The sequence below is a fragment of the Streptomyces sp. S.PB5 genome, from assembly GCF_030403745.1.
Classification (GTDB): domain Bacteria; phylum Actinomycetota; class Actinomycetes; order Streptomycetales; family Streptomycetaceae; genus Streptomyces.
In genome coordinates, this window is the sequence record NZ_JAQMWP010000024.1 from 1 (window position 1) to 57,671 (window position 57,671).

Here is a 57,671-nt window from a genome sequence, read left to right on the forward strand (position 1 = left end):
CACTCGCTACATCGAGTTCTGGTACAATCGCAAACGCCTTCACTCGGCGGTGGGTTACCGACCTCCACGCGAAGTTCACGCCGAGTACGAGAAATTGCGAATCGCCGCGTGAAATAGGCAGTCAGATGCCTGTCCGGAAAACGCGAGGCCCCTCATCTGTTCCTGCTGGCCTACGGGCGCATCTACGCCAACAAAGGTGCGATGACGCCTGGGGTCACCAGGGAAACCGTGGACGGCATGTCCCTGGCCAAGATTGACAGGATCATCAGGTCTCTGCGTGCAGAGTCCTATAGGTGGTCTCCGGCCAGAAGGGTCTACATCCCGAAGAAACATGGGAAACGCCCGTTAGGCATGCCTCCGTGGTCGGATAAATTGGTCGCGGAAGTTGTACGCCTGCTACTTGATGCGTATTACGACGTCCAGTTCTCTGACCGCTCCCACGGATTCCGTCCCAGGCGGGGCTGCCACACCGCGCTGGATGAGGTGGTGTCGGTCTGGAAGGGAACGCACTGGTTCGTGGAGGGCGATATTTCCAACCGCTTTGGGAGCCTTGACCATTCGGTCATGCTCTCGACGCTGGCGGAGAAGATCCACGATGGCCGGTTCCTGCATCTGATCGACCGGATGCTTAAGGCCGGATACCTGGAGGACTGGCGGTGGAACGACACGCTCAGCGGTTGTCCGCAGGGCGGAATCGCGTCACCGATCCTCTCCAACGTCTATCTGGACCGGTTCGACCGGTTTGTTGAGCAGCAGCTGATCCCGGAATACAACCGGGGCAAGAGGCGACGGAAGTATCCCGCGTATCAGAGCGTCGAGAATCGGATGGCCAGGACCCGACGGCACGGAGACCGGGAGGCGGTGCGTGCGCTGCGGCGTGAGTTCCGTGCCCTGCCGAGCCAGGACCCTGACGACCCCGGCTATCGGCGGCTTCGGTACGTGCGGTACTGCGATGACTTCCTGCTCGGGTTTGCCGGTCCCAAGCGCGAGGCCGAGGAGATCAAGGCGAGGATACGAACGTTCCTGCGTGATGAACTCAGGCTGGAACTCTCCGACTCCAAAACCCTGATCACGCACGCCACCAGCCAGGCGGCGCATTTCCTCGGCTACGAACTCAGGGCCCAGCATGGCGACACGAAGATCACCCGGAATCGCAGGATGGTCAACGGCGTCATCGGCCTGTTCGTGCCCAGGACCATCATCCGGGACCGATGCGCACGCTACATGAGCAAGGGAAAACCCTCTCAGCGCGGCCCGTTGCTGCACGACGATGATTTCACGATCGTCGCGAAATACGGAGCTGAGTTCCGCGGGTTCGTCCAGTACTACCTTCTCGCCCAGGATGTTTTCCGCCTGGAACTGCTGCGCTGGGTCATGGAGACCTCGATGCTCAAGACCCTGGCCGGGAAGCACAAGTCGACCGTGAGGAAGATGGCCCGCCGTTACAAGGCATCCATCGACACCCCTGACGGCCAGCGGCCCTGCTTCCAGGTCACGGTGCAGCGGGGCGACGGGAAGAAACCGCTGGTCGCCCGCTTCGGCGGGATTCCACTCAAGCGGCAGCAGAAGGCCGTGATCACCGATCGCCAGCCGGTCATGGCTACAGCCCGACGCAATGAGCTGATCCATCGGCTCCTTGCCGGGCAGTGTGAGATATGCAAAGGACGTACCGGACTCCAAGTCCACCACGTCCGCAAACTCGCCGATCTCAATAAGCCAGGACGGCGAGAACGGCCTTCGTGGGTACACCTGATGGCTATGCGGAAACGCAAGACCCTCGTGGTCTGCGAACGCTGTCACCAGGACATCCACGCGGGGCGAAGTACAGCACCCACCCGGAATTAACTACTGGAGAGCGGTATGCCGGGAAACTGGCCCGTGCCGTTCGGGAAGGGGCCGTCGGAAAAGGACCCGCGCCACGGGCACCTCGTCGGCGGCCTACTTCACTCGGCGGGAGGCCGCGCGGAACAGGACCTGCACCGGCAGGCACCTCGCCGCGCGGCCGACCCAACGTCCTGGCTGGCAGGCTGCCGCCGTCTCCACCGCCGCTACGAGCGCAAGCCCGAGCACTTCCTGGCCTTCGTGGGCATCGCTGCCCTCCTCATCGGCCATCGGCGCCTCACACGGATCCGATAACTCACTGGTCAGGGGTGTTCCCCTCGGTCAGGATTCGCTCATGGACGAGCCAGCCACCATCGCCTGGAGGTACGCGGCGAACCTCATCTGCGAGGAAGACCTGCCCATGTTGGCGGCCCACCTACTGGCTGCTGGCCACGACTCTCCTTCACTGCACGACCTGGCCGGCCGTTCCCGGTGCGAGCACCCAGCAGAGATCCGCCAGCTCTTCGGGCACACCATGGAGGAGTTCGGGATCCAGATCCCGGACTACGAGACCGCTGAACGCTGCCTCCTGCATCACATGGCGACAGAGCTGACCGCCGGTGCCTTGTCACCGAAGAGGGCCGCAGATCGAGTCTGGCAGGGGATCGAGGCGTTGACAGATACTGAGCGGGAGTTCGTGGCGGCCGTGGGCCTGGAGTACCACCTCGACTTCATGTCCCCCGAAGAGGTCCGGGCCTGGGAGAACGCTGTACGCCTCGCCGCAAAGACTCTGGCTGGAACAGCCTTCCCACACACGCAGTGACACCAGCCACGGCCACGCCCACCACTCACCAGCAGCCAGCCCTCACGCACACCAAAAGAAACGACTGAATCATTCCAGGTTCGGTAGGGACTCGACCGATCCCAAAGCGGTTCCCTGACCGCCTTTGCCTTCGTCGACCGCGCCAACATCCACTCCGTCGCTTCCCTCACCGCGAACGGTACGCGCTGAGAGTGCGGAACGTCATTTCTTGTCCGTTTCGTGGTTGAGGTTGGAGAAGGGCCTCTGGTCGCGAGTGGGGGCGATCCTCAATCTCACTCGGGACAAACGGATCGTTGGTTCACCTCCCGCCAGCCCGTCGCTGACCAGAGGGCCATCCGTGGGATTACGGATGGCCCTCTGGTGTGTTCGCGTGAGTTTGGTGATGGGGTCAGGTCAAGGGGTTGGTGCAACCCGATGACCAGCGGTGGGCGCTGATCTTGTTGTTGGCGTTGATCACGCTGCTGCCCAACACCAGGGCGTTGTCCCGGAGGTCATCGACGTACAGTTCGCCCCAGCGCAAGCAGCCGGTGTGTCCTCCGGGACCCGCGTTCTCCCAGAACTGCACGTTGTTGACGCCGCCGGAGTAGGTGCCGGTGTTCAGCAGCGATGTCGCCTTGTCGTTGGACGGGCTTCGGAACGGACCTGAGACATCGTTCCAGTTGGTGTCGTCGCCCTGGGCCGCGCCGAGTTGCTCATAGCAGTCCACCGCGTCGTAAGCCCGCACGTAGCCGTCACCGCTGTAGGAGCGGTACAGGCTGTCGCAGTGTACGCCCGTGACGCCGTCCTGGGCTGCCTGAGCAGGGCCCGCGAGCAGGGCGCCCGCTGCCGCGCTCACGGCTGTTGCCGCGACGAGGACGCGTATCTTGTGCATGGTGTCTCCTTGTTCTCTTTGGTGGTCGGCCAAGTCCCGATTGGCTGGCCGAGGTCTGGGGACGAGCATCGGTCAGGTGCCAAGGGCGAGATCGTCGGCCCGGCGCAGCGCGGCCAGCTTCAAGCGGTTGCTCGTCGTGATGGCGTCCGCATACCGCTCACGCAAAGGGGCGCCGTACTCTCGGTCGAGCCCGGTCAGAGTGGAGCGCAGCGGTGTCCTGTAGGCACACGTGGCCTCCGCGACGGCGACTTCCACCTCGATCTCGTGGGCCCGTGAGGCGCTGAGTCCCTTGGCTCGTTTCCTCACATCGGCGCGGGCCGCCTCCGGGTCGGCGTAGGCACTTCCCGTCTCCTTGCGCATACATCCGGCCCAGGCCTGCAGAGCGGCGGTGTACCGCGGGTCGCGCATGACCTTCGGTAGGTATGCCGCGACGAGGTCGGTGGCGACCCTGTCGGCCTCGAAGTAGGCCTTGGCATCGCCGTACAGTTGAGTGCGTGCAGTGCCCGAGCAGCCGCCGTTCGGGCTGCGAACGGTTCCACCGGACGGCAGTCGCACCACGAGCATCGGCGTGCCGGGGCTGCCCAGAAGCGCCGTGGTGTAGCGCTCACGCTGGACGGGAGTCAGGGCGTTCTGGGCGGCGAGGCGTTCGTTGTGCTTCTTCATCTTGAAGAACGCCCGCCGGAGTTGTTCGCCGTATCCGTGCTCGCGCGCCCATGCGATGTCGTCCTGCACGACGCGATACCTGAAGGCGCGGTCCGTGTCGGCGTCTACCTGGGGCCATACGCGGTACTCGAAGCCCTTTCGTGCCATGCACCGCTGGATCAGGAGGTGTTCGGCCTGCTCCAGCCGACGCTCCTCGGCCCGTGTCAGCTCCCGCCCCGGTACCGGACCCGCAGTGCCGCTGGTGTCCGCGAGGCACCCCGTCAGCACCGTGACGGCCGTGCCGAACGCCGCAAGCGCAGTGATCCTGGCGGCAACAAAACCCTGCCAATGCACCGTGCATTCCCCCTTGTTGAACGGCCGACCGAGCCCCGTCAGCCCGGCCGGCCTCTCAAGCGCCGCCCTTACTGTGTGGCTCGAATGTGGGCGGGAACCTTGCTTAAACCTTGCTTTACTGGTCAGCGACGTCGGTCGGCGTGGACCAGCGCCGACGGCCGGGCACGGGGAAGTGGCTTTCGGGAGAAGCACGTGACGGGATTTCTGTTGCTGGGCCCGGTTGAGATCCATGGCGCCGACGGCGCCTGCGCGGATCCCGGGCCCGGCAGGCAACGCGCGGTCCTCGCGGCGCTGGTGGTGGACGCCGGCCGCTGGGTGTCGATGTCGACACTGATCGACCGGGTCTGGGGAGAGGACGTGCCCGCTCAGGCGCGGCCCTCTCTCTATGCCTACATCTCGCGGATCCGCAGGACGTTGAAAGACCTCGTCCCTTCCGACGGTGCCAGCACCGACACACCGCCGCAGCTGCGGCGGGGGCCCGGCGGGTACATGCTGGACGTACCGCCCGCCGACGTCGATGTGCTTCGCTTCCGTCAACTGGTCGAACACGCACGGGTCCACAACCGGACGGACGCCGAACGGGTCGTGATGTTGCGTGCGGCACTCGGGCTTTGGCGCGGTGAGCCGCTGGCGGGGCTGGCCGGTGCCTGGGCGGAGCGCACCCGCGCCAGCTGCGTGCAGGAGCGGATCGAGGCCACGCGGGAATGGGCCGAGGCCGAGTTACGGCTCGGCCGTCCGGCGGAGGTGATCGGGACTCTCACCGGCCAGGTCGCTGAGTATCCGCTGGTCGAGCCCCTCACAGTGGCGCTCATGCGGGCGCTGCAGCTCGCCAGACGCGGGCCTGAAGCCCTGACCCTGTACACCGTGCTCCAGAAGCGGCTGGCCCAGGAGCTGGGCACGGATCCGGGGATCGAAGCACAGCAGGCGCATCAAGCGATCCTGCGCGACGCCCCCGTCCTGCCCACCCGACCCGCAACCGCAGTCGTCGACGTCATCGACGAACCTGCCCGGCATCACACGGCCCCGGCGCAACTGCCGCTGAGGACAGCGGCGTTCACTGGCCGGCACACAGAACTGGCGGTTTTGGACAACCTGTTGGCCGCAACCATGGAGCCGTCGTCGGCAGCGGTCGTCGCCGTCGTCTGGGGGACGGCGGGAGTGGGAAAGACAGCGCTGGCCGTGCACTGGGCCCATGCGGTGGCCGACCGGTTCCCGGACGGCCAGCTGTATGTGAATCTTCGCGGCTTCGATCCCTCGGGGGTCGCCGTCACCGCTGACCGGACCCTGCGCGGGTTCCTCGAGGCGATGGGTATTCCGGCCGAGGCCATCCCGGTCGACTTCGAGGCGCGGGTGGGCCTCTACCGCAGTCTGCTGGCCCGGCGGCGCGTCCTGGTCGTGCTGGACAATGCCGCCGACGCCGACCAGGTCAGGGCGTTGCTGCCCGGCTCGGCAGGTTGCCTTGCCCTGGTCACCAGCCGGAACCGGCTCACCGGCCTGGTCGCCACCGAGGGTGCCCACCCCATCGCCCTCGACCTGCTCTCACCGGCCGAAGCCCGCGAACTGCTGGCCCGCCGCATCGGCGAACACCGGCTGACAGCCGAACCGCACGCCGTGACGGAGATCATCACCCGCTGTGCCCGCCTCCCGCTAGCCCTGGCCGTCACCATCGCCCGCGCCGCGATCCGGCCGACGCTCTCCCTCACCCGGCTCGCCGCCGACCTCTCCGCCGCCCGCGGCAGCCTCGCGGCGCTCGCGGGCGACGGCGACGACCCAGCAGCGGACGTACGCCGGGTGTTCTCCTGGTCCTACGACGCACTCGGTCCGGGCGCCGCCCGGCTGTTCGCCCTGCTGGGCCTGCACCTCGGACCCGAAATCTCCACCCCGGCCGCCGCCAGCCTCGGTGGACTCGGCCTCGACGAGGTGCGGGATGCGCTGGCCGAGCTCAGCCGCGCGCACCTCGTCACCGAGTGCTTCCCCGACCGCTACGCCCTGCACGATCTGTTGCGTGCCTACGCCGCCGAACTGGCGCGCACACTCGACGCGGACTGCGAGCAACGGCCTGCCTTACACCGGTTGCTCGACCATTACGTCTCCACCGCCCACGCCGCTGATCAGGTGCTCGAACCGTACCGTCCGCGCATCGTCCCGCTCGCGACCGGGCCAGGGACACACGGCGTGCGGTTCACCGAAGGGGCTGACGCCCTTGCCTGGTTCGCCGCGGAACTCCCCGTCCTTCTCGCCGTTCTGCGCCAGGCAGCCGACACTGAAATGGACACCCATGCCTGGCAGTTGGCGCGGGGCCTCGCCACCTACCTTCAGCGGCGCGGCACGGCGCAGGACTTCCTGACGAGTCAGCACATCGGCCTGGCCGCCGCCCGCCGCTCGTCCGACGTGACCGGCCAGGCCCACGCCCACGTGGCACTCGCCCACGCCCACACCAGACTGCGGCGCCTGGAAGAGGCCCACGCCCACTTCGACCTGGCCCTGGAGCTGTTCGGCCGTACCCACGACGTCGTCGGCCAGGGCGACACCCGGGCCGCGATCGCTGCCGCGCGCTCCCTGGAAGGCCGCTACGACACCAAGGACCATCTGCTGCAGGCCCTTGAGGACTTCCGGACCGCCGGGCACCAGGTCGGGCAGGCCCGGGTGCTGAACAACTTCGGCTGGTACTACGCCACGCAACGCGACCCCCGGGCACTCACCCGATGTGCAGAGGCGCTGAGCCTGCTCGAAGGTACCAGGGACGGCATGCTGCAGGCGGCGGCCTGGGACACCTACGGCTACGCCCACCATCAGCTCGGCCACCACGACCAGGCCCTCGCCTGCTATCGCCGGGCCCTGGAACTGTTCCGAGAGGTGGGCGACCGCTTCGGCGAGGTCGCAACCCTCACCCACCTGGGCGACACCCACCACGCCACCGACGACCCCGAGGCCGCCGCCCGCGCCTGGCGGGGCGCGCTGGACATCCTCGAAGGGTTCGACCAGCCCGGCACCGACGACCTGCGCGCACGACTCAGCCGCATCGTCGAGGGCTGACAGCGCATGTGGTCCGCCGCCGCGAACGGATCGCCTGTTCGCACCTCGCTGGTAGTACAACATCACGAACAGGGTCCGGGTGGCGTTAACGGTCTGAACTGGCCCCGCCTTCCGGCTTGGGTTCTAGATCTCGTTGCAACAGCCGTCGGCGTCGAGAGGACGGCATCAGCGCCGAGGCAGGAGGCACCCACACCCTCGCCCGGACATGGGCGCCGAACTCAGCGGCGGAACTGAGGCAGAACCAGTCCGCATCAGCGGCCCGCAGGACCACCAAGGTCTGTGCATGCGCAGACATCTCGGCCTCGACGGCCGCGAGGACGTCGGCGACGCCCATCACCCACCGTCCGCCCCCGGCACCATGCAGGCCGCCCGCTGCGCCAACCGCCCCGAACCGGACACCGCCCTCAGCGGCCGCCCTCAGCAGGACGGAATCGAGTACGGGCAGCAACGGCCCGCCGTCCAAGCTGCCCCTGACCACCCGAACAGGCACCGATCGCCTACGAACAGCAGTCGGCCACCCTGGCGCTTGCCGCACAACGACACGAACAGGTATCCACTCTTCGGGGACAAGGCCCGTGGCCCTCGCCAAGCCGTTTGGTTGGACCTCTTCCACCCTGCGATAACGCGGGTTCCGCCCACAGCCGCATGCGTGCTTCAGTGACTGCGCGCCGGATCTGCCGGTCCGCACAGCGAGGAGGACCAGCGGTGGAATCCATGATCGTGATCAGTACCCTGCGTCTGCGCGCCGAGCGGGCGGACGAGGCCCGGAAGGTCATCGCGTCGGTGGTCTCGCAAACCCACGAGGACGCCGGCTGCCTCACCTACGCGGCACACGAGGACGCCGCCGATCCGCTCACCATGGTGCTCGTCGAGAAGTGGGCCTCACAGCAGGCCATCGACGAACACAGCCAGGCTCCCTTTCTCACCGAAGCGATGAGCCGAGTGGGAGAACTGCTCACCGCCGAGCCCGAGATCCGCGTCATCACCCCGCTCGGCTACGGCACGGACGACAAGGCCGCGCTGCGCTGACACGCTCACCAACTCCGGTAAATGCCGTCACCAGGGAGGATTCTGCGTGAAGATCCAGTCAAATGCCGGCCACATCATGGGGGCCACGGTCACCGGTTTTGAATTACTGATCTTTTCGGGTTGTTGTCGGGTGGTGCGTGAGGGTGAGTCCGGTTCCGGCGAGACACCCATCGATCAGGTCGGGCCGGAGCTGGATGTGACGTAAGCCCCGGCGGAGGGTGCGTTCGAGGTGGTCGTCATCGGTGAAGGCGACATTGGCCAGTGGGCCGCGCCGTAACAGCGACCAGATGCCCTCCACCGGGTTCAGGTCAGGTGCATAGGAGGGGAGATGCACGATGGTGAGCCAGTCGTGTGCGTCCGCATACTCGCGCATCCCGGCAGCCCGGTGGGTGTTGAGATTGATGCCCCTATGTGCTGTCAACCGGTCACTGGTTCCGGTCGTGGCAGTGGGATGGCCCGAATGTACTGATAGATCTCTCGCGCCACGTAACGCTTGAGGCACCGGATGATCTCGCGCTTGGTCTTGCCCTCGGTACTGCGTCGTTCGAGGTAGTGCTGGGTTCGTTCCTCGCGGCGCAGGCGTGTAAGGACGATGCGGTAGAGCGCCGCGTTCGCTTGCCGGTTGCCGCCGCGGTTGAGGCGGCGGTGCCGGCTCTTGCCAGATGAATGCTCGACGGGGCTCGCACCGCAGAGGGCGGCGAAGGACGCCTCGCTGGTGAGACGGTCGTGGTTTTCTCCCGCAGCGATGAGGAGAGCTGCCGCACTGTCGGGGCCCACCCCGAAGACCTTGAGCAGATCGGAGTTGAGAGCACGGACAATGAGGGTGATCTGCTTCATGAGGACGCTGATCTGCTCGGACAGGTGACGGATACGCACCGCCAGGAGCTGCAGGGCCTGGTGCACCACACCGTGCTCGGGGTCGAGTTGGGCGCAAGTGGCGAACAGCGCCGGGTTGCGCAACGGTTCCAGTTTTTCACGTAGATGAGGATCCGCGCAGACCAGGATCGCTTTGAGCTGGTTGATGGCCTGCGTGCGGGCGCTGACAGCGGAGTCCTTGACCATTTTGGCCACCCGGAGTTCTTCGACAGCGCCTTCGCTGTACTTGGGGTGGGTGCAGGCCCGGCCCGTCAATACCGCACGAGCTGCCGCTTCGGCGTCGATGGTGTCGGTCTTGCCACGTCGTCGACGCGTGGCACGGTCTGGCCGGTCGACCTCGATGACCCGCACGTTCTGGGCTATCAGATACCGGCACAGCGATGCTCCGTAGGACCCCGTGCCTTCCACACCGGCCCGGCCGACCACTCCGAAGGAGGAAGCCCATGCCAGCAGGTCCCGATACCCGGCCCGGGTTGTCGGGAACGATCGTGTGGCCAGCAGGGCACCCAGCACGGTGAGCACAGCGGCAACGTGGACGTCCTTATGAGTATCGACTCCCAGGACGAGTTCGCAGGGGCTGCCGTGAACAGCCTCTTTGGGACGATGATCGACCGACGCCGTTGTCATGAGTGCCTCCGTCCGGACCGGTTAGGGAGAACCGGCTCGACGGATACGGGCGGTCAAGACTGTGACGATGCCGAGTACGAAAGCCCCTATGGAGACACGTCCGTTCGCCGGGTCGGCATGCCCGTTCGCACCACGGTCGGCAGATCAACTCTCTGGACAGCAAGGTCAGTCCCAGACCGAGCCAGACCGTGGTTCGAACGAGACACCGTCATTCTCACAGTCCCAGACGAGGACGATGGGGGCTTTGAGTTGAATGTGGGCGCGAACGACCAGGTCACGATAGTCGCTCCAGGCAAAGCTGTTGCGTCCGGTGCCCCGGTGCTTGCGATGCCGGCGCGGCCGGTAGATGAGCCGGGATGCCTCGCCCGGCCGGTAGCAGCACATGGCGGCGATCGACCAGCGACGCCAGGAACGGCCTCGGACCCGCACGACGGGCGTGTGCCCCCGCCGGCCCCAGGTGCGGGCCTGCGGGGGTGTCATCGAGAACCCGGCCTCGTCCTCAAAGACGACGAAGGCCCCCAGCGCCGCGGCAGTCATTCCACCTGCGGCCACACGTCCTTCTTCCACAGCTCGACCGCGTGCTCGTCGCGTTCCAGCGCACGGCGGGCGGGAGACTGCCAGGACCAGCCGTGTCGGTGCAGCAGCCGCCACACCGCCGCCATCGAGCAGCCGATCTCGAGCCGGACGGCGATCACCGCTCTGATCCGCGCCACGGTCCACCGCTGGTCCTCCCAGCCGTGTTCGGCGGGCCCCAGGGCCAACTCCCTCTCCGACTCGGTGAACTGACCGTCAGACAGCCTGGGCAGCTTCGCAGGTCCCGTGGAGGCGAGAGCGTCCATCCCGCCCTCCCGCCAGGCACGCCGCCAGCGTTCCACCGACCGCTCGCTCACCCGCAGATCCCTCGCGATCACCGCGGTCCTCTCGTCACGCGTGAACCGCTCGCCGGCCTCGTACCGGATGCGCTCGCGAAACTCTCGCCGCTCGGCGGTCAACCCGCCGCCTTGCGCGTACCGCATACAACCGGCCTACCGCAGGGATCAGTCCCCGACAACAACCCGAAAAGATCAGTAACGGAGTCCTATCCCGGCATGGCAAGCAAGACGGTCGAGGCTGTGCTGTTTCCCGGGATCGATGTGCGAGTGGAGCGCGTCAGCGACTCCTCCGACGTCCTGGTGGTGGAGGCGGTGTCCACCGCTCGCCCGGGCCAGTGCCCGGACTGCCGGAAACAGGCGAGGCGCACGCACAGCGCGTATCAACGCACCCTGAATGAAAGGCCGTTGGGCACTCACCGGGTCCTAGCCCTGCTGCGGGTTCGCCGGTACTTCTGTGATCGGAAGAGCTGTTCCCGCAAGACGTTCGTCGAGCAGGTGCCGGGTCTGTCCGAGCGGCACCGTCGTTCCAGCACCGGGCTGACAGGATGACTCCGGTCGATTGCGATCGCGCTTGGCGGATGTCCGGCCGCGCGGTTGTGCCGCCGCCTGCAGCTGGTCGCGGGCCGTACCCGGCTGCTCAGGCTGCTGACGGTGCCGGATGGTGCGCTGCGGATGCTGGGGGTGGACGAGTTCGCCTTCCGCAAGGGCTGCACCTACGGCACCGTGCTGGTCGACGTCGAGGCCGGCCGGGTCGTGGACGTGCTGCCCGACCGCACCTCCGCGACCCTCGCGGCCGGGCTCACCGAGCATCCCGGAGCCGAGATCATCTGCCGCGACCGGGCCAGCGCCTACACCAAGGCGGTCAAGGAAGCCGCTCCCCATGCCCTGAAGTGGCTGATCGCTGGCACCTGTTGCAGCACCTGTCCGATGCGGTGGAGAAGACGTGTCATCGGCACCGAGACTGCCTGCGCAAACGTGCCGAGGAGGAGACAGTGACCAAAGTGCCGGAGCCGCCCCCGATGCTGTTACCGCCCCCGGAACTGCCCCGCACTCAGATCATCGAACGCACCCGGCACCGCTCCGAGGACATCCACCGCCTGTTGGAGAAACGCTGGACGATCAGCGCCGTCGCCCGCCGTCTGAACCTCGACCGCAAGACCGTGCGCCGCTTCCGCGACACCGACCTCGACGAGCTGCTGGCCTCCGCCCGCGACCGCCGCCCGGTCGGCGTCCTGGAGCCGGTCAAGGCATACCTCAACGCCCGCTTCACCGAAGCCCAAGGCCAGGCCAGCGGCACCCGGCTCTTCCTGGGGATCCAGGCTGCCGGCTACCGCGACAGCCGCCAGGTCGCCCGCAAACACCTTGCCGCCCTCCGCGCGGGCACCGCCGAACCGGTCCGGGCCGACATCCCGAGCCCTCGCAAGATCACCTCGTGGATCATGCGGCCCCGAGAGACGCCCACCGAAAGCCAGGACGAGCGACTCCTCCAAGTCCGGCTCGCCTGCCCGGGCACCACCCGGGCCTGCGACGTCGCTCAGGCGTTCGCCGACCTGGTCCGTCACTAGCACGGATACCTGCTGCCGGGGTGGATCCGACAGGCCGAGCAGGACGCACCGAAGCCCATGAAGGGCTTCGCCGGCTTCCTCCGCCAGGACCTCGACGCAGTGACCGCCGGCCTGACGCTGCCCTGGAGCTCTGGAGCCGTCGAAGGAAACGTGAACCGGGTGAAGACACTCAAGCGGGCGATGTATGCCCGAGCTACGTTCGAACTCCTCCGGACCCGCATCCTCACCCAGCCATGAGGCTGCGACTCACGATCCCCTCATACGACGAGCCCGGTGGCAAAGGCCGCTATCAGGGTGTCCGCCCTCAGCAGCAGCTCAGGGTCGGTAGTTCCCACCACGCGGACAGAAACCTCATGGCCACCCACGGCCTTGGCAAGGTGCACATCGAGGTGATGGCTCGATCCGACGAGTGGATAGCTGTACCAGCGATCCGGGTGCTCATCATCGGTGGCCTCAAGGCCGAGTTCGACCACCTGCCAGTCGGTGCCATCGAAGTCATAGCTGACATAACGCGCCAAGAGAGCCATGAAGGGCTGGACGTTCTCGTCCCAGATCCAGCCCTCTACCGTGCGTTCGTGGTAACTCTCTGCCATCTGGCCAGGGTGCCAAATACGGCACGTTCGCTCCCTGCCATATGTCCGTTCACGGAACTGCGGACAGAGCTCTGATTTTCCCCAGGCCCGCTCGCGTTTCCCACTTGTTTCGTACTCCACTGAGGCCGGGGATGTCGGCTCACCGAGTGTGCGGGAATCCCCGAACGTGATGGGACTTTTTGTGCTGGTTCTATCCGCTGCCCGCGAATACCAAGTCTCACCGTGGCTGTGGTTACTGGCGGTTGATCGCCCGTGAGATGCCGGCGGCGACGGTTGTGGCGAGGATCCACCCGGCAGCGATCAGCGTGTAGGCCAGCCATTGCGCGGTGCCTCGTGGCGCGAAGGCGGAGTCCTGTCCGAAGGCGCTGATCGGAAGGAGCAGGTCCAATGTGTAGACAAGGGCGTTGAATGGCGGCGCCTTTTCCGCTTCGAGGGCCGCCGGGGGGTAGGCGTGGAAGAAGAGGGCGCCGCAGGCGAGCAGAGCCGTGAGCCAAAGTCCGGCGCGGAGTGGCCGGTAGCCGTAGCCGACGGTTGCGTCTTGGAGGTAGCCCCAGACCCGGGTATGCAGGGGAAGGATGGTGCGGCGGTGGCGTTGCTTGGCGAGAAGGACCGTGCGTGCTTCGTCCTCGTGTCCGAGTCTTCGGTAGGCGGCCGCTAGTTGTTCGTACGGCTGAGGTAGGTATGCGTGGGTGCCGCGCCGGAGCCAGCCGAGCCGTTTGGCGACGGTCAGGGGGGAAGCGAGGGAGTCGTAGGCGGTCTCGGCCAGTCGGAGGTCGGCCGGCCAGGTGTCGGGGTCGTCATACAGGGTGCCCAGCTGGGCGTTACTCGCGTCGACGATGCCGTCGATCGGTCGCCGGGTGCGCAGGTCGGTTTCCCGGGCCTGGACCAGCCGCAGAGACAGGGCGGTGCCGCCGGGGTTTGTCAGCGTGGCGTCGCACAAGCTGAGCTGTGTACCGATGTTGCTGCCGTCGAGTCTGATGCCGCCGTCGACGCGGAGGTCTTGGCCGAGGTCGAAGTTGCGGACGACTGTGACGTCATTGGCCTCCAGTGCAACGTCGCCAGCGTTGTGGAGCCGGGCCCCACAGAATCCGATCGCCGCCATGACTGTGGCACCGGAGATGATGATTCGACCATCGGCATTGAAGCCCGGATGGAAGGTGAAGTCCTCGGTGATCTGCACGTGGTAGGCGTCCAGGGCGTGGCCGTCGGGGTTGCGCAGGGATGCACCCTCCAAGTCGAACTCGCCAGCGATGGAGGCACCGGAGCAGCGGAATGCTCCCTGGACCGCCAGGTTGGTGCAGAGCACGTCGCCGCCCGCGATGAGCCTGACAGCAGATATCGCCTCCGTCCCGGGCGCGGTGATCACCGTGTCGCGGAGGTCCAGGTCGCTGTGGATCTGGGAGCGGGTCAGTACGAGGGGCCCGGTCAGGTGGCAGTGGGACAGGACCAGTCGGCCGTCGATCTGCACGGTGTCGGCGGCGAGACCCGGGAGGGAGCATCCGGTGAGGGCCAGCTCGCGGATCCTGGCGCCCCGCAGGCAGGGCACCTCGTCGAAGTGGCACTCGTCCAGGAGGATCGGCGCGGCAATCTCGGCGAATTGCAGATCCAGCCTGCCCATGATGCGGGCACCGGTCAGGCGCAGGGCCGGGCGGCCGCCCGGGGCGGGATCGGTGCCAGCACCCAGCAGGAGTGCCGCAATGACCTCGGCCCGCACTGCGGGCTCCGCTTCTGGCGGGACGCCGCGGATATCGACACTGCTGCCCTGGGCGAATGAGTTCCACAACTGACGTTCATCCGCATTGAGTTCGTCGAGGCGCATGATCGATGATCTTCCCGGTTCGGGCCCGCCCCGGACAACACCCGATGAGGACCGTTCTGAGCAACGAGCGCCGTCACTCCGGATTTCGGGCAGGCCCCTCCACTGGGGCGACTCATCGTAGGCCGCCGCGGCACGGATGGGGAAGCAGGTCTGTCCCATACCCGAGCAGGGGGTGATCCAGGCACCGGGTGACGCCCGCACGCAACGCAGGGGACAGGAACGGCACGGCATCGACATCGATGCGATAGCGGGCGGCCCCCGGCGTCACCACCGACTACGGAATAGACCCGTTAAGTTGACACTCCCCCTTTTTACAGGTGGGTGGCGGTTGTGGGCCGTCGAAGCGACCAGGTGGGTGGGGTGGCTTGTGCGGTGGCAAGGTTGGTGCGGGCACTTGCGGTGTAGGGGTGGTGGGGGCCCAGGACACGTTCGTAGTCGGCGAGAACGACGCGGAGACAGGTGATCGCGCGGGATCGTCTGCGGGCGGCCAGGAGTGCCAAGCCGAGGTTGCGGCGGGCGTTGAGAGTCTCGAAGTGATCGGGGCCCAGAACACGTTGCCGGTCATAAACGCAGGCGGTGAACAGCGCAAGAGCGGTGGCGTGATGGCCAGCTGCGGTGTGGGCGCGGGCAAGAAAAATGCGAAGACACAAGGTCTCAGGATGGTCGCTTCCCAGCTCGGGTTCGGCGCACCGAAGCAGGCGGTTGAGCTCGGCGATGCCCTCATCAGTGTGGCCGGCACTGACTAGTGCACGGGCGCGGTGGCGGCCCCACCACAGCTCGAGTTCTTGACCGGTGTCTGCCAGATGGGCGAAGACTTGTTCATACAGGGCGAGTGATTCGCCATAGCGCCCTATCCGCTCATACATGCGGGCCAGTTCGCCGCGAGCGTTGTTGGTCGAGGGGTGGTCGGGGCCCATAGCGCGTTCGTTGTCGGCGAGGTTCTTCTGGAACAGCGCCAGGGCAGTTTCCTTTTCGCCTTTGGAGCGCAAGGTACTGGCCAGGTTGACCTGGGCGTACATCGTCGTCTGGTGATCAGGGCCGTTGATCCGCAGGCTGTCCGCCAGGTTGCGCCGGTGCAAGGCCTCCGCCTCGTCTAGCCGCCCGGCCGCCTCCAACACGTAGCCAAGAGAGTTGACCGCGTTGAGAGTGCGGGGGTCGTCCGGGCCGAAACGTTCCCGGTGGGCGGCCGCATATCGTTCACGCAGCGGTATGGCGAGGTCGTAGCGGTCCGCCACCTGATACGCGTAGGCAAGCGCGGCCATCGCCCCGAGAACCTTGTCGTCCTGTGGTAATGCAAGGCGCGTGTGCTCGGCCAGCACCTCCCTGCCCAGGTTGCAGGCCCGCAGTACCTCGGCCCTCTCGACGAGCAAGCCGACGGCGGCCCGGTGGAGGTCCATCAGAGTGCGCCGGGTCTCGTCACCGAGTGATTCGGTCGCTGCCCACAGGGCGAGGATGTGATCCGTGAGCCCCCGGTCCGCCGCCTCTCGTCTCGACCGGTCGTCCGCGTGACCCAGCAGCCTGTGCAAGGCCTCGGCCGCCTCCACAACACGTTCGGACAAGCGGCCTTCCAGCAGCAGCCGATCCCGGATGATCCGCTGAACCAGCCGGTGCATCAGGATCACATCGCCGTCCAGACTCAGGCTCACCACCGACGCCTCGGACAACATCCCCACCACACCATCGACTTCGGCCGCTTCCCGGTCCGTCAGGGCGGTCTTGAGGTCCTCCCGGTACACGCCGGAGGGCGATAGCAGCGCGATGAGCTCAACTACGCGGCCCACAGTGAAGGCGTGATCACCAGTCTCCACCTGCCGGATGGCCATGAGCAGAGCTTCCGCCGCCCCGTGAGGATAAGGCTGGCCCGGTACGCGCCGCATCACCTGCCCGACCTGATGGCGGCGAAACCGCTCCCGGTACTCGACGAACGTCAGCCTCTGAGCACGGATCACCGCGGCTGCTTGGGCCAACGCCAACGGAAGGCACCCCAGTTCCTCAGCAAGCCCTTCCGCGCCGCGGGCGGCGTTATTGTCCTCTGCCACCCCTGTCGTCTCCCGTAGGAAGCAGGCGGCCTCTTTTCGACTGAACACCTCGATATCCACACAGGTGCCGAGGTGGGCAACAGAACGCACCGTACTGGTGATCAATGTGTGGGTTAGGCCGAACCGGGGCAGCCACCTCGCCACCTCGTCCGGATCCACGACGTTGTCCAGCACCAGCAGCGCAGGCTCTCGCAGTTGCTCCAGCCACCGGCGCGCCGCCGCGGCGGCAAGCTCCGCGTCCTGGATGCCGCCCTTGACGCCCGCGGCGTCCGCAAGCTCATCCAGCCCCGCCACGACCTGCCCCGGTTCCTCCGCCACGATCCAGGCGACGACACGCCACCCGGCGTCGATCCGAGAGCGGGCGCAGGCCCCGGCCAGCTGTGTCTTGCCCACCCCCCGGCCGCCGGTGAGGGCACACACGACCGCCACGCGGTGCTGTTCCATGGCCTGATCGACGGCTTCGAGGAGTTCGGCACGCTCCTGGAAGCCGGGCGGCTCGCGGGGAAGGGGGCCGACAACAATGGTGCCCTCAGACCCGGGGACCGGCGCTGGCTCTGGCCGCGTTGACCGGGGCTCACGGGCCGCGTACCACCCTCCTGCACTGAGCACCGCGGCACTGGCCGAAGACGCGAAGGCGAGCACCGCGTCCTGTTCGGCTCCCGCGAACGTCAGCGCGGCCCAAGGCAGCACAAAGGCGCCCGCTGCGGACACAACCACCACGGTCCACCGAACTCCATACCCCACAGCAGCCCCCCGGTCGGCCTGGTTCGCCGGAATCAACCAGCATGCCTATGGTGCCCAACTGCTGGGTTCCTCACCTTGTCGTTTGACTCCGTCAGGGACTGACGTAGTCGCCCCACCAGAAGGTTGCGACGTAGGCCCGTCCAAGTGCCGCTTTGCCTCGCCCGCCCCTGCCATGGATGACGATCAACGCCAGAACGAACCAGACGGTGAGGCATCCCGCGACGATCAAGGTCCAGCGAGGGCCTGCGGCAATGGTGATGACGATCAAGGCAATGATCGTCAGGGTCAGTCCGATGTGGCCGTCACTGATGTCCGTGCCGGGCTTGTTGCCGCCTGTCATGAGTACCCCCGCTGAAGATCACGCCGTCCTGCGTCAGAGCAGCCTACGGGGCTCTGTCGGCACTGTCAGTGCTGCTTGAACGACGGGGCTTGGTGCCCTTCTTATGGTGAGCGGGGCGGCTGTATGCCTCGCCGGTCGCCAGGACGCGGCCCACGTCATGGCGGATGGCCGGGCGGATGTTCTTCGAGCCCGGTGGCCGCCCTGGCCCGGGTCGGGACGGTTTGGGTGCACCGGCCGGAGAGCCGGTCTTCGTGCGCAGGTTCCTGAACCCGCGCCGGACGTGGGCGGGGGTGAGTCTGTTCGGCTCGGCCGGCTTCTCCGAGGGCCTGCGGAGGTCGGTGGCCAGCGGTCGGGTGAGCCGGAGTTGGGTGTAGGCGGCGATCACGAGCCAGATCCACCGGTCGGCCGCTTCCGAACTGCGAAGCCGGGGCTTGGTCCAGCCGAGTGTCTGCTTGCGTAGGCGGAAGGTGTGCTCCAGGTCGAAACACCGGAGGAAGGACTGTCGGCAGCGGTCGACGTCCGACGTGCTGGCTGCGGTGCCCGACCACCACAGCCAGAGCGGCTTGTTCACCCCGCCAGACGGCAGCTTCTCCACGGTGAGGCGGATGACAGTGCCCTCGATGAGGGACAGTGGTCCGTCGTGCTCGATCCAGGCCGCCCGCCGGGTGAGCCTGGGGTGCAGCCGGTCCCATGCCCGCGCAGTCGCCTTGCCATAGCAGCGGGTATCGGTGACCGTCACGGCCTGCTCGACGCCCCAGGTGGAGGGATCGACGAAGACGAATTCGCCACCGTGCTCGGGAGGCCGGCCGCCCAGGGGGGTGGGCCAGCGCGAACTCGTTGCGGGAGGGGGCCGGCCGCCGCATCACCCGGTCTGAGCGGAGCCGACCGAGGATCTCGACGGGCAGGCCGGCCAGCAGATGGGCGATGCGGGGCGCGTCGTATCCGGCGTCCAGCACGACCAGGACGTGCGGGTCGCCCGGCTTCCACTGGCCGGCCTCGACGAGCTGCTCGACGACCTCGCGAAGCTGGACGCTGGTCACCGCAGCGACATCGGCGCCGGGCTGGGCTCCAGACGGACCGCGTCCAGCACCGCTGTCCACGACGTACGGCCTGTCTCCAGCGCGGCCACGATCGAATACGGCCGGCCGGGCACCATCTGGTGTTTGCCCTCGCCCCGGCCGAATGTGTAGCAGGAGGCCCGGCGGCGCCCAGCCCGCTCGCCTGGTTGACAACCGAACCTCCAGCGGCCGGAGCCCGCCCTCCCCGCAGGGGAAACGCCCGCGAGCTCCAGCCCTCGTCCTTGCAGCCGGTTTTCGAGTCGGGGCGCACTCCCGCACGCCCCGAGGCCGCGAGGACGATCCCGCGCGAGGATCCCGCGGAAGGGGAGCCACACGGGTCCTCGCGCCGGCGGCCGTCGTCCATCGCCGACCAAGCGGCGGCCGCCCCTCATCACTGTCCCAGTCCTATGCGCGTCGGGGGCCGGATCGCCATCGCTCGTTGGGGATTCCCTCACTGCTCGGCCAGAGCCGACCCGCCGTCACCACACGGCCGCCACCACAGCAGAGGCCACCACGAGCACGGCCACCGGCACCACCCGCACCATCCACGCTGACAGTCCGCATTCGCCCGGCACAGCATGATCTGCACATCCCACGACGTCTGTCGGCGCGGACATCCCGCAAGAACTGAACAACTCGCCACACCGGGCGCAGCCACTGTCCTCCCCATGAAGCCAGTACGCACCCGTCAGCCCCGCGAAGGTCACCGTAGTCCGGCCTTCTTCCGCCATACCCCACTGAGCGGCGGCATCATGGCGGGCCGTCTGCTCAGCGACCTCATCCCAGGGACGCGAGGTCGAGTGGGGCGGCCTCTACGACCCGCGCCGCATGGCTTCCGTGGTCCGCGAAGGGGCGTCGCTCCTGAAGCATCAGGCCCAGGTGGCCCGGCACCTCGTCGGCGACCGGCTGCCGCCCCTGCCGGGGCCCGCACCACAGGACATCGCTCCGGGCGACGGCGCCGTGGTGCGGGAGGGCGGCAGTGCGCCGTTCACCGTGACGAGAACGGTCAGCTCCAAGCGGTCTCGGCCCCATGCACCCACCTCGGCTGCGTCGTGGCCTTCAACCGTGCGGAGCGGACGTGGGAATGCCCGTGCCACGGTTCCCGCTTCGCCCCGGACGGACGGATCCTCCAGGGCCCCGCCGTACGGCCATGGGAGAAGCTCAACCTCTGATCGGCTCCGTTGAATGGGGGTGCTGTCAGCCCGGAGTGCCGAGTGATCTGACGCAGAGAGAAGCTGGCCGTACGTACATACCTCGCCGCCGTGGCGGACAGCAGTTCCGCGCCCCCCGCCCGCACGAATGCCCAGTCGAACATCGTCCGGGGCGAGGACTGCAAAAGCGCCACCGCAGCAGCGAGGATTCGCCTACGTCTGTTGCCGGCGGGTACTCGCGAGGGCCTACGCGCTCTCCGGGCTGTACGGGCAGGCGGACTCTGCCGTGCGTGCCCCCCTTCCGCCGCGCGCCGCGGACTCGCGGCTGCGGTTCACCGTGGACACGGTCCCCGCCTTCTCCTCGCGTGAGCGCAGGCGCACCATCACGTCCCGCAGGGGTCGCAGGGAGATGACGGGAGAGCCGTACTGCAACGCCTCCCCAGGAATGAGGTTGATCTTGAACCGCTGGTTGATCATCGCCACGATGATCCGCAGTTCGAGCAGAGCCATGGAATTGCCGACACACTGCCGCGGCCCCGCTCCGAACGGGAAGTACGCCATGCGGGGACGCTCCCGCACGGCCTGCGGAGTGAAGCGGTACGGGTCGAAGGCCACCGGGTTGTCCCAGTGGCGCGGGTTGTGGTGCGAGGCCAGGGGCGAGAGCAGGATCGACGAGCCGGCCTCTATGTCGTAGCCGTCGAGGGCGTCGGGGCCGACTGCGGCACGCGGGAAGATCCAGATGGGCGGATACATCCGCAGGCTCTCGTCCACCACCATCTGCGTGTACGTCAGACCGGCCGCTGTGTCGGCGTCAGGCGTGCCGCCGCCCAGCACACCGCTGACCTCCTCGTCCAACTCGGCTTGCACGTGCGGGTGGTTGGCGATCGACAGCAGCGTCCAGCACAGGGAGACGGCCGTGGTCTCGTGGCCCGCCAGATAGATGGTGAGCAGCTCGTCCCGCAGCTGCTGGTCGGTCCACGGCTCGCCGGTGGCCGGGTCCTTGGCCTGCTCCATCAGAGCGATCAGCGGCCCCTCCCCGGTCCGGGCGTAGTTCTTCCGGACGTCTGCGACCACCTTGTCGAAGACCTGGTGGATGTGGGCGATCTTGCGCTGACGGGCGGTGGGCAGCCAGGACGGAAGCATCTCGGACGGCGTGCCCCGGCGGAACATGACCTCCACCACATCGTCGACGATCTGCTTCAGTACAGGCGCCGCGGGCTTGATGTCGTAGGCGAACAACGAGCGGCTGAGCGTGACCAGCGTGAGCCGCAGCATCTCGGTCATCAGGTCCACGGGCTCGTCCCGCGCGGCCTTGGCCTCCCACTCGTCCAGCATCTCGTTGGTGGCCCCGACGATGTTGGGGACGATGTCGCTGACCGCGTTCTTGAGGAACACCGGCTGCACCGCCCGGCGGTGCCCGCGCCAGAACTCTCCGTCCGTGGTGAGCAGGCCCTTTCCCATGACCACGCCGAACTGCTCGTACAGCGGCCCGCGGACGTAGTTGGCGTTGTTCTCCACCAGCACCCTGCGCACCGCGTCAGGGCCGGTCACCTGATGGGCCGTCATCGGTCCGAGTCGCATGCGGACCATCTCTCCGTAGTCGCGCTGGAGGCCGAGCAGGAACTCGGCGGTGTTGCGGCGCCAGGGGCCGAGGCTGCCCAGGAGCGGAGAGCCCTTGGGGCCGGGGGCGGCAGCGGCAGGAGTGGCTGTGGGCGTTGTGGCGGCTTTGGTGGTGTTCATCGCGGGTCCTTGCCTGGTGCGGTGGTGCAGGTGAGAGGTGCTGTCCGTCGGCCCGCCGGCTTCGCGCCGGCCGGGGTGGGCTGCCCGGCGCGCTTGTGCGGCACCGGGAACACACGCCGCACGAAGAGGTGGTCGAAGACCGCGTCCGGGGCCAGCCGTCGCAGCGCGATGGTGCTCCGGGCGAGGAAACCGACGGTGTAGCGGGCGCGGGGGCGCTGCCTGAGGACGGCGCGTTCCACGACGCGGGCCACGTCGTCGGCGTGGACGGTGAAGGTGCCTGCGAGGGTGCGACGGCTCCCGGTGTAGATCGCGTCGAAGTATTCGGCGGTGCGTTCGCGGAACTCGTCGTAGACCTCGCTGACGGACGGGAGGTTGTCCACGTATGTGGCGCCGAAGTTGGTGGTGCGGACGGGGCCGGGCTCGATGAGTACGACCCTGACGCCGAAGGCGGCCGTCTCCAGCCGGAGTGCGTCGCTGAGCGCCTCGACGGCGTGCTTGGACGCCTGGTAGAAGCCCCCGCCGGGGGCCGCGTAGCGGCCGAAGATCGACGAGATGTTGACGACGGTGCCGGTGCCCGCGGCCCGCATGCCGGGGAGGACCAGCTGGGTCAGGCGGGCCAGTCCGAAGACGTTGGTCTCGAACTGCCGCCGCATGCCGGCCAGTCCGATCTCCTCCACGGCACCGGAGGCGGCGAACCCGGCGCTGTTGACGAGCGTGCCGACCGAGCCGTGTTCCGCTTCGACGGCATCGACGGCCGCGCGCATGCTGTCCTCGTCGGTGACATCCAGCCGCAGTGTGCGGATGCCTTCGGCCTCCAGTCCGGCGAGTGTCTCCGGCCTGCGCGCGGTGGCGTACACGAGCATGCCGGCTCGGTGCATCCGCAGGGCGCAGGCCCGTCCTATGCCGGACGAACAGCCGGTGATCAGTACGGGGTTCGGTCGGGTGTTCACGATCTCCCTCTTCTCTCGGCTTCTCTCGGCCGGATCGGGCCGTTTGGGACGGGGCCCCCCGGAAAGGAGCCGTATATGTATCACCGAATCGTGGCCGCGAAGCTGCGCAACGCGTTTTCCGACATCAATTCCGGCAACTGGCAGTCCATGGTGGACACACTCGCACCCGAATTCACCTACGTCTTCTACGGCGAGCATGCACTGTCCGGTGAGCGGCATACCGTCGAATCCATGAGCCTGTGGTGGCAGCGGGTCTTCCGGCTCATTCCCGAGGCCGAATTCGAGCCGCAGGAAATCATCATTTCCGGTGGTCCCTGGCTGACCAAGGTCGCCACGCGCGTACGGATCGGTGGGCCGCTGCCGGACGGCACCCGCTACGACAACGTGATGACCCAGTTCATGTATCTCAAGTGGGGGCGCATCACCGAGATCCACACATTGGAGGACACCGTCGTCCTTCAGCGGGCGCTCGACCGGATCGCCGCCTCCGGCAACGCCGAAGCCCACGCCGAGCCCATCACGGACGAGACCGCGCGGGCGGCCCGCCCCGGATGACATCCCGGTCACCGGCGTCCGGCATCGGCACCTCCGAGGTGCCGGTGCCGACGCGCGTTCAGCCGAAGGCGCCCAGTTGCTTCGCGAGGTCGAACGCGTCCAGGGAGAACCAGCTCTCCACGATCACTCCGTCCCGGAATTCATCGATGACGATTCCGGGGATGGCGAACTCCCGGCCAATGGCCGGAATCCCCTCGTAGGGCTCTCCCGTGTGGGTTCCCCTTGCGGTGAACCGGCTGACGACCTTTTCACCCTCCAGGATCCAGTCGTCCACCGTCACCTGAAGGTCGGGGAAGGAGGCGCGCTGGATCCGCACCCATTCCTTGAGGTGCTCCACGCCCTCCTCGCGGTTCGGAGCCGTCCCGTGGCTGATGTGGTCGGCGGCGGCACCCTCATAGATGACGTCGAGATTTCCCTTGTTGAGGCACTCCTCGTAGTAACGTTCCAGAACGGCCTTGTTCTTCAGGGTGTTCGGCATGCTCTCTGCTCCGCTTCTCTGTGTGATGTTGGTTTCTCTGTGAGATGTCGGCAATTGGCCAACATGTCAATCGCTTGCGACAGGGCCTTCAAAACCTGTCAGCGTCATGACGCGAGCGCCCGAGGACGCGCTCGACACCTTCCATGTGCCGAGCAGGGGGTCCCCTTCGATGACGGAATTCCCGTCCTCCTCGGCGTGGAGCGTGACGCGTCCGACGGTCAGCGGGTCGACCGAGACCGAGAGTCCTGTCCCCTGCTGCGCGCACAGCCGCACCACGTTCTCCAGAGCGGACACGGGGAGGATGGTGCGTGGCACGGCGGGTGTCGCCCACAGATCGTTGGACGCGCTGGGGCGTACCTCGCCGGCCCATCGACCGTCCGCGGCGCGAGTCCACTGCGCGCGGGGCACCAGTGACGAACGCCAGCGCAACACAGGAAGCCCTGAGCGCCACGTCGTCATCCGGGTGACACCGCTGCGGGGAGGAGCGGGTGAGCGCGTGTCCCCGGGCGTGTACACGATGCGTGCCTTCGCCTCCGGGCCCTGACCGCCGTCACCGGGCCGCCGGAAGCGGACCTCGACTGTCCAGGAACGTCCGTCGTGGACACCCCTGAGCTCGCGTTCCCAGAAGGTCGTGGGGCCGTCGAGCCTCAACAGGTCCAGGGGGATGACGATGTCCTCGACGCAGTCGACACTCAGCTCCGGGAAGTCCGGGGGTACGACCCACTCCGCGCCCCGAACCGCGTTCTCCAGCAGCAGGCTCACCGGGACCGCCTCGGCGCCGTCCACCAGGAAGTCCGTCAGGACCGGCGCCGTCGCCCGGTCGAAGTGGACCCGCGACACCAGCCGGGCGTGCGGCTCGTAGGAGATCACCTCGCCGAGGTGGTGGATCTTCGGGTAGACCTCGGCGTATCCGGGCAGGTCGGGCACGACCGGGTAGCCGGTGGCCTGGCCGGGGTCGATGGCGCCGCCCAGCGGTCCCACGAAGGTGACCTCACCGGCGGTGCCCGCCAGCAACTCGTCCTGCCACTTGGCGAGACCGTCCGCGACGCCGAGCGGAGCCATGTAGCGCCGCGTCGCCGAGAAGTTCGCGATGAGGCCGATGCGGTCCCAGGTCGGCCAGGCGAGCGTCATCACCGGGCAGGCCGCCCGGCGATCCGCCCACCGGCCCAGCCGGGCAAGTCCCTCGTTCGCCGCGGCGTATTCCAGCTGGCCGACCATGCCGCCCAGCCGCCCGGTGAGAGAGCCCACGTTGCAGAGGAACTTGAGCCTGCTGCCTGCGAGTTCACCGTGTTCGACGAGTTCACCGAGTTCGCCGAGTTCGCCGAAGAGGTTGAGAAAACCCTCGATCTTCGTCCCTACAGTCCGCAGGACGTCGTCGTCGGTCTTCTTGGGCAGCCTCGCCGCGTTGTCCACGCCCGCGTTGTGCACGACGCCGGTCAGCGCGCCGCCCTCCCGCTTCAGCAGCGCGCGCACCTGCTCCCGGTCGGTGAAGTCGCACTGGACGTATTCGATGCGCAGGCCGCGCTTCCGCGCGGTGGTGATGTTGCCTGCCAGCTCCCACAGGCGGCGGGTGCGGGCGATGTCGCGGCGGATCTCGGGCAGCGGGCGTCCTTGGCGGCTGCCCGACCACAACTGTTTCTCGTACTCCTTCAGTTGCGCCTCGCCCGCGCCCCACCAGGGTTCGCCCTCGGAGGGGAACGGCTCCCGGCCGGTCACCAGGATCCGCATGCCGTGCTCCTGCGCGAGGGTGCGGGCCAGCTCCCAGCCGATGCCCCGCCCGCCGCCCGAGATCAGGACGCAGTCGTCGGCGCCCAGTCGCAGGGCGGGAGGACCGACGGGGCGCGCGACGGGAGACAGCGTGAGGCGTCGTCCGTCGCGGTGGCCGACCTCGATCTCGCCCGGCCGGCCCAGCTCGCTCGCGACGATGCCGGGCAGTTCCGCCACGGCGGAGAGCGCGATGTCGACGACCCGGGCATTGCAGTTGGGCAACTCCCGGTGCAGTGTCTTCGCCAGTCCGGCCCAGATGCCCCCCAGCGGCTGCGCCAGGTCGTCGTCCGGATGGTGGCCCATCCCGCCGCCGAGATAAGTCACGGCCAGGTAGAACAGCCGCCGCGCGGAGGTCTCCGCGGCCCAGTCCTCGTACTGCTCGCGCAGCGCGGCCACGGTGCGCAGCAGGGGTTCGCGCCACACCTCCACCAGGTCAGTGGTGGCGTGCGCGGCACCACCCACGGTGAGGTCGACGATCGCGTCCACCGCACCGTCGCCCGCGGCCGGCGCGGCCGTGGCGGGCGTGCACAGGCGCACGCACGCCCCGTGCGAGGTCAGTTCGCGTTCGACCCCCTCGGCGCTCGCGTCGTCGCCGGCGAGCAGCAGCACCCGCATCCCTGCCAGACGGGGCGTCACCCCGGTGCGGGGCGTCACAGTGGCGGGCTGCCACACCATCCGGGTCGTCGGCTGCACCGACGGGTCGGCGCTCGCCTCCCCGATGCGGGCGGACACGACGGCCGGCGGCGATTCCTGCGGGGACGGCAGCATGATGCGCGTTCCTTCCTGGTCGCGCCGGTCAGGCACCTTGGGCGAGGACGGCTCGGTCACCGGCGGGGACGGCTTCGCCCGTCCGGGCGTCGACGTAGCCGATCAGGGCAGCCCGGAGGTCCTTCATCTGCAGGACCATCCGGCCGTCGGGACGGGCCGCCACGAAGCGGTTCTCCACCCGGTCGGCGGACAGGCCGAATCCAGGAGGTGTGGCGTACAGGTCGATGCGGCTACCACCGGTCGACAGGGTGTGGTCGTTCGCCTCCTCGTAGAGGTCGATACGACGGATCGACAGCGGTGCGGCGACCGGCACCAGCCGGCCGTCCACCAGGTCAAGCACTCCGACCCTGGCCAGACCGTCCAGCAGCACGCACGGGACGGTGAACCGCTGCCACACCGGGTCGCCCGAGGGAAGCGAGAGGTCGTAGCGTCCCCGCTTGCCCCGGGGATGGATGCCGGTGCCGGTCGTCGACACGAACGGTCCACTCAGCCGGACCGGCGATCCCGGCTGGTGGTACGGATCAGGGACAGGGGTGTCGTCCGCGCTGTCCCACGGATCCCATCGGGGGGCGTCAGCGAACGTGTCCGCCAGAAGCACACGGGCCGCGAAGTGCAGCCTGTCCTTGACCAGTACGACGCCACTCGGCGCCACCACGTCCTCGCAGACCTGGACTTGTACGACCGTCAGGTCCCCTTCGTCCTCGACGATCTCCGCCTTGATGCGCTTCGGTGCCGGGACGTCGCGGTACACCCGCAGGAAGTGCTCGAACCTCAGATCCTCGAAGGCGACCACGTGCCGGCCCGGCACCAGATGGCGGGCCGCCTCCGCCGCCAGTTCGGTCACGAAGGTGCCGGGCAACGTCGGTTCGCCGCGCACGGTGTGGTGATCCAGATAGGCGTCGGTCCGCAGGTCGAAGGGGCACTCGAACTCCGCCGACCGGCCGTCCGAGTACACCACACGGCGCAGGAAGAAGCCGTCAGGCCCTTCCGCCCGGTCGGTTCGGCCGGCTCGGGACCCTGCGGTGTCACGCGTCAGATAGCCGGGGTAGAACTTCTCCACCGTGGCCTCCTCCGCGTCACCCAGGTGCACGACGGAGGGCCGCCGGACAGGGGCGTGCAGCTCCTGCACGAAGTGGTGAACGCCCTCGGGCACCGGCATGCTGCTGTACGAGCCGGCCCGTTCGTAGTACGCCGTCGTCAGTTCGCCGGCGCCCATGCCGACGCTCGACCACAGCGTCCATCCGATGGTGACCTCCGAGTGGTCCGAGGTGGCCGCCGCGTGGGTGGACGCGCTGCCCAGGAAGTCGTTGGCGGCGGCGTAGTCCGCTTCACCGAGCTGACCGAAGTAGCCCAGCAGCGAACCGAAGTTGCACCACAGACGCGGCGGGGCGTCGCGCAGCGCGTGCTTCAGGTTCAGATACGACTGCACCTTCAGGTCCCGGATCGAGGTGAACTCCGCGAAGTCCTTGTCGCGGATGAGGGCCGAACGCTGCAGCCCCGCGGCGTTGATGAGCAGGTCGATCCGCCCCTGCTCCCGCAGGACCTGGCCGAGTGCCTTCTCCACCTCGGCGCCGTCGCGCATGTCGCAGGTCCGGTAGGTGACCCGCTCCGCACCACTGTGCGCCGCCATCTGACGCAGATTCCTGCGGGACTCGCGCGCGTTGAGCATCCGGTCGAACTCCTTGGTGATGCTCGCGACGTTCCTGCCCTCGCGTTTGGCGAGTTCGGCGGAGATGTACGCGGCCCTGCCGGCGGCGAACTCCTCGTCGGTTCCGGCGAAGACGGAGGGCGGATAGGCGTCGAGTGCGTTGCTGCCGAGGACGTGGATGTGTGATCCGAACTCCCTGGCGAGCGACTTGACCACCTCGGCGGTGATCCCCCTGGTACCGCCGGCCACGACGACCACGGAGTCCCGGTCCAGCGCGGCCGGCGTCGCCTCGTCCAGCGTGACCGGCTCATCCCGCAGCCGCCAGGTGCTGCGCACACCGCCGATTTCCGCGACCACGGGAAAGTTGCGATCGGCACGGCTCTCCTCCTCAACGCTCCGTACCGCTGCCTCCACATCGCCGCCGGAGGTGAGGAACGCAAGGCTGCCGCCTGCGGACAGTTCCAGGCCGGCGCTCTTCAACAGGCCGGTGAAGAGACCGGAGAAGGGGTGCGGTGTGCCGTCGGACACGGCGCCGAGCAGGAGCATCGTCAGGGCCGAACCGGGCAGGGCCAGGTCGTCGTAGGCGCACTGAACGGCCAGATACGCCGCGTCGTTCAGGGTCAGCAGCGATGAGGTGGTGCCCGGTACGTAGGCCTGGTCCGGCGGCATGGCGCGGCTGAGGTCGCTCAGCACCCGTAGCTGGGTGAGCGGCCTCCCCACGCCCGACAGTACTTCGCGGACCGTCTCCGGAGTGACCCGCGGCAGGTGGTGCCAGCCGGGGCGCGAGACGTCGAACGGGGTGGTGGACAGGACCGTGAGCGTGGAATCCGGGCCCGCCACCCGGGCCAGCAGGGCCGGGGCGTCGGTGACGACGACGGCGCCGTCCGGCAGAAACGGTGCCGGCTCGCGGACCGGGTGCGCAGGAGCGGCTTCCAGCACCGGTGTCCGGCGCCGGACGCGCAGCGGCTCGCCGGCTTCGGTGTGGTCCGTCGAACGGAAGCTCTCGCGAAGCGTTCCGGTCGCCTCGGCGGCCTTGGCGCCCCCGGTGGACCCGGCGGACCCGGCGGACCCCGCGGCCCCGGTGGACCCGGCGGACCCGGCGCCCCCGGCTCGCCCGCTCTGCTCGGGGCCGTTCCGCACCGAGGCGTCGTCCATGACGCCGGGGATGGTCAGCCTGAGCCCCGCCCCCGCCGCGTTTGAGTTCCCGGCGCCGGTGACCGTCGCCCTCCCCGCCGGCCCGTGCAGGGCCCTGAGGACGGCCAGCCCTCCGGCCGCGCCCAGGTAGCGGGCGTTCTCCGGTGCGTTGGCCCCGCACAGCACGGTTTCGGGCTCGGGCTCCGTCGTGCCGTCCAGGGTCTCGTCGACGTAGGCGAGAACGGGCAGGTCCGCACGGAGCGCCCGTTCCTCGGTCGTCAGCGCGAACAGGAAGGCGCCCTCGGCCAGTTCCTTCTCCCGCTCCGGCAGCAGGTCACCGATGAGGGAACGGTACTCCGGGAGGCTGTTGCCGTTGATACCGCCGGCCAAGGCGAAGTCCAGCTCCCCGGTGCGCAGATAACGACTGGCCAGGGTGATCGACGACAGAGCAGAGGCGAAGCCCGAGTCCAACGTCATGTTGGAGCCGTTGAGGTCGAAGTAGTTCGCGACCCGGGCAGCGATGATGTTGGGCATCTGACCGGGGAAAGAATCCTCGTTGGACTCCGGGATCATCGAACGCACCTGTTCGCGCAGCCGGTCCAGTACGCGCGGTAACTCGGCGGCCCCGGCGGCCGGTGACGCGGCGAGCGCCTCGCCGACGTCGTCCAGGTAGCACCGGTTCGCGTACAGCATCGCGGCCCTGGTCGGCCCCATGTGCCCCACGAATACCCCGGTCTTCGGTGCCTGTTCGCTCCAGAAGTGCGGCATCTGATCCCGGAGTTGGTGCGCGCACTCCAGGACCATCAGCTGGCACCTGTCCAGGGCGCGGATCGTCTTCGGAGGCAGCCGGACCTTGTTGAACGGCGGCACCGGATAGTCCGTACCGAAGCTCTTTCGCGGCTGCCTGCCGCCCGCAAGCCAGCTCGTCACGTCCTCACGCCCGTCCAGGCCCGGCACATGGGCCGACCAGCCGACGAGGGCCACTCGGCTGTCGGTGGCAGGGGCCTTCGTGGTGGGGGCCTTCGTGGTGGCGGTCGCCGCCACCGATGCCTCGGCCGGGGTGCGGCTCTCGGAGACGATGAGGTGGGCGTTCGTACCTCCGAAGCCGAACCCGGAAACGGCCGCCAGCCGGGGCCGCTCCCCGCTCGCCGGCCAGTCCCTGGGCTCCGAGGTGACCTCCAGCCCCGTGTCGGCCAGCCGGAAGTCGGCGCGGGGCGTGTCCAGGCGGAACTGGCCGGGGATGGTGTCGTGCTCCAGGCCCTTCAGGCTCTCGATGAGCGAGACGACGCCCGCGGCCCAGCCGGTGTGGCCCAGCAATGACTTGTTGGAGGTGACGGCCGTCGGAGCGGAGGTGCCGAAGTGCTCCCGCAAAGTGGTGAACTCCTCCAGGTCACCGGCGGGCGTGCCGGTCGCGTGCGCGTTGATCCACTGCACATCGGCGCTGTCGACCTCACCGCCCTCCAGCGCCCGCTGCACCGCCAGCCCCTGCCCCTGCGCGTTCGGCGCGTAGATCGCCTTTCCCTTGCCGTCGGAGGACGAGCCGAAGGCCCGCAGCACCCCGAGCACCTGGTCGCCGTCCTGCCGGGCTGTGCGCAGCCGCTTGAGTACGACCAGGGCGGCGCCGTCCGCGAAGATCACGCCGTCGGCGCTCTCGTCGAGGGCCTGCACGGTGCCGCGCTTCGACAGGCCCTGGAGCTTCGAGAACAGCACGGTGCCCCGCGGCGCCAGCGCGAAGGCTCCGCCGCACACGGCGATGTCCTGTTTGCCCATCAGCAGGCCCTTGGCCGCGATGTCGATGGCGTACAGCGACGAGGAGCAGGCGGTGTCGACCATATGGAGTTCGGTGGACGGCGGAAGAACCCCGTCCATGGCCACTTCGCCGACCCGGTGGGGAAGGAAGCGCGAGGGGGAACGGACGCCACGCCGGTACCGGCCGGAGAGTGTCCGGTCGATGCCCTCTCGGAGCGTGTCCCGCCGCTCGTCGGGGACCTGGAGACCATCGACGATGCCGTGCGTCAGCCGGGTCACACTCTCCAGGACGCCCGCCTCCTCCAGGTGCTGGCTGCCGTCCGGGGTGTAGCCGACCACGAAGGAGCACCTGTCGGTGTCGCGGTGACGGACGCCGTCGAGTGCCTGCACCAGGCTGTGGCGCAGCCACATGGTGGTGAGCTCCTCCTCGCCCGGACCGCCCGGCATACCCTCCAGGGCTCCTTCTGCGGCGGCGAAGTCCGTGATGAACACGCACTGTTCGGCGTACGCCTTGTCCTCGGCGGCCAGATCGAAGGAGTGGAAGCTGTCGTGCTGCCAGCGCTCACGGGGGACCTTGACGAAGAGCTCGTCCCCCGTCGTACGCAGCTTCCAGAACTCATCGGGGCTGTTGGCCCCGGCGACGGCCATTCCCATGCCGACGACGGCGATGGCGTCGTCGCCGAACTCGGCCGGTTCGTGCTGGTCGTGCTGGTCGTGCTGGTCGTGCCGGGCGGGCTGGACCTCGGGCGTCGCCTCGCCGCCCTCAGCCGGAGGCGAGAGAAGGGCGGCGCCGAGCGTGAGGCCGCCGTCGGCCAGGATGACCTGTCCGGTGATCCACCGGGCGTCGTCGGAGGCGAGGAAGGAGACGAGCGCGGCGAACTCCTCCGGCCTGCCGAGCCGTCCCCAGGGGGTGGCCCGTGCGATGACGTCCTGCATGTCCCCGGCCTGGGGGAACTTGTCCGCCACCTCGCTGCTCAGCATGGCGGCGGACGCGGTGTTGACCCGGATCCCCGACGGCGCCAGTTCCACGGCGAGATAACGCGAGGCGGCCTCCGCCGCGGCCTTCGCCGGAGCGCATGCCGAGTAGTTGGCCATCACCATCTGCGAGCCGCCGAGTGCGGAGACGGTGACGATGGAGCCGCCACCGCCCCGCGCCATCAGCGGCGCGGCAGCCCGCGAACAGCGCAGTCCGCCCTTGTAGTTGGTCTCGATCGCCTTGTCCAGGTCGGCGTCGGTGACCTCGTCCGGCGGCAACAGGGCACCGTTCGCGGCGTTGTTGACGAGGATGTCGAGCCTGCCGTGCAGCCGGTCGATCTCCTGGAACATCCGGTCGACCTGTTCCTGCCGGGCCACCGAGGCCCGTACGAGGTCGACCCGGGCGCCTTCCGCCACGAGTTCGTCGCGCGTCTGCTTGGCCTGGTCGTGCGAGTGGAAGTAGTTGAGGACGATGTCGGCCCCGCGTGCGGCGAGATCCCGCACGATGGCCTTTCCTATCCCCCTGGATCCGCCGGTCACCAGCGCCACCTTGCCGGTGAGGTCCTTCATCGCATGCATGTCCACGGGTCAGCCCACCGGCTCGGGATCGGGAAGTCGTTCCAGCTCCGCGATCACGAAGCCGGCGATGGCGTCCAGCGTGTTGTAGGGCGCCAGACGGAAGTCGTCCTCGCGCGGCGGCAGTCCGTAGCGCTTGGAGACCCGGGAGAGCAGCTCGACCTGCTTGACCGAGTCGACGCCGAGTTCGGCCTCCAGCTGCACTCCGGCCTCGAAGACCTCTTCCGGGTATTCCAGCGCCTGCGCGTAGAGGGTCCGCAGCTCGGCGAAGACCTCGTCCCGGTCCAGGGCCGCGTTCGGGGCCGCGCCGGTGGCTCCGGCCTCCTGCGGCGAGGTGTCCTGGTCCGGTGTCACGGCGCTCCGGGCACGCTCCTGCTCCCCGAAGACCTCCACATCCGTCCGTATCCGCTCCCGTACCTCGTGGCCGTGCGCCTTCCAGTACTCCTCGAAGAGGTGCGAGGGGACGGTCGGGGCCAGGAGCTCGGCGAGTCCGGGACCGGAAGGGCCGTCCGCGTCGGCCAGTCCCGCGTCGCGCAGCTCCCTGAGCGTCACGTCCAGCGCGAGCCGGTCGCCGTCGTCGAGCGCGAGTGTGGCCAGGGAGCGCACGTCCGAGCCCTGCGTCAGACGGGTCACCAGCTTGGACAGCGCGGGGCGTCCGCCCGCCTCCACGAACGTGGAAACACCCTCCCCGTGCAGACGACGCACCGCTGCGGCGAAGCGGACCGGCTGGACGAAGTGGTCCGCGAGGCGGCCGGCGAGCGCTTCGTCGGGCTCGTAGTAGCGCTGGAGGATCGGTGAGTACACCGGCCGCTGGAGGGGGTGCTGGTCCAGCGTGCTGACGTACGCCTCGAATTCGGGGGCCGCGGGGGCCAGGGCCGGGGTGTGGAAGGGGAAGGGCGCGTCGATCCCGATCGCGGCGATGTTCAGCTGCGCCGCGATCGCCGTCACCTGGTCCAGCACACCGTCCGGTCCGCTGACCACGGTCTGTTCGTCGTGGTTCTCCGTGGCGACCGCCAGCAGCGGGTCGTCCAGCAGCCCCAGGAGCATCCGTACGCGGTCGGCCCCGGCCGACAGGGCCACCATGCGTCCGTCGATCCCGTCGTGGCGCTCGATGACCGCCACGCGCTGCGCGACGATGCGTACACCGTCCCCGGCCGAGAAGGCCCCGGCGGCCACGAGGGCGGTGATCTCACCGAGGCTGTGTCCCGCGAGCACATCCGGTCGTACGCCCTGATCGGTCAGGATTTCGTACGCGGCCAGGCCGGCTCCGTAGATGGCTACCTGGGACACCCAGGAGTCGTCGGCGAGCAGCCCTCGCAGGTCGGTATGGTCCGGGCCGAACAGGACATCGGATATTCGTCGCGAGAACAGGGCGTCGGTCTCGGCGTCGAGACGTTCGAACACCCTCTGGACCTGCGGGTACTTCTGTTTCGCCAACCGCAGGGCCGCGCCGTCGAAGCCGCCCTGGCCGGGGAGGACGAACGCGGTGCTGGGACCGGTGGAGGTGTTTTCGGGCATGTTTGATCCATCCCTTGGAACGTTGTTGAAAGTGGCGCGGGCCGTTAGAGCGACGGAGGCGCCGTCAGCCGTGGGGGGCTTGCCAGCAGGTACTGCCCCATGGAACCCAGGTTTCTGGCGATCAGCCGGTCGCCGGCCCGGGAGGCCGGTGCGAAGTGCCGTGGTGCTCCGCGCACCAGCCAGCGCACCATCCGCAGTTTCCAGCTCGTGCCCGGACCGGACTCCACGTGGTCCAGCAGGGCGTGCATGTTGGCGGCGGAGTAGAACTGTGCGGGATCCACGATCGTGGCGAAGACCCCGACCATGTCCCGGCCGTGTGTGGCGCTTCGGCTCATCGCCCTGATGAATTCGACCTCCTCACGGCTGTGGTTCGCGATGGTCGCGTGGTCGCAGGTGTACTGGTAGTGGCCCCTGACCAGGTCGTCCCTTCGGCGGCCGTACCGGGCGAGCGCCGTCGGCAGTCCGGCACCGCCCGACCGCGACAGGCCCGCGTCGACGGCTTCCACGAGAAGCTCGGCGCTCCTGAGGCCGTCGGTGATGCCCGCGGCCGTGATCGGATCCCGGGTGTACCCGGCGTCTCCGACCAGCGCCCAGCCGGGGCCGTGTGAGCGGCGCAGAAAGTTCGGCACCGCGCCCGTCATCCACCGGCCCGCGCGCTCGGTCGCGCGCAACGACGCGGCCCACTCGGGGTCCACCGCCTCGAAGGCGTCGATGACGGTGCGGTCGCGCTCCGCGTCGCCGTTCGCCTTGAAGTCCCGCACCGGCAGCGCGACGCCCACGATGGTCAGACCGTCGTGGGTGGGCCAGGTGAAGGTGTGCTTGTGGGCGTGCCGGTGGGTGCGCACCCGGCCGTCGTGCGGCAGCCCCTCCCAGTAGGCCCAGTGGCTCTTGTTGAGGACAGGCCGGGTGGCGTACTTCTCGGCACCCGTCAGGCGGGCGACGGTGGAGTTGGAGCCGTCGGCGCCCACCACGAGACGGGCGTGCTCGGTCATGGGGGCGCCGCCGTCGTCCGACCGTCCGCGTACGCCGGTCACGGTGCCCGCTTCGTCCGTGCACAGCGCCTGGACCGAGAAGCCCTCACGGAATTCGGCGCCGGCCTCGATCGCGGCCTCCAGCAGGATCCGGTCCAGCGTGGCCCGGTCCGGGGAGTACGCCTCGTCGACCTCGTCCACGGCCGGCAGCGGGGCCGTCAAGTGGGCCCGGCCGCTTTGCAGACCGTACTCGCGGATCGGCGGACAGCCGGTTGCGGTCAGCCGTTCCAGCAGTCCCCAGCGCTTCAGCCTGAGGATACCGGGCGGATGCACCAGGTTGGTCGCCGCGGCCTTCCCTCCCGGGAAGACGGCACGGTCGAGGAGGAGGACCTTGTATCCCGCCCTCGACAGGAGCATGGCCGTGGCAGCACCGCTGATCCGTGCACCCACCACGATGACGTCATACATGTCCGGCCCCCGCGTACTCGCGGTCCGCGCGTCCGCGAACCGCGTCCCTCGCCCTCTTCTCCTGGGAACGGCGCGGTGCACCGAGCATCGTCAGGAAGCCGAGCGCCGCGAATCCGGCACCGACCCAGGCTGCGGGGACCAGGCCGTCGACGAACCGCTGAGGGGTGCCGTAACCGCCGTACGAGGTGAACACCGAGGTCAGCACCGCGACGCCCAGGACGCCGCCGAGCTCGCGGAAGGTGTTGTTGGCGCCGGAGGCGACACCCTGTTCGCGCGGCCTGACGACGTTCATCGCCATCTCGGCGGTGGGCGCGAAGAACAGCCCCAGGCCGATACCGCCCAGCACCAGACCGGGCACCTGGTCCGCGTACGCGGTGTCGACAGCGGATACCGAGGCGAGCCAGCCCAGCGCGACTGCTTCGGCCAGCAGCCCGAGGGCCACCACGAGCCGGTTGCCGATCCAGGCCGTCAGGAAGGACGCGAGGGGAGCGACCACCACAGGCATCGCCGTCCACGCGAGCATCCGCACCCCCGCCTCCAGGGGCGAGAAACCCTGGATGTTCTGCATGAACTGGGTGAGCAGGAAGACCAGACCGAACATGGCTGCGAACATCAGCATGCTCGTGACGTTGACGGCGCTGAACGAGCGGTTGCGGAAAAGCCGCATCGGGAGCATCGGGGACGGGGTGCGCATCTCCCACAGGACGAAGGCGACGAGCAGCACCGCCCCGGCTATCAGGGAGCCGAGCACCTTGTCGCTGGTCCAGCCGTCGTTCGTGGTGCTCACCAGGGCAAAGACCACGCCGAGCATGCCGAGGCTCACCAGTACGGTGCCGGTCAGGTCGAGTCGCGCGCCGGGGTGTTTGCTCTCGGCCAGCTGCCACAGGCCCAGCAGCACGACGACGATGCCGATCGGCACGTTGATCCAGAAGATCCACTCCCAGGAGATCTTCTCTACGACGGCCCCGCCGACCAGCGGGCCGAGCGCGACCGCCAGACCGCTCAGCGCCCCCCAGACGCCGAGGGCGATGCCTCGCCGGCGCTCGGACACCGCCTCGGTCAGCAGCGTCAGGGTCAGCGGCATGACGATGGCCGCCCCGAAGCCCTGCACGGCCCGGGCGGCGATCAGCTCTCCCGGCGAACCGGCGAGCGCGCACGCCGCCGACGCGGCGGTGAACACCGCGAGCCCGGCCAGGAACATCCGCCGGCGTCCGAAGCGGTCACCGGCCGCCGCGCCGAACATCAGGAAGACCGCGAAGGCCAGCGTGTAGGAGTTCACCGTCCATTCCAGGTCCTGCAGATCCGTACCCAGGGACTCCTGGATGGCGGGCAGCGCGGTGATCACGACGAGGTTGTCCAACGCGGCCATGAACACCGCGAGTCCACTCACCACCAGGGTCCATAAGGCGTTTCCACGGGAAGGGGACCGACCGAACATAGAAGATCCTTTGTCGGGCTTACGGCGGGCATGCGCGCGGAGTGGTCCGGCTAGCGGAGTGGTCCGGGCCCGGCGGAGACGGACAGGGCGTCCAGCGCCTCCCGCCACAGGCCGGCCAGCCGCTCCGCCTCGGGGAGCGCGCGGTCGTACAGGAAACTGATCCGGACCTGCTGCCCGTAGGAAAGCAACGTCACGGACAGGGCGTTGCCCGGCAGGAGTACGCCGAGCGGAGTCACGTCGATCGCCGGGGCGCCCCGGAAGGACAGCCCGGTGGGCAGGCTGAAGTTGGAGGCGTACAGCGGTGACGCGTGCGGGCTGAGCAGACGCCGGACCGTCCACCGGGTCACGGCGGGCGGAAGGATCCCGACGAGCGCTCTGCTGGCCGGTCGCAGGCCGTGGGCACGCATCCGCCGGGTCCGCTCGGCGAGTTGCCCGAACGCCACATCGAACGGCGTCCCCCGGGCGGGCAGCGTGACCACCGCGGTGGTGAGGTGGTTGCCGAGGAGAGCGTCCTCGCCGGTCCGACGGGTGCTCAGCGGCATCCGTACCGGAACCGGTGCCGTGTGGAACAGCGACCGCACGCCGTCGTCGCCGCCGGCGCTCCAGTCATCGAGTGCCTGCCACAGCGTCATGAGGAACGCGTCGTTGAGGGTGCCGCCGAACCGGCGGCTCAGCTCCCGCATCTCGTTCCACGTCGCACCGGCGCCGGCCACGCCGAGGCGTTCGGGGAGGGGCTTCGGCGCCCTGGGCCACCGCCGGGCGGGCACCAGCGCGCGGGCGAGACCCATGCCCACGCTCAGCGTTCCCCGTGCCAGTTCGCGCGCGGAGCCGCTGATGAGCGGCCGTGATCCCGCCGCACGCCGTTTCCCGGCCGGTGAGCCGCCGTCGCCGAACAGCGTGGAGACGATGTGCGCCGCGCCCATGCCGTCCTCAGTGCTGTGGTGGACTCGGTAGCACACCGCGAACTCCCCGTCGGCGTATCCGTGCACCAGGCGGATCGACCACAGCGGAGCGTTCCTCGGCAGTGGCTCGCGGGCCATGGCGGTGAGCACAGTGTCGAGGGGCGTCCCCGCCGGGAACCTCTCCTCTCCCAGGTGCGCCGCGGGGTCGAAACCGGAGACCAGCTCCCGCCGGGGCCGTCCTGGTGAAGGTGTCATCCGGTGCGACAGTCCGGGGAGGTCGGGCAGCCGCTCCGCGAGGTGATCGTGCAGTTCCTTCAGGGGAGGGGGGCTGCCGCAAAAACGCAGGAACTGGCCGTGCGCCAGGCCGACTTCCCCGTCCATGGAGAGGAAGACCTCGTCGATCGGGTTGAGTCGCTGATTCATGCGCTCCGCTCCCCTGCCGGTCGCGCCGGTCGGCGTCCGGGGCCCGTCACGTGGGCGGGTTGCCGTGCTTGCGGGACGGCAGGTCGGCGTGCTTGGACCGCAGTGCGCGCAGCGCCGCGATGAGCGTGGACCGGGTCTCGGCCGGGTCGATGACATCGTCGACGAGCCCGCGCTCCGCGGCGTGGTAGGGATGCATCAGCTCGGCCTTGTACTCCTTGACCAGCCGGGCGCGGGTCTCCTCGGGATCGTCGGAAGCGTCGATCTCCCGCCGGAAGACCACCTGTGCGGCGCCCTCCGCACCCATCACCGCGATCTCGTTGGTGGGCCAGGCATAGGTGGCATCGGCGCCGACGGACTGGGAGTCCATGACGATGTAGGCGCCGCCGTACGCCTTGCGCAGCACCAGGGAGATCCTGGGGACCGTCGCGTTGCAGTACGCGTACAGGAGTTTGGCGCCGTGACGGATGATGCCCCCGTGCTCCTGGTCGACCCCCGGCAGGAAGCCGGGTACGTCGACCAGGGTCACCAGGGGGATGTTGAAGGCGTCACAGACGGAGATGAAGCGGGCGGCCTTCTCGGACGCGTGGATGTCCAGTACCCCGGCGAGGCTGGTCGGCTGGCTGGCGACCAGGCCGACGGTCTGCCCCTCGAGCCGGGCCAGTCCGCACAGCACGCTGGTGGCCCAGCCCTCGTGCGCCTCCAGCCAGTCCCCCTCGTCGACGATCTCCCTGATCACCGCGCGCATGTCGTAGGGGCGGTTACCTTCGGCGGGCACCAAGTCGACGAGCGCCTCGTTCGTACGCTCCACGCGGTCGGCACAGTCGTAAACGGGCGGCATCTCACGGTTGTTGGCAGGCAGCAGGGACAGCAGCTGGCGCACTTCGTCGAGACACTCGGCCTCGTCGTCGTAGACGAAACCGGCGACACCGGAAACGCCGCCGTGGACGTCCGCGCCGCCCAGTCCTTCGTGGGAGATCTCCTCACCCGTCACCGACTGCACCACATCAGGGCCGGTGATGAACATCCGGGAAATGCCGCGCACCATGAAGACGAAGTCGTTGAGCGCCGGCGAATAGGCGGCACCGCCCGCACACGGGCCCAGCATCACCGCGATCTGCGGAATCACTCCGGACGCCCTGGTATTGCGCCGGAAGATGCCGCCGTATCCGGCGAGCGCCGAGACTCCCTCCTGGATACGTGCGCCCGCGCCATCATTGAGGGACACCAGCGGTGCTCCGACCGAAAGGGCCATGTCCATGATCTTGTGGATCTTGGACGCGTGAGCCTCGCCGAGTGACCCGCCGAAGATACGGAAGTCGTGGGCGTACGCGAAGACGGTCCGTCCGTGAACGGTCCCCCAGCCGGTGACGACCCCGTCGGTGAAGGGCCTGCGGTGCTCCAGTCCGAAGCCGGTGGCACGGTGTCGCCGCAGCCGCTCGACCTCATGGAACGAGCCTGCGTCGAAGAGGAGGTCCAGTCGTTCCCGTGCGGTCGACTTGCCGCGTGCGTGCTGCTGTTCGGTGCTGTGGCGGCCGGGGCCACGCTCCGCGTCGAGCGAGGTGGCGTGCAGGAGGGCGACGCTGTCTCGCATGCCGGCCGCGGGGACGGTCGGGGCAGTGGTGCGGGGATCGGAGTCCGGGGTCGGTGCGGGGCTCTCGACGAGGGCTTCGGATCGGACAGTCATACGCGTGTCTTTCTCCGTCTCTGCGTCTGCGGATCTCCGCGGATCTCTTGGGGGCGGATCTCTGAGGGATCTACATTCGTCTCGGGTCTGTCTCGATTATCCGAGGGTCACGCTGCAGCATGTCAAGGGAAATCGGGACTCTCCCGCAGAGCGAGAAAACCGCGCCATGCGACCCGGACTGAAGGAGAACATCTCGAAATCCCGCCAGGCGAGAAGAGAGAGATATCGCGAATGCGACTACTCACTGCGGGCACACCATGGATACTTCGAATTTACGAGGACTTGATTACGCGGACAGGGCTGTTTCATGAGTAAAAAAAGTGCGTTACCCAGTTGACCGCCGGTGGAACGCGCCGGAGGTCGCTCAATAAGAGCCCGGGGCCTCCGCAGACCAAGGCCCGTCGTCATCAGCCGGCGTGAAGCGCGCAGCGGCCTGCTTCACGGCGTGTACGGCGGCCCCGGGCCAGGCCGACACGTCGTACCCGGGCTTGAGCACTGCCACGGACCCCATGATCAGCCCGTCCCACCTGACGGGGGCCGCGCAGCCGGACCAGCCTGCCGACCACTCCTCGACATCAACCGCGATCCCGTCCTTGCGGACGGACTCGAGGGAGGCGAGCAGGCGCTCGTTGTCGCGATACGCGCCCGGCCCTGCCCCGTCAGGGTCCGGCTCGGCCAGGACACGGCCCTGAATGACCTTCGGGAGGTACGCGAGGATGGCCCGCCCTGCTGCGCCCGTTCGCAGCGACCGGCAGAGCTCCATCAATGTCTTGTGCGTGATGCCGAGTTCGGACAGATCCGATGCACCGACGGCCATGTCCAGACACTGTTTCCCGGCCCCTCCGAAGGGTGCCAGAGCGAAGAGGAACGCCAGCCCCCCGTCGGTGGCCGCGTGCAGATCCTCCAGAACGGCGTGCACCACACGTTCGTTGGGCGCGTGTGCCAGGGATTTCAGCCCGAGCCGCGCGGCACCGGCCCCCAGCCGGTACAGACCGTGCCCCTCGCGGGCGAAGATGCCGTCGTACACACCGGACTGGAGAATGCGATGAACGGTGGAGTCGTCCAGCCCTGTCACCTCGGCTAACTCGCCGGGGCCGTGCATCTGCCCTTCGACTTCCGTGAACGCCCGCTGGACCCGAAAGACCCGGTCGGCGTGCGCACTTCCGCCAAGGGTGCCGCGCTTGCCCATACCCTTACTCCCCGTTCGGATGGCGCCGCCCCACCCCAGGCGTGACGGCCTGTGCATGGCTACCAAGGTAACTATCCGGCCAGCCCTCTGGCTCTCCCGGCCTCGGCCGCCAGGGCTCCCTCGGACATGAGGCAGCTCTGCCGAAGCTGGACGCGAAGCCGCCGGCAGCCTGATCGTCCGAGGCTCATCACGGGTGGGAACCGCCCACCGCGTTCCCCAGGCTGTCGTGACGCGCCTGCCCGGCACACAGCGCATCGCCTTCCTCGCCCACGAACGACGGACGCCCCTCGGGTGCCCAGAACCTGCTGGACCATGCAAACAGGCCGATTGCCAGGTCGCGGTCAGTGGGCACGCGGTGCCCGACACGGCCTCGGGTGGGTATCCAAGGCTCCGGACGCCCGCCCCTACCGCGTCCTGCGGCATACTGCGCGACCTCCTCGAGGGTCGCCTCGGCCGCAGCCCCTCGCGATGGTGACGCTCCTCGACAGCTTCGTCGAGTCCCCCGTGCCGAGCTTGGCAGGCGCCGACTCGTCCACGGCGTGTCGCCGAGCGCGGAGGAGAAGAACACGTCCCGGTGGTCGTACGCGGTCGAGTCCGACGGCACGGCGAAGGCGACCACCTCGACGGTGTACGTACCGGCCGCCGGGTCGGCGATGGAGACGGACTCGTCGGATCGGGGGCCCGCCGACTGGCCGACGACTTTGCCCTGGGAGTCGCGGGACCGTCAGGTCGAGGTCGGCGGCCTCGTTGGAGACGCCCTCGATGGTGACGTTCAGCGACGTGGTGCCCTCGGGAGGGCAGCACAAGCCACAGGCGCCTGAAAGCCGTCAGCCCCGAGACGTTCCCGGCGGGCGGTGGGCGTTGCCGGGTTACTCGCGGATCTGAGCGTTCACGGTGGGATGCGTGTCACCGCTGTCCGTGCCCAGGCCCGCGAGCAGGCGCAGGCCGTCCTCGGCGGGAGTACCCGGGGCCGCGGAGAATACGAGCAGCTCCGTGCCCGATGCGTCCGGTAGTGCGAAGTTCTCCTGGTGCAGTTCCAGCAGTCCGACCAGCGGGTGCCGGTACGCCTTGCGTCCGTGGGTGCGGGCGCGTACGTCCGCGCGGGCCCACAGGCGACGGAAGCGCTCGCTGCCCAGCGACAGCTCGCCGATGAGCAGCGCCAGTTGGGGGTCCTCGGGGTACTTGCCTGCGGCCAGGCGCAGGTGCCCGACCACGTCGAGGGTGCATGCCTCCCAGTCCGCGTAGAGGCCGCGTTCGGCCTCCTCGAGGAAGATGTGCCGGGCGATGTTCAGGCCCGGCATCGGCCGGCCGAAGAGAAGCACGGCGAGGCGGTTCCCGGCGAGCACATCCAGGCGATGGTTCATGATCAGCGCGGGTGCGTCGGCGACCAGGCCGAGGACGCGCAGCAGCTCCGGCCTCACCCGCCCGACCGGCGCCTTCGCGCGGCGGCGACGCTGCCGGGCGAGCCGGTCCAGGTGCCCGCGTTCGGTCTCGTCGAGGCCGAGGACGCGGGCGAGCGCGTCGAGGACCTGTTCGGACGGCTGTCTCGCGCGGCCCTGCTCCAGGCGTACGTAGTAGTCGACGCTGACTCCGGACAGGTGCGCGACCTCTTCGCGGCGCAGCCCTTCGACCCGGCGGCGGCTGTCGGCAGGGATGCCGACGGCTGCCGGGTCGACCCGGGAACGCCGGGTCCGCAGGAAGCTGGCGAGGTCGTCCATGCACCGAAGTATGGCCGCGCCGGCGTCTGTGAGGGTGGCCCTGCTGATACCAGGAAGCCCCGTCCGACGGAAGAGGAGCCCCTGAACGCCGGGCGCCGCAGCGCCCAGGATCGAAGGCATCCGATCCCAAGGAGCAGGAGTTCCCATGAAGACGCTGATCGTCTACGCACACCCGGAGCCGAAGTCGCTCAACGGCTCGCTGAAGAACCTCGCGGTGTCCACCCTGGAGAGTGCCGGGCACGAGGTGCGGGTGAGCGATCTGTACGCGATGAACTGGAAGGCGGTCGTGGACGCCGCGGACTACGGCCCCGACGCCTCAAGCCCCCTGAAGGTCGCGGCGGACTCGGGCCGGGCCTTCGACGCCGGGACGCTCACCCCGGACGTACGCGCCGAGCAGGAGAAGCTGCTGTGGGCCGACACGATCATCTTCCAGTTCCCGATGTGGTGGTACACCATGCCCGCGATCCTCAAGGGCTGGGTGGACCGGGTGTTCACCTACCACTTCGCGTACGGCGTCGGTGAGCACAGCGACACCCAGTACGGCGAGCGCTTCGGCGAAGGCACCCTCGCGGGCAGGAAGGCCCTGCTGTCGGTGACCGCCGGCGGCCCGGAGTCGCACTACGCCCCTCGCGGGATCAACGGCCCCATCGACGACCTGCTGTTCCCGATCCACCACGGCATCCTCTACTACCCGGGCATCGAGGTGCTGCCCCCGTTCGTGCTCTACGGCACCGACCGGATGACCGCCGAGGACTACCCGGACATCGCCAAGGCCTGGAAGCAGCGCCTGCTCACCCTTGAGTCGACCGAACCGATCCCGTTCCGGCCCCAGAACTTCGGCGACTACGAGATCCCCTCGCTGCACCTGAAGGAGGGACTGGAGCCGACAGGCCGCAACGGCTTCGGACTGCACCTGCGCGGCTGACCACCGCTCACCGGCGACGAACAGCACGAGCCGGGGCGCGAACCCCAGGGCCGCAGCAGCCGTGGCAGCCGACGCGGCCAGCTACCTGCTCCCGGCCCCGGGCACGCCCCGCTCCGCAGACCGAGCGACAGTCCCCCTCCCCGGCCGCACGCACCCACGCCGGCAGGCCCGCTGGGTGCACACAACGGGCTGCTCACTCACCTGCACACCGAACACCGCCGACCGCAATGCCCCCGGAAATTCGGAGTTCCTCCGGAAATGGTGTGCATCTGCTGTCCGTTCTCGTGGACAAAGCCACAGCAGCCCTCTCATTCCTCATCCCCGTCCCGGACACCATCCCGGCGTGTCACTCCGACTGGTGCTCCGGCCCTCCGAAGTCCGGGCTGGTGTAATCCGGGCTGGTGAAGCTCGGGCGTGGGCCGTTGTCCGGGCTGCTGAAACCGGGGCGGTCGTAGCCCAGGTGTGGCATACGGCTGGTCGGCGTCGGCGGTGCCGTACGGCGCAGGGCCGCTGTACTGGGGTCGGCCAGGGCTTCCCGCAGGAACGGCAGGATGCCACGTTCCAGCAGCGCCTCGCGCCAGGCTTCTCTGGCCCGCGCCATCTCCTCGTTCAGCTCGCCGTAGGGCCCGGTTTCGAGCGAGGGCCTGTTGCGTAGGGCAGTAAAGAGCAAGCCGACAACCGCGACCAGGATCGCGCATGCGGCTACGGCACCGAACACCCACCCCGTGGTGAGCATGGTCCGGGCGAACGCCCGCTCGGGGTCGAGCACCTTCAGGACGTATCCGATGATCAGGAAGATCGCCGCAAGAGCTCCGGCGAGGACGGGTGCCAGGACCATGGCGACGGCGACGCCACTCGCACCCTTGACCTCGGTGGCCTCACCCATGGCTGCGGCAAGCCCCGTCGTGCTCGCGTCCCGCTCCGTGGAGGCGGTTCCACGGACAGCCGTCGGCTGCCAGGACGGGCGCGGTGCCCGTACGTCTGCGGCTGTTGCCGCCGTTGGTGCCTGTGGACGTACGTGCAGCCCAAGCACCGTTGCCAGCAGACGGCGCCCGTAGGACATCCGGGCCCACCGGTGAGGAGCGACTCCGTTGCGGATCCGGCGGCCACCTGGATCTCCAGCGCCCAGGATGGCGGCCCCGAGCCGGCGGCCCAGGCCGGCCGGGGCATGGTGATCAGTGGCCGCCCTGTCGGAGCGCGGAGAAGCGGACGGAGCAGAGGCGGGCGCCGAGCTCGAACTTGAGGACCAGTAGGCAGTGCGCGAGGAAGAGTACGGGTCTACCGGGTGACGGAGTTCGTCGCGGACCCGGACGTAGTGCTGGTATTCGGCCGCCGCGGCCGCCGTGATGATCGCGGTGGCGTTGAGTGCCATGGTACGCAGCTGTTCTGGATTGAGCCGCTGCCCCACAGCGGCCAGTTCCGGGCGGTTCGGGACAGAGCGCAGCGCCTCATCGAGGATCCGCTCGTATTCCTGACGGTCCTCGCTGTGCAGGTGTTGCGGAACGCTGTTCACAGCCCCTCCTCCCCGAGCTCCGTTCTCTGCCATCGTGGAGCGCTTCGACCGTCGCGGCTAGTTCCCGTGCCACTGGCCGGGTCCGCGGGGAACGGGCCGTCTGCGGGTTGCGAGGGACCTGGAGGCTGTGATCGATCCGCAGGCATCTCGCCGGAGGCGCGTTCCGGCGTGCGGGCGTCCGCGACCGCGCCGGACGGCCTGGGCGAGGGCATCGGCCGCGCGACGGACGGTGGGTCTTCGGCGGCAGAGGCGGGTAGCTGAACCTGGTCCGAGTGGGATGCCGAAGGCGCGGGCTGGGGCTCCGCTCGGAGCGCACCAGCCGTCGGCGCTACGACGGCTCCGGCACCCGAGGTCCCCAGGTCGGCCACGCCCTGCACCCGGCCCGAAGCGCCGGCGGCCGGCAGCGCCCCGGGTTCCGCGGTCACCTCCTGCACGCCTGCCGGCTGCCGCTCGCCCGTCACCGCCTCGTTCACCGTCTGGATGCGGATGAGTTGGGTGAGCAGCACGGGCGCCGACATCCCGACGACGAGGGCGGCGTACTCACCGCTGATCTGCCCCGTGGTGCCGAACAACACCGCGGCACCGGCACCCATCGTGGTGTGCACGACGGCCGCGGCGAAGTCGACAGGGGCATCGAAGTATCCCTGGAACTGCGGAGCTTCTTCCTGTGTCATCCCCGCCGCAATCGCCTGCCGATGGGCCTTGCGATCAGCCTGCCAACACACGAACCGGGCGTACAGGTCCACGGCTCCACGCAGCAGACCGCCCGCCGCCCCCAACAGGATCAACGTCGGGACGTCCACGGTTTCCCCCGGGTGATGGCGCTGACGCCTGGCAGCGAGCTTGTGGACACCCGACGAGCGTAGAGCCGTGGACAAGCCGCGGGGAAGAGCCCAAGTCGGCCCGTAATTCGGTCAACCACCCTTCCCTCGAACACGCTTTCCATGCTCCTCGCCTCGCAGGCGACGCCCCACCGTCGGCAGATGGACAGACTGGGGCGCTCCCGCACCGCTCCCCCGCCTTCCACCCGGAAACAAGCGGGACGGTTGCCGAGGTGTCGTCGCAAGGGGCCCGCTGACAGGTCCGTACTGCCTGCAGGATGCGTCCGCTTGGACGAACAGGTCCCCGTACACCGATCGCGTGGCCGCTGGCGGACATGGTCATCGATGTTGATTACTGCGGGAGCTCAGGGTGTCAGGCACTGGTGAAGTGTCGGTATTGGAGGGCTGCGGTATTCGCCTGCGGGACGGGTTGTGTCAGCAGACGCTGTGTCCCACGCAGATCGTGTCGCTTTACACGCGGCCGGATCTCTTCCCGCATGTCGCATTGCGGCGATCCATCGTGGAGGAACTTGAGGCAGTGAGGTCTCGTCTCCGGCGACAAGGTTTGTCGTGTCGACGTCATGTTGGCGTGATCGGACTTGCAGCGAGCCAGCCCGCGACTGTTCGCACCACCTGAAGCTGGAACTCCAACTGCCTCCCTCCACCTGCGGGTTGGATGAAGCCCAGGCCAAGGGTGGTGGGGCCTTTGCCCCTGAGCGTGGACGCCTTGGACACTGGACCTTGAGGGTCCAGGGGAAGAGATGTCACGGATGGTGATGAAGGTGTACTCGGCGGAGTTCAGGGCGGACGCCGTCGCGCTGTACCTGTCGGACCCGAAGAACACGTACGAGGGTGTCGGCAAGGACCTGGGGATCAGCCGGGAGACGCTCCGGAACTGGGTGCGCACTGAGCGGGCCCGGACGGGTCAGGCGGCGCGCACCAGCGCCTCACCGCGGGCGGCACAGGCTGCCCAGGTACCCTCCAACGACATGCTGGAGAAGGAGAACAAGCAGCTCAGGGCCAGGATCCGGGAGCTGAAGACGGAGCGGGAGATCCTCCGGAGGGCCGCGAAGTATTTCGCCTCAATGGCAGTGTGAGCGGTGCCGGAGGCCCGTCGTAGTGACACTCTGGTGAAGTCGGCGGGGTTGGCTCGCTATTTTGCTGCCCCGTATACGGTGGCTTGTCTCCGATGTGCCGCCCCGTCGGCTCGGCGCCTTCTGCGGTGTGGCTTGATAGGAATCTGCCGTATGGCCCGATTGAGGCGTGCCCCCGCGGAGGGTCTGTCCCGGACAGCCTGCTTGGGAGGGTGCGATGACCGTCATCGGCGTAGACGGACACAAGCGGAACCACACCCTGGTTGCGGTCGATGAACTGGGCCGCCACCAAGATGAGTTGATGGTCCCGGCCACCGCAGCCGGGCACGGTCGGGCTCTGCAATGGATCGGCCGGTTCGGACCCCACGTCCTGGTTGCGGTCGAGGATTGCCGGCATCTCACCCGCCGTTTCGAAGCCGACCTACTGACCGCCGGCCACCAGGTCGTCCGCGTCCACACCCGGTTGATGGCCGAGACCCGCCGTTCAGCGCGCGAGCGCGGCAAGTCCGACCCGATCGACGCCGAGGCAGTGGCTCGCGCAGCCCTGCGAGAGCCCGACCTGCCGCGCGCCGCCCTCGATGGCCCCACCCGCGAGGTCAAGCTGCTGACGGATTACCGCTCCCAGCTGGTCCAGCAGCGCACCAAGGTGACCAACCGGCTGTTGTGGTTCCTGCACGAACTCGACCCCGAACTCGGGGTACCGGCCCGCGGGCTGAAGCGGACCTGGGTCATCGACGCCCTCGAGCTTGCCTTGTCCGAGCACACCGGAACCGTCGCTGACATCGCCACCGAACTGCTCGAAGACTGCCGTCGGCTGACCGTACGCATCAACGAACTCCACCGAAAGCTGCGCCACTTGGTGGGAGAACTGGCCCCTGGTCTCCTGGACATCCCCGGGTGCGGGGTGCTCAGCGCCGCGGCCATCCTCGGCGAGACCGCGGGTGCCTCACGCTTCAGGTCCAAGGACGCCTTCGCCCGCTTCAACGGCACGGCCCCGATCCCGGTCTGGTCGTCCAACAAGGTCCGCGTCCGCCTCAACCGGGGCGGCAACCGCCGCATCAACCACGCCCTCCATATGATCGCGATCACCCAGATCGGCCGCGGCCACGCTGGCGCCGACTACTACGCCAAGCAGATCGTCTCAGGCAAGACACCCAAGGAAGCCCGACGGCTACTCCGGCGCAGAGTGTCCGACCGTGTCTTCAGGGCCCTCATCGCCGAGGAACAGCGTCAGACACGTCCCGCCAGCACCCCCAACACGACGCTGCCGCTCGTCGCTTGACATAGGAGTATCGGCGAGACCAACTGGTGAGCCGTTTCCCGTTCCTCGAGGATCATCGCGGTGCCTACGGCGGCAAGCGGCTGCGCCAGGTCCTGGAGGTCTCCCGGTCCGGGTTCTACCGGTGGCTGAAGGCCGCCCCGGCCCGCATGGAGCGGGCACGCTCCGATGCCCGCCTCGCGCGGCGGATCCGGGAGATCCACAGGGAGCCCGACGGCACCTACGGCATCCCGCGCATCACCGCCGAGCTAAAGGACGCCGGAATCGACGTCAACCACAAGCGCGTCGCACGTGTGATGCGCCGGATCAGCCTCCAGGGGGTGCACCTGCGCAAGAAGGTCTGCACCACCGTTCCCGAGCCGTCCGCGATCCCGGTGCCCGACCTGCTGCAGCGCGACTTCACCGCGAGCGAGCCGAACACCAAGTACGTCGGTGACATCACCTACCTGCCCATCGGCGACGGCCAATTCCTCTACCTGGCCACGGTGTTGGACCTGCACTCGAAACGGCTGGCGGGCTGGTCGATCGCCGACCACATGCGCACCGAACTCGTCACCGACGCGCTGAAGGCCGCCGCCCGCACCCGGGGGCGGGAGCCTTCACGGAGCGATCTTCCACAGCGACAACGGCGCCCAGTACGCATCGGAGGAGTTCGCGAACGTATGCCGTGAACTCGGGGTGACCCGCTCACGCGGTGCGGTCGGCACGAGCGCGGACAACGCAGCTGCCGAGTCGTTCAATACAACCTTGAAAAGGGAAACCCTGCAGGGGAAGAAACGCTGGCCAGGAGCCCGCGAGGCGCGTCTCGCGGTGTTCCGGTAGGTCACCCGCTACAACACGAGAAGGCGGCCCTCAAGGCTCGGCCAGATCAGCCCGATCGCCTTCGAACAACCATCGGCTACGCTGACCGCTGCCGCATAGCAAACGGTGTCCACGCTCCGGAGGAAAGCCCCCTGATCCCTCGGAAGATCAGCCAGGGCAGGTCGCCCACAGCACGGGCGAAACCATATGATTCCACGGGCCACGCGGGGCATCACCGACGGCGCCTAGGGAATCGGGTTCCGGCGCCACCCGCCAGCCGTGCCCGCGCACGGCACCACACCCCGCCCGCATGATCAAGCCCCCGCAGCCTGTGCAGGGGTTCAGCCGGCCATCACTGTGGGCTCTGTCTCCGTCTTGTACGAAAATCGGGTGCCGATACCCCGCGCGTCCCCGGCCACTCGGCGGGATCCGGCCACCGGAGCGGATCGGCGGCCTGGCCGCGACCGGGCCCGCCGGTAGCTGTCCGCGGCGGGGTGCGTATCAGTCCGATCCTGCTGGGCCGGGTTGCGGGATGCCCTGGTCCGGCAGGCTCGTTGTGGCGTCCCACAGGCGGGTGAACTGCCTGAGTCGGTGTTCGACGTGGGCGGGGCGGGCGTTGAGTGTCGTCTTGGCGTTGACGTCCTTGGTGTCCTGGTCGATCTCGTAACTCAGTTCCCGGTCAAAGATAATGAAGTCGCTCTGGGTGCCGAGCCGTGCCCAGGGCGGCAGTTGGGAGAGCGCCACCACGCGAGAGTCGAGCCCGAGAGCTCGTTGGTTGGCGCACAGCGCCAGCACTTCCGCGTCGATGTGCTGTTCGTCGTCGACGAGGAACAGCCGGCGGACCTCCACGCCTCGCGCCAGGGCGTCGCTCTGTGCCTCCAGATAGCGGGCGGCGGGCTCGCTGCCCCAGAAGTGCCGGTCGACGGAGGTGCTGGTCGCATCGAGGCTGTGCTTGATGCAGCGGGTCAGGTCGATCAGCCAGTCCTGGTTCTCCCCCAGGCAGTCCGCGCTGCGGTTGCTGAGGTTCTCCAGCAGTCCGGCCAGGCGCTCGATCTCCTCGCTGGCGAAGGTCTTCACAGTCTCGTTGTTGAGCTCGCCGCACTCCGTTGCCCGGCGGGCGAGTTTGATGACCGCGTCCGAGCGCAGCACCGAGCGGTCGACGTTGCTGAACAGTTCGGTCGCCGCGTTGATCTGCCGGAACCGGTCGTCGACCAGGGTGGTGAGGGCGACATGATGACTGATCAGGTTGTCCTTGACGTCGCGGATCAGCTCCGCCTGGCTGCCCTCGATCTCCACCAGACGTTTCTCGAAGTCGACGAGGTACTGCACGATGAGGGCCGCGCCGCCGATAACGATGGAGGCGGTCAGGTTCCACACGTCGCCCGCACCTTGGTTCGCGTCGACCGCACTGGTGACGAGCAGAGCGATGACGAAGACCACGGAAGTCACCAGGGTCTTCATGAGGACTGGCGGGATCCGCAGTCCCCTGTTGTCGGGCCGCCGGCGCGGCGGCGCGGGGGACGGTGGTGCCGGGTTCGCCGGTGTAGTGGTGGTCGCTGGTGCTCCGTTCATGTCGTCTCCCCCGTCGTTAAGGGCCTATGGGCTGCCTCGTCAAGGCGTTGAGCAGGGCAAGGCGGTCCCGGATCCGCTGGACGAGGTTGTCCCACTGGCGGGTGAATCCGGGGTTCTGCTCGAGGACGTTCCACAGTCCCCGAAGCGCGTGGTCGCCGCGGGCCGCGGGCATCCACAGGTGGATCAGATGTTCGACAGCCGGGCGCAGTGCGGTCAGCGCGTCGGGTCCCTCGGCCGGGCCGAGTCTGCCATCGAGGAGGCGCACGACGGTGGTGAGAAGCCAGTCGTGCAGTGCCAGGTCCTCGCACAGGGCGGCGACGGCGGCCGGGTCGGTGGCGGCGGGTACCCGCAGTCGGACCGTGCGCAGGTCGTCCTCGGTGAGGGTGAACTCCTCGATCGCCGGTCCCTGTCCCGGCTCAGCCTGCCGGGCGGCCCAACGCAGCCTGGTGTGGCGGGACTTCAGGGGGGCCTTCTGGTCGAGCAGTGGGTGCCGGAGCAGGGTGGTGAGGGCGCCGTCCGCGATCAGGCCCAGGTCGAGTTCGCCGTATCCGGCCCCGTCGAGGACGCCTTGGGCCGCCTCGTGTTCGGGAAGCCGGCCCAGGGGTTCAACCACTCCGGGATGGATGAGGTAGTGCCCCCAGGGGCGGCGCCGTTCGGGGCCTCGGGCGAGGGCCCGGACATGGGCGCTGCTCTGCAGGATCCGGCCCTCGGTCAGGGCGGCGCGGGTGGCGACAGTGCCGACGACGCGCACCTTGGCCCCGTTGGAGGTGGGCATCCGGCAGTCGACGCCGGTGAGGGTCTGCGGGGAGCGCACGTAGAGGTTGGGGCGTTCGGAGACCAGGACGCGTTCGTCCGGGCGCAGCCGCAGCAGCTGGGTGGCGGCACGGGCGTCCAAGGGGTTCAGCGAGGGCAGCACACAGGTGCGGATCTCCCCGCAGGCGAGGACCGGGAGGGCCGGGGGCGTGTCCGGTAAGGCCGTCACCTCGACGGCTCCGGGCAGAAGACGTAGGAGACCCGGTCGGCCACCGAGTCGGGGGGTGTGATGCCGTCCGCGTGCGCCCGGGCGGCGATCTGCTCGACGGCGCCCTGGTCGACGTCGATCTGGTCGAGGATGATCCGCACCGCGTGTTCGACGGGTAGGAACCGGGCGGGCAGCACGGAGCACGTGCGGTAGGCACAGAAGGGGGCGGCGGCGGGGTTGAGCTGGGTCAGCGGCGGCAGTTCGTCCCAGCTCCGGGGGTGGCCACGAGGGCTCGCGGGGCGCGGGAGCAGGACCGGTTCGCCTTCGTTGCGCAGGAGGCCGAGGCGGGCCAGCTGCCAGACGGCGGCGAGGAGGGGACAGGACCACGTGCGGTTGCCGTCCTTGTCGTCGTCCCAGAGTTCGACGTCCAGGAAGACGGAGTGGCGGCGGGCTGCGGTCTCGGTGGGCGGCTGCCAGGGGGCCGTCCTGCGCATGGCCTGGGATCGCCCCGAGGGGCTGCGCTGTCCGTTGGCGAGCCAGCCGGACTCGCTGACGGGCGGGCGGGCACCGTAGCTGCCCGGGGGCGGTGATTCGACGAGGCGGTGTGCGACGGACTGGGCGAGGGGGACCTTGTCGGCGACCGCGCAGGCGGATTCGCGAGCCAGATAGTCGATGACGAGGCCGACCCGCTCGGCCGCGTCGACGACGAGGGGCAGGAGTTCGGCCGGGGTGGAGAAGCGGCTGAAGTAGTCGTCTACGAGGAAGCAGGTGCTGATGCGTGGCCGGGCGGCGCCGGTGCGGGCGGCGGTGTCGGCGCGGGCCGCGTCCGCCCAGGGCCGGACCCGGGTGAAGAGCTCACGCAGACGATCCGGGCCGCCTTCCAAGTCCTCCATGTACAAGTGGCCGAGTTCCAGGGAGAGATGGGAGAGCGGTACCGCGGTGGTGCGGCTCTGTGCCGTGGTCTCCCGGAAGACGTCGGTCACGGCTTCCCCCAGTGTGTGTCGTCGGTGAGGCGTCCGGCGATCGCTTCCAGCGCGTCCAGCGTCTCCTTGTTGGCGATCTTGGTGGCCACGACCTCTTCCTCGGTGATCAGCTGTTCCCGCCACTGCAGGATCGGCTCCAGCGGCACGGTGCCGAGCAACACCGTGTCGCCGACGCCGAGTTCGGAGGCGAGTCGGCGCAGTCGTTCGTCGTACATCTGCATCCAGGCGGACTGTGCGGGCGAGACGTGCGACCACAGCGAGGAGTCGGGGTCGGGTACGGCGGCCCGGACGAAGCGGATCACGGCCCGGAGTGCGTCCTTGTCGTGGCCGAGTTCGGCTCCGCCCTCCAACAGGCCGCGAGCGGCGTAGACCAGCCCTGCGGCGGCGATGACGTGTTGTCGGGTCCAGCGGTGGAAGACCACCCAGCGGTGCGGGACGTTGCGCAGTTCGGGCCGTGCGGTGGCTTCCAGGACCATGTCCATGGCGTAGCTCCGTCCGGCGCTGAGGTCGACCAGGATCAGGTCGAACTCGCCGTGCAGGCGCAGGAAGAGGTTGACGCAGCGCTGCACCGAGTCCTCGTCCGTGACGAACTCGCCGCCGCTGACATCGCCGGGGAGCAGCACGAGCCGTCCGGCTCCGATCGTGTTGCGCCGCAGTACGGGGTGTTCGGTGCGGCGCCAGACGTCGACCCGGGCCGGTTCGGGGGCGGTGCCCTCCAGATAGGAGTGCAGGCCGCCCTCGCCCGTGCCGCGCAGGATGTCGGGGACGTCGAAGACGGCGGGTGCGGTGGGTGAGCCGAAGTCGAAGTCGACGTACGCCACATGGTCACCGGCGAGGGCTCGCTGGTAGGCGAGGTTCGCGCTGGTGACGGAGCGGCCGGTGCCTCCCTTGTCGGAGGCGGCGAAGACGATCACCGCCACACCTCGCCCGCGGCGGCGCTGCGGGCCTGGGCGAGCGTGTCGAGTTCACCGAGCACGGACAGCGCGAGCGCACCGGCGGTGCCGGGTTGGTCGCCGACGAGTTCACGTGCCCTGCGGAGCCGGATCTCGATGGTGCGCAGGGACTTGGCGTGGTCGCTGTCGGAGACGACGGCGGACCGCATCTGCTCCCGGCCGAATCGGTGGGTGGCCTCGCTGAGCAACGCGGTGGCGAAGGAGCCGAGTTCGGGGCTGCCGACGGGCTTGCGGTCGTAGAAGTTGTACGCGGCGACCATGCACTCGGTGAGGCGTTCGGTCATGCTCCAGGAGGGTGAGCCCTCGCGTTTGGGTGCGGTGGGGAAGACCGCCTGTGCGTCGTCCCACAGGTCCGTGCCCTCGCCGTCGGCGATGCGCCGCTGCCAGAGGTGGTCGAAGGTCTCCTCCGCCAGCGCCAGCAGTTCGTCCTGGACGGCGGCGCTGCGGGAGTAGGTGGCGAGTTGGATGGTGCGTTTGAGCAGGTGCGCGGAGAAATCGGTGACCGTCCACTCCAGGGGCGGGCCCAGTTGCTCGCTGCCCTGGAGGGGCAGGACGACTCCGGGGCTGTGCAGTTCCAGAGCGGAGTCGTCGCGGGTGAGCGGACTGGTGATGCGGCCGCGCTCGGCGAGCCGGGTGAGGACCTCGGCGGTGCGGGCGAAGTCCTCGTCACCGGCCCGGCTGCGCACGAGGTCGTGGACGACGAGGGACGCCACGGAGAGGGAGAAGTACTCGGATTCGAGCTTCTGGTGGGTGACGCGCCAGGGGATGTCCTCCAGCGGCCATCGGTCGGCGCTGAATCGGGCGAGGGCGGACCAGTACTCCCGGGTGACGGTCCAGCGCAGTCGCAGCGCCTCGGCGAGTGTCTGCTGCTCCTGGTCGAGAAGGCCGAGGGTGAGAGTGCGGTCGGAGGACAGGTCCTGGATGCCGTCGAGGGCGACCACGGTGAAGTACAGATAGGGAATGGGGTCCGCCACGCCGACGCTCTGGCGGCCGATGTGCTGCTCCGTGCCGTCCTTGTCGGTGCGGGTGACGGGCGGTGCGTCCTTGACCACGCCCCAGGCCCAGCCGCATTCGAACATCATCCCGGGGTCCTTGAGGCCGTCCTCGACGTCCACGCCGAGCGTGATGCGGTTGCCGATGGTGGCGCGCAGGGTCTCGAAGCGTTCTTGGAACTGACGCAGGACCGCCCGCTCGGAGAGCCTGCGCTGGCCCAGGGTCCGGCTCAGCCGCCGTCCCTGGGTGGTGTCGGCGTCGAACACGCTGACGGTGAAGGACCGCAGCAGACCGACCATCGCCGCGGTGAGCCGCCTGCTCGTCGCTCCCCTGAGGTCCTTGACTGCTTCACGCAGGTCGGAACGGACGGTGGGGCCGGTGAACTTGTCGAGGAAGCCGAGTGTGGCGAGGCAGAGGGTGACGGACATGGAGTAGGAGTCGACTACGCCGAGGTCCCGCTGCTGGGTGGTGATGTCCGCGTCGGGGTCGGGGGTGCTGAAGTAGTAGCCGCCGCCGAAGGTGGGAGTGCCGTCCTCCTCCGCGTGATTGTGCATGAACTCGCGGAGGGCTGCGATCAGGGCCACGGGGATCTCGGTGCGCCCTCCTGCCAGGCGGAGGGCGCGCTGTACGTCCTTCTGGGTGGTGTCCGGCTCGTCGAGACGGAACTCGGGGATCTCGGTGGCCGGATACATGAGGCTCAGCAACCGCTCGGCGTCCGCGACGCTGCTGCGCCCGCCGGAGTCACCCCAGGCGAAACGCCCGCCGTCGAAGGAGTGCCGTGCGATCGCTTCCCAGATCTGGAGCAGATGAGCTCTCGGCTTGATCTCCATTCCCAGCCCTTCAACCAGGTCGTCCCGCACACCGCTCGTTCTGTGCCACCGGCGGACGGAAGGGGAAGTTCATTTCCCGGAACGGCGTACTCCACATGCGAGGATCATTCCCGTGTGGCCAGGTCGCACCAGATGGTCCGTACCGCTCAGACGCAGCATCTCCGGCTCATGCGCGTAGGGGGCGAGAGCGTTCTCGACCTGCTCTTTGTCGACATCGCAGGCCGGAAAGCGCTCATTGCCCACGTCGTACCCGCGTGAACCTTCCATGAACGCGGCGGCGAAGGGGGCACCGGGCGCGAGAACACCCATGAAGCAGTCGACAGCCTGCTGGAACTCGTCCAGCGAGGTGGAAATGGATTCGGCCACGAAGAACATCGTCCCGATCTGGTACTTGCCCGCCGATCTCCGAAACCCGAGCCAGTTCCGCCGCCCCATCTTGAACAAGTTTCCCTGCTCTACGCGGGCCACATCGCGGAATTTACTCTTCCATTTCGAATCCAGATCGGCGTAAACCTTCTCATGGCACAGCACTTTCCAGAAGGCATCCCAGTTCTGGTCCACTTGGCCGCCCTGCTTGCGCAAATATTCGATGTTCTCCGGAGCTCGCTCAAAAAGAGTGATCCCTCTGCACCACGGAAGCATCGCCAGCGACGGATAAATGTTACCGCCGGCGCCCATGTCAATACCCAGAACCGGACTTCCCGCACCCGCACCCCTGTTCTCGAAGTGACGGCTGAAGTGCCTGCCCACCATGGAGAGGATCTCTGCATCCGCAGGCAGAAGATCAAGATAATTCTGTGCAACATATGCCTTGTTGTTGAATTTGTTCCAGGGGGCCTGATCATTTCGGACAGGCGCGTCGACCGGGGCTGGGAAATGCATCGCACCAGCGTACACGGGACAGCACCAGGGAACAAAGGCAGAGCGTAAGCGGAGCAGTCGCATCCCGACTGGAGAATAAGCATATCGACAAGCAGACTTGGCCTTGAAGTCGCTTGTTGCATCGGCAACTTACCCTCATCCTGATCGAACCCTGAGTCGATTCATTCTCAAGTGGTCAATCAGCACCTCACTTTTCACACCAGGGGGTGAAATGACCGCGATGCCCTCCCGTCGAACATCAAGGCGCCTCCGAATACGCCATGCCCGAAAAGAGGATCTCCAAGAGCTGTCCCTCCTCGACCGGGAGTCGTTTCCCGAGGAGCCCTACCCCTACTTCGTGCTCCGCCAGATGTTCGACGTCTACCCCGGCCACCTGCTGGTTCTCGACGACGGCACCGCTCTCATGGGTTACGTTCTGTGCGGAACCGCACCCGACCTGAGCCGCAGCTGGGTCCTCGGCCTGGGGATCACCCCGGACGAGCGCGGCCAGGGTTTCGGCCGCCTGCTGATGGAAGAAGCACTGCACAGGCTCCGCGGCCTCGGGGTACGGGAAGTCGCCCTCACCGTTGCTCCCGCGAACAAAACGGCGATCCTCCTCTACGAGAACCTGGGCTTCGTCGGCGAACCCACCCTGCACGAGAACTACTTCGGCCCGGGTGCCGACCGCCTGCTGATGCGGCTGCGGCTGATCCGACCGGGATTCGGCTGATGAACGAGCACGGCTGGATCGGCAGCCCCCGACAGCGGCACTTCAGCGCAGAAGGGCTGCTTCGAGCAAGGACACGAGGACACCGACCCCCTGGCGGCGGCGCGGCATGGATCCTGAGCCAGTCGTCGAGCTCCAACTGCGTGTGCCCGCTGCGGATTTGATCGCGCCACTGCGTGTAGTGCGGGGTGCAGGCGCCAAGTGTCGCGGCTTCCAGGGCACATCGCAGCCCATCGCGCTTGACCGAGCACGGTGGTCGTGACCCGGGCAGCGAGCGCACCAAGGCGCGTCGGCCGACCGTCGTGAACTCCTCCCGGCCCAGCGGGGCGCGGAACAGGTTGACCAGAACCTGCTCGGTGAACTCCAGCGCCGGTACGGCGGCGCGCTCGTACAGGTAGTCGGTGTAGCAGCCGACGAGGTCGCTGGTCACCGGGATGGCGCGCGGCC

General features: G+C 68.5%; 38 protein-coding genes and 11 pseudogenes. 16 read left to right on the plus strand and 33 right to left on the minus strand.

Annotated elements, in window-relative coordinates; translation table 11 throughout:
* Positions 1-150: 150 nt before the first annotated feature.
* The 3 genes and pseudogenes from PH203_RS41970 to PH203_RS41980 all read left to right on the plus strand — a co-directional run.
* Positions 151-1,845 (plus strand): annotated as a pseudogene (locus PH203_RS41970) (reverse transcriptase domain-containing protein); the annotation flags it as partial.
* 159 nt (positions 1,846-2,004) lie between these two features.
* A pseudogene (locus PH203_RS41975) lies at positions 2,005-2,136 on the plus strand (IS5/IS1182 family transposase); the annotation flags it as partial.
* Between the two features lie 40 nt (positions 2,137-2,176).
* A complete protein-coding gene (locus tag PH203_RS41980) occupies positions 2,177-2,644 on the plus strand; it encodes a hypothetical protein (RefSeq protein WP_289927370.1) in 468 nt (155 codons plus the stop codon).
* A gap of 388 nt (positions 2,645-3,032) precedes the next feature.
* Here the strand turns inward: PH203_RS41980 and PH203_RS41985 are convergent, their stop codons facing one another.
* Positions 3,033-3,515, minus strand: coding sequence for a hypothetical protein (locus tag PH203_RS41985; RefSeq protein ID WP_289927371.1), 483 nt, complete (start codon positions 3,513-3,515; stop codon positions 3,033-3,035).
* Between the two features lie 72 nt (positions 3,516-3,587).
* Complete coding sequence (locus PH203_RS41990; RefSeq protein WP_289927373.1) at positions 3,588-4,511, minus strand: hypothetical protein; 924 nt, start codon at positions 4,509-4,511, stop codon at positions 3,588-3,590.
* A gap of 192 nt (positions 4,512-4,703) precedes the next feature.
* On the opposite strand from PH203_RS41990, the gene PH203_RS41995 reads away from it, so the two are divergent.
* Both PH203_RS41995 and PH203_RS42000 read left to right on the plus strand, forming a co-directional pair.
* Entirely contained in the window at positions 4,704-7,547 is a 2,844-nt protein-coding gene (locus PH203_RS41995) for a BTAD domain-containing putative transcriptional regulator (RefSeq protein ID WP_289927374.1), read from the plus strand.
* 714 nt (positions 7,548-8,261) lie between these two features.
* Entirely contained in the window at positions 8,262-8,576 is a 315-nt protein-coding gene (locus PH203_RS42000; RefSeq protein ID WP_289927375.1) for a putative quinol monooxygenase, read from the plus strand.
* A gap of 103 nt (positions 8,577-8,679) precedes the next feature.
* On the opposite strand, the pseudogene PH203_RS42005 reads toward PH203_RS42000, so the two are convergent.
* The 4 genes and pseudogenes from PH203_RS42005 to PH203_RS42020 all read right to left on the minus strand — a co-directional run.
* Positions 8,680-8,976: pseudogene (locus tag PH203_RS42005) on the minus strand (transposase); the annotation flags it as partial.
* Between the two features lie 17 nt (positions 8,977-8,993).
* Positions 8,994-10,079, minus strand: coding sequence for an IS110 family transposase (locus PH203_RS42010; RefSeq protein WP_289927376.1), 1,086 nt, complete (start codon positions 10,077-10,079; stop codon positions 8,994-8,996).
* A 219-nt stretch (positions 10,080-10,298) separates the two neighbouring features.
* Positions 10,299-10,559, minus strand: a pseudogene (locus PH203_RS42015) (IS630 family transposase); the annotation flags it as partial.
* Between the two features lie 53 nt (positions 10,560-10,612).
* Positions 10,613-11,095 carry a winged helix-turn-helix domain-containing protein gene (locus tag PH203_RS42020; RefSeq protein ID WP_289927377.1) on the minus strand — a complete coding sequence of 161 codons (483 nt, stop codon included), beginning with the start codon at positions 11,093-11,095 and terminating at the stop codon, positions 10,613-10,615.
* A gap of 72 nt (positions 11,096-11,167) precedes the next feature.
* Here PH203_RS42020 and PH203_RS42025 point away from each other — a divergent pair, with 72 nt between their 5' ends.
* From PH203_RS42025 to PH203_RS42040, 4 genes are read left to right on the plus strand one after another with little or no spacing between them, the layout of a single operon-like run.
* Complete coding sequence (locus tag PH203_RS42025; protein ID WP_289927378.1) at positions 11,168-11,500, plus strand: hypothetical protein; 333 nt, start codon at positions 11,168-11,170, stop codon at positions 11,498-11,500.
* Positions 11,501-11,545: 45 nt separating this feature from the next.
* Positions 11,546-11,947: a transposase gene (locus tag PH203_RS42030; protein WP_289927380.1), complete on the plus strand. Its 402-nt coding sequence runs from the start codon at positions 11,546-11,548 to the stop codon at positions 11,945-11,947.
* Positions 11,944-12,516: a hypothetical protein gene (locus PH203_RS42035; protein WP_289927381.1), complete on the plus strand. Its 573-nt coding sequence runs from the start codon at positions 11,944-11,946 to the stop codon at positions 12,514-12,516. The genes PH203_RS42030 and PH203_RS42035 overlap by 4 nt, the downstream gene beginning before the upstream one ends.
* Before the next feature lie 24 nt (positions 12,517-12,540).
* Positions 12,541-12,753 carry a transposase gene (locus PH203_RS42040; protein WP_289927494.1) on the plus strand — a complete coding sequence of 71 codons (213 nt, stop codon included), beginning with the start codon at positions 12,541-12,543 and terminating at the stop codon, positions 12,751-12,753.
* A gap of 20 nt (positions 12,754-12,773) precedes the next feature.
* On the opposite strand, the gene PH203_RS42045 is transcribed toward PH203_RS42040, so the two are convergent.
* The 5 genes and pseudogenes from PH203_RS42045 to PH203_RS42065 all read right to left on the minus strand — a co-directional run.
* On the minus strand, positions 12,774-13,109 hold the full coding sequence (locus PH203_RS42045) for a hypothetical protein (protein WP_289927382.1): 336 nt from the start codon (positions 13,107-13,109) through the stop codon (positions 12,774-12,776).
* 232 nt (positions 13,110-13,341) lie between these two features.
* On the minus strand, positions 13,342-14,928 hold the full coding sequence (locus tag PH203_RS42050; protein WP_289927383.1) for an oxidoreductase: 1,587 nt from the start codon (positions 14,926-14,928) through the stop codon (positions 13,342-13,344).
* A 311-nt stretch (positions 14,929-15,239) separates the two neighbouring features.
* Positions 15,240-17,687, minus strand: a complete 2,448-nt coding sequence (gene fxsT, locus PH203_RS42055) for an FxSxx-COOH system tetratricopeptide repeat protein (RefSeq protein ID WP_289927384.1) — start codon at positions 17,685-17,687, stop codon at positions 15,240-15,242.
* A 115-nt stretch (positions 17,688-17,802) separates the two neighbouring features.
* Positions 17,803-18,051, minus strand: coding sequence for a hypothetical protein (locus PH203_RS42060; RefSeq protein WP_289927385.1), 249 nt, complete (start codon positions 18,049-18,051; stop codon positions 17,803-17,805).
* Positions 18,052-18,094: 43 nt separating this feature from the next.
* A pseudogene (locus PH203_RS42065) lies at positions 18,095-19,252 on the minus strand (transposase); the annotation flags it as partial.
* A 594-nt stretch (positions 19,253-19,846) separates the two neighbouring features.
* Here PH203_RS42065 and PH203_RS42070 point away from each other — a divergent pair.
* Positions 19,847-20,281, plus strand: a pseudogene (locus PH203_RS42070) (Rieske 2Fe-2S domain-containing protein); the annotation flags it as partial.
* Positions 20,282-20,506: 225 nt separating this feature from the next.
* On the opposite strand, the gene PH203_RS42075 reads toward PH203_RS42070, so the two are convergent.
* Together PH203_RS42075 and PH203_RS42080 are read right to left on the minus strand one after the other, a co-directional pair.
* Positions 20,507-22,000: a cytochrome P450 gene (locus tag PH203_RS42075; protein ID WP_289927386.1), complete on the minus strand. Its 1,494-nt coding sequence runs from the start codon at positions 21,998-22,000 to the stop codon at positions 20,507-20,509.
* A complete protein-coding gene (locus tag PH203_RS42080) occupies positions 21,997-22,950 on the minus strand; it encodes an SDR family NAD(P)-dependent oxidoreductase (RefSeq protein WP_289927387.1) in 954 nt (317 codons plus the stop codon). Before PH203_RS42080 ends, PH203_RS42075 begins: the two co-directional genes overlap by 4 nt.
* A 90-nt stretch (positions 22,951-23,040) precedes the next feature.
* Here PH203_RS42080 and PH203_RS42085 point away from each other — a divergent pair, with 90 nt between their 5' ends.
* Positions 23,041-23,505, plus strand: coding sequence for a nuclear transport factor 2 family protein (locus PH203_RS42085; RefSeq protein ID WP_289927389.1), 465 nt, complete (start codon positions 23,041-23,043; stop codon positions 23,503-23,505).
* Positions 23,506-23,563: 58 nt separating this feature from the next.
* Here PH203_RS42085 and PH203_RS42090 read toward each other — a convergent pair whose 3' ends face one another.
* The 11 genes and pseudogenes from PH203_RS42090 to PH203_RS42140 all read right to left on the minus strand — a co-directional run bounded on the left by PH203_RS42090 (position 23,564) and on the right by PH203_RS42140 (position 42,911).
* Positions 23,564-23,983 (minus strand): ester cyclase, encoded by a 420-nt coding sequence (locus PH203_RS42090; protein ID WP_289927390.1) that lies wholly within the window; start codon positions 23,981-23,983, stop codon positions 23,564-23,566.
* 66 nt (positions 23,984-24,049) lie between these two features.
* Positions 24,050-26,518, minus strand: coding sequence for a KR domain-containing protein (locus PH203_RS42095; RefSeq protein ID WP_289927392.1), 2,469 nt, complete (start codon positions 26,516-26,518; stop codon positions 24,050-24,052).
* 28 nt (positions 26,519-26,546) lie between these two features.
* Positions 26,547-32,603: an SDR family oxidoreductase gene (locus tag PH203_RS42100; RefSeq protein ID WP_289927394.1), complete on the minus strand. Its 6,057-nt coding sequence runs from the start codon at positions 32,601-32,603 to the stop codon at positions 26,547-26,549.
* A gap of 9 nt (positions 32,604-32,612) precedes the next feature.
* Positions 32,613-34,118 carry an acyltransferase domain-containing protein gene (locus PH203_RS42105; protein ID WP_289927396.1) on the minus strand — a complete coding sequence of 502 codons (1,506 nt, stop codon included), beginning with the start codon at positions 34,116-34,118 and terminating at the stop codon, positions 32,613-32,615.
* Positions 34,119-34,162: 44 nt separating this feature from the next.
* The gene (locus PH203_RS42110) at positions 34,163-35,557 is read right to left on the minus strand and encodes an NAD(P)/FAD-dependent oxidoreductase (protein WP_289927398.1); all 1,395 of its coding nucleotides are present in this window, start codon (positions 35,555-35,557) and stop codon (positions 34,163-34,165) included.
* On the minus strand, positions 35,550-36,995 hold the full coding sequence (locus PH203_RS42115; protein WP_289927399.1) for an MFS transporter: 1,446 nt from the start codon (positions 36,993-36,995) through the stop codon (positions 35,550-35,552). The genes PH203_RS42110 and PH203_RS42115 overlap by 8 nt, the downstream gene beginning before the upstream one ends.
* 50 nt (positions 36,996-37,045) lie before the next feature.
* Complete coding sequence (locus tag PH203_RS42120) at positions 37,046-38,320, minus strand: wax ester/triacylglycerol synthase domain-containing protein (RefSeq protein ID WP_289927400.1); 1,275 nt, start codon at positions 38,318-38,320, stop codon at positions 37,046-37,048.
* 46 nt (positions 38,321-38,366) lie between these two features.
* The gene (locus PH203_RS42125; protein WP_289927495.1) at positions 38,367-39,911 is read right to left on the minus strand and encodes an acyl-CoA carboxylase subunit beta; all 1,545 of its coding nucleotides are present in this window, start codon (positions 39,909-39,911) and stop codon (positions 38,367-38,369) included.
* Between the two features lie 457 nt (positions 39,912-40,368).
* Positions 40,369-41,193 (minus strand): IclR family transcriptional regulator C-terminal domain-containing protein, encoded by an 825-nt coding sequence (locus PH203_RS42130; RefSeq protein WP_289927401.1) that lies wholly within the window; start codon positions 41,191-41,193, stop codon positions 40,369-40,371.
* Positions 41,194-41,657: 464 nt separating this feature from the next.
* Positions 41,658-41,987: pseudogene (locus PH203_RS42135) on the minus strand (PPC domain-containing protein); the annotation flags it as partial.
* Between the two features lie 75 nt (positions 41,988-42,062).
* Positions 42,063-42,911: a helix-turn-helix transcriptional regulator gene (locus PH203_RS42140; RefSeq protein ID WP_289927402.1), complete on the minus strand. Its 849-nt coding sequence runs from the start codon at positions 42,909-42,911 to the stop codon at positions 42,063-42,065.
* A gap of 145 nt (positions 42,912-43,056) precedes the next feature.
* Here PH203_RS42140 and PH203_RS42145 point away from each other — a divergent pair, with 145 nt between their 5' ends.
* A complete protein-coding gene (locus tag PH203_RS42145; RefSeq protein ID WP_289927403.1) occupies positions 43,057-43,836 on the plus strand; it encodes an NAD(P)H-dependent oxidoreductase in 780 nt (259 codons plus the stop codon).
* Positions 43,837-44,182: 346 nt separating this feature from the next.
* Here PH203_RS42145 and PH203_RS42150 read toward each other — a convergent pair.
* The 3 genes and pseudogenes from PH203_RS42150 to PH203_RS42160 form a co-directional block, all read right to left on the minus strand.
* Positions 44,183-44,737 (minus strand): annotated as a pseudogene (locus tag PH203_RS42150) (hypothetical protein); the annotation flags it as partial.
* Positions 44,738-45,118: 381 nt separating this feature from the next.
* A pseudogene (locus PH203_RS42155) lies at positions 45,119-45,382 on the minus strand (hypothetical protein); the annotation flags it as partial.
* Positions 45,346-46,152, minus strand: coding sequence for a hypothetical protein (locus PH203_RS42160; protein WP_289927404.1), 807 nt, complete (start codon positions 46,150-46,152; stop codon positions 45,346-45,348). The gene PH203_RS42160 and the pseudogene PH203_RS42155, both read right to left, overlap by 37 nt.
* Before the next feature lie 788 nt (positions 46,153-46,940).
* Here PH203_RS42160 and PH203_RS42165 point away from each other — a divergent pair.
* The 3 genes and pseudogenes from PH203_RS42165 to PH203_RS42175 form a co-directional block, all read left to right on the plus strand.
* Positions 46,941-47,249 (plus strand): annotated as a pseudogene (locus tag PH203_RS42165) (transposase); the annotation flags it as partial.
* 232 nt (positions 47,250-47,481) lie between these two features.
* On the plus strand, positions 47,482-48,546 hold the full coding sequence (locus PH203_RS42170) for an IS110 family transposase (RefSeq protein ID WP_289927406.1): 1,065 nt from the start codon (positions 47,482-47,484) through the stop codon (positions 48,544-48,546).
* Positions 48,547-48,554: 8 nt separating this feature from the next.
* Positions 48,555-49,464, plus strand: a pseudogene (locus tag PH203_RS42175) (IS3 family transposase); the annotation flags it as partial.
* A 381-nt stretch (positions 49,465-49,845) separates the two neighbouring features.
* Here the strand turns inward: PH203_RS42175 and PH203_RS42180 are convergent.
* From PH203_RS42180 to PH203_RS42205, 6 genes are all read right to left on the minus strand, one after another.
* Positions 49,846-50,916 (minus strand): DUF6879 family protein, encoded by a 1,071-nt coding sequence (locus tag PH203_RS42180; protein ID WP_289927407.1) that lies wholly within the window; start codon positions 50,914-50,916, stop codon positions 49,846-49,848.
* A 16-nt stretch (positions 50,917-50,932) separates the two neighbouring features.
* Positions 50,933-51,898, minus strand: coding sequence for an SCO2521 family protein (locus tag PH203_RS42185; RefSeq protein ID WP_289927409.1), 966 nt, complete (start codon positions 51,896-51,898; stop codon positions 50,933-50,935).
* Positions 51,895-52,860, minus strand: coding sequence for an SCO2522 family protein (locus PH203_RS42190; protein ID WP_289927410.1), 966 nt, complete (start codon positions 52,858-52,860; stop codon positions 51,895-51,897). The genes PH203_RS42185 and PH203_RS42190 overlap by 4 nt, the downstream gene beginning before the upstream one ends.
* Positions 52,857-53,774, minus strand: a complete 918-nt coding sequence (locus tag PH203_RS42195; RefSeq protein ID WP_289927411.1) for an SCO2523 family variant P-loop protein — start codon at positions 53,772-53,774, stop codon at positions 52,857-52,859. The genes PH203_RS42190 and PH203_RS42195 overlap by 4 nt, the downstream gene beginning before the upstream one ends.
* Positions 53,771-55,636: an SCO2524 family protein gene (locus tag PH203_RS42200; protein WP_289927413.1), complete on the minus strand. Its 1,866-nt coding sequence runs from the start codon at positions 55,634-55,636 to the stop codon at positions 53,771-53,773. The genes PH203_RS42195 and PH203_RS42200 overlap by 4 nt, the downstream gene beginning before the upstream one ends.
* 69 nt (positions 55,637-55,705) lie before the next feature.
* Positions 55,706-56,518 carry an SCO2525 family SAM-dependent methyltransferase gene (locus PH203_RS42205; protein ID WP_289927415.1) on the minus strand — a complete coding sequence of 271 codons (813 nt, stop codon included), beginning with the start codon at positions 56,516-56,518 and terminating at the stop codon, positions 55,706-55,708.
* 211 nt (positions 56,519-56,729) lie between these two features.
* On the opposite strand from PH203_RS42205, the gene PH203_RS42210 reads away from it, so the two are divergent.
* Positions 56,730-57,227 (plus strand): GNAT family N-acetyltransferase, encoded by a 498-nt coding sequence (locus PH203_RS42210; RefSeq protein ID WP_289927417.1) that lies wholly within the window; start codon positions 56,730-56,732, stop codon positions 57,225-57,227.
* Positions 57,228-57,671 lie beyond the last annotated feature (444 nt).

What these genes read in the sequence shown, in the direction of transcription:
- PH203_RS41980 (WP_289927370.1), top strand. Translation starts at nt 2,177, where the DNA reads ATGGACGAGCCAGCCACCATCGCCTGGAGGTACGCGGCGAACCTCATC.
- PH203_RS41985 (WP_289927371.1), bottom strand. Translation starts at nt 3,515, where the DNA reads ATGCACAAGATACGCGTCCTCGTCGCGGCAACAGCCGTGAGCGCGGCA.
- PH203_RS42000 (WP_289927375.1), top strand. Translation starts at nt 8,262, where the DNA reads ATGATCGTGATCAGTACCCTGCGTCTGCGCGCCGAGCGGGCGGACGAG.
- PH203_RS42010 (WP_289927376.1), bottom strand. Translation starts at nt 10,079, where the DNA reads ATGACAACGGCGTCGGTCGATCATCGTCCCAAAGAGGCTGTTCACGGC.
- PH203_RS42020 (WP_289927377.1), bottom strand. Translation starts at nt 11,095, where the DNA reads ATGCGGTACGCGCAAGGCGGCGGGTTGACCGCCGAGCGGCGAGAGTTT.
- PH203_RS42025 (WP_289927378.1), top strand. Translation starts at nt 11,168, where the DNA reads ATGGCAAGCAAGACGGTCGAGGCTGTGCTGTTTCCCGGGATCGATGTG.
- PH203_RS42045 (WP_289927382.1), bottom strand. Translation starts at nt 13,109, where the DNA reads ATGGCAGAGAGTTACCACGAACGCACGGTAGAGGGCTGGATCTGGGAC.
- PH203_RS42050 (WP_289927383.1), bottom strand. Translation starts at nt 14,928, where the DNA reads ATGCGCCTCGACGAACTCAATGCGGATGAACGTCAGTTGTGGAACTCA.
- PH203_RS42060 (WP_289927385.1), bottom strand. Translation starts at nt 18,051, where the DNA reads ATGACAGGCGGCAACAAGCCCGGCACGGACATCAGTGACGGCCACATC.
- PH203_RS42075 (WP_289927386.1), bottom strand. Translation starts at nt 22,000, where the DNA reads ATGAACACCACCAAAGCCGCCACAACGCCCACAGCCACTCCTGCCGCT.
- PH203_RS42090 (WP_289927390.1), bottom strand. Translation starts at nt 23,983, where the DNA reads ATGCCGAACACCCTGAAGAACAAGGCCGTTCTGGAACGTTACTACGAG.
- PH203_RS42095 (WP_289927392.1), bottom strand. Translation starts at nt 26,518, where the DNA reads ATGCTGCCGTCCCCGCAGGAATCGCCGCCGGCCGTCGTGTCCGCCCGC.
- PH203_RS42100 (WP_289927394.1), bottom strand. Translation starts at nt 32,603, where the DNA reads ATGCATGCGATGAAGGACCTCACCGGCAAGGTGGCGCTGGTGACCGGC.
- PH203_RS42105 (WP_289927396.1), bottom strand. Translation starts at nt 34,118, where the DNA reads ATGCCCGAAAACACCTCCACCGGTCCCAGCACCGCGTTCGTCCTCCCC.
- PH203_RS42110 (WP_289927398.1), bottom strand. Translation starts at nt 35,557, where the DNA reads ATGTATGACGTCATCGTGGTGGGTGCACGGATCAGCGGTGCTGCCACG.
- PH203_RS42115 (WP_289927399.1), bottom strand. Translation starts at nt 36,995, where the DNA reads ATGTTCGGTCGGTCCCCTTCCCGTGGAAACGCCTTATGGACCCTGGTG.
- PH203_RS42120 (WP_289927400.1), bottom strand. Translation starts at nt 38,320, where the DNA reads ATGAATCAGCGACTCAACCCGATCGACGAGGTCTTCCTCTCCATGGAC.
- PH203_RS42125 (WP_289927495.1), bottom strand. Translation starts at nt 39,911, where the DNA reads ATGCGAGACAGCGTCGCCCTCCTGCACGCCACCTCGCTCGACGCGGAG.
- PH203_RS42130 (WP_289927401.1), bottom strand. Translation starts at nt 41,193, where the DNA reads ATGGGCAAGCGCGGCACCCTTGGCGGAAGTGCGCACGCCGACCGGGTC.
- PH203_RS42140 (WP_289927402.1), bottom strand. Translation starts at nt 42,911, where the DNA reads ATGGACGACCTCGCCAGCTTCCTGCGGACCCGGCGTTCCCGGGTCGAC.
- PH203_RS42145 (WP_289927403.1), top strand. Translation starts at nt 43,057, where the DNA reads ATGAAGACGCTGATCGTCTACGCACACCCGGAGCCGAAGTCGCTCAAC.
- PH203_RS42170 (WP_289927406.1), top strand. Translation starts at nt 47,482, where the DNA reads ATGACCGTCATCGGCGTAGACGGACACAAGCGGAACCACACCCTGGTT.
- PH203_RS42180 (WP_289927407.1), bottom strand. Translation starts at nt 50,916, where the DNA reads ATGAACGGAGCACCAGCGACCACCACTACACCGGCGAACCCGGCACCA.
- PH203_RS42200 (WP_289927413.1), bottom strand. Translation starts at nt 55,636, where the DNA reads ATGGAGATCAAGCCGAGAGCTCATCTGCTCCAGATCTGGGAAGCGATC.
- PH203_RS42205 (WP_289927415.1), bottom strand. Translation starts at nt 56,518, where the DNA reads ATGCATTTCCCAGCCCCGGTCGACGCGCCTGTCCGAAATGATCAGGCC.
- PH203_RS42210 (WP_289927417.1), top strand. Translation starts at nt 56,730, where the DNA reads ATGACCGCGATGCCCTCCCGTCGAACATCAAGGCGCCTCCGAATACGC.